Genomic DNA, 56,200 nt, shown 5'->3' on the forward strand with positions numbered 1-56,200 from the left:
GTCGCCGGGGGCGAACACCGTCGGCCCGCCGGCCAACTGGCCGCCGTGGCTGGGCGCGGTCACGGGTACGGCCGCCGCGGTCGGCGCGACGACGGCGAGCGCCGCGGCCGCACCGAGCAGCGCCCGGACGGTCGCCCGTCGGGCGGCCGACGGACCGCTGTGCCGCACCCCTGTCACATCCCCAGCCATTCATCCCGACGGAACCATGACGATCGGAGATTACCGGTTTCCCCACCCGTCACGGGAAGAACCGGCGAGTCGGGTCATTGTGGCGGCAGTTGTGCGAGCTGAACGAGGCGTACGCCCTCCCGCCGGGTGACCAACCGACCACGCCCCGGCGGCAGCGGCCCCGGCCGCACCGGTCCGACGAGCGCACCCTCCTCCGGGCTGCCCGCCATCACCAGGCCGGCGGTGGACAGCTCCCGCAGCCGTTGCACGATCGGCTCGTACTGGGCCCGGCCCGCGCCACCGGACCGGCGGGCCAGCACCAGGTGCAGCCCGACGTCACGGGCGTGCGGCAGGTGCTCCTCCAGCGCCCGCAGCGGGTTGGCCGGCCCGGCCGCCACCAGGTCGTAGTCGTCGACGAGCACGAACAGCTCCGGCCCGGACCACCAGGATCGATCCCGCAGTTGTGGCGGGGTGACCTCCGGCCCGGGGGCACGCCGCTCCAGGTAACCGGCGGCCGACTCGACAAGCTCGGCGGTGTGCGCCGCGGCGGTGCCGTACCCGATCAGGTGCGGCGTCTCGATGGCGCCGAGCAGACTGCGCCGGTAGTCGACCAGGATCACCCGGGCCTGCTCGGGGGTGAACCGGGTGGTGATCGACGAGGCCAACGCGCGCAGGAACGACGACTTGCCGCACTCCGAGTCCCCGAAGACCACGAAGTGAGGCTCGGTGGCGAAGTCGAGCCACACCGGCCGCAGGTCCGCCTCCGCGATCCCGATCGGCAACCGCAGCCCGGTCGTCGCGGTCAGGTCCATTTCGGCGTACGGCAGCACCGGCGGGAGCAGCCGCACCCGGGGCGCCGACGGGCCACCCCAACTGCCGGCGACCCGTTTGACCAGATCGGCGGTCTCTCCGTGATCGGCGAGCTGGGGCAGCGCGGTGAGGAAGTGCAGGCCCTCCGCGGTCACCCCCCGACCGGAGCGCTCCGGCACGTTGGCGGCGGCACGCCGGGCCACCAGCGAGTCGGACGGATCACCAAGGCGCAGTTCCAGCCGGGAGCCGAACAGGTCCCGGATCGCCGGCCGGAAGTCCAGCCAGCGCAGCGCCGTGGCGACCACGTGCAGCCCGTACGACAGTCCCCGGGTGGCCAGGTCGGTGATCAGCGGTTCCAGATCGTCGTACTCGCCCCGGACCGTGCTCCAACCGTCGATCACCAGGAACACGTCGCCGAACGGATCGGCCCCGAGCTGGCTTGTCGTTGGAGCGGCGGCCCGCCGCTGCCGGTACGCGGCCATCGACTCCACGCCCAACTCCGCGAAGCGGCGTTCCCGATCGGCCAGCACGGTGCTCATCTCGCCGACGGTGCGCCGGACGGCGGTCGGGTCGGCCCGACCGGTCACCCCACCCACGTGCGGAAGGTCGCGCAACGCGGCCAGCCCGCCGCCACCGAAGTCCAGGCAGTAGACCTGCACCTCGACCGGGGTGTGGGTGAGCGCCAACGCGCAGATCAGCGTACGCAGCGCGGTGGACTTGCCGCTCTGTGGCGCACCGACCACCGCGACGTGCCCGGCGGCCCCGTCCAGCGTCAGCCAGAGCAGGTCCCGGCGCTGCTCCAACGGCTTGTCCACGACGGCCAGTGGCACTCCCAGCGAGCCGTGCAGCTCCGGGTTGCCCACGCTGAGCCCGCGCTCCGGGTCCACCTCGACCGGGCCGAGCAGCTCGTCCAGGGCCGGTGGCGGACCGAGCGGCGGGAGCCAGACCTGGTGCGCTGGTGGCCCCTGCCCGACGAGCCGGTCCACCAGCAGGTCGAGCAGTGTCTCCCGGTCCTCCTCCTCCGGGGCGGCGGGCACGACCGGGGTCGCCGGCTCGGGCACCGGCACCACGTGGGTGGTGAAGGTGAGTAGCCGGGCACCCCCCTCGGCCGCGACGCCGGCCGGCGCGGTCCGCCGGCGGACGGCACCGGAGACGTACGCGGCCTTGAACCGGGCCAGCGGGTCGGTGCCGGCGCGCAGGTAGCCGTGCCCCGGCGAGCGGGGCAGCTCGTGCGCGTCCGGCACCCCGAGCACCGTGCGCGACTCCAACGCGGAGAAGGTTCGCAACCCGATCCGGTACGACAGGTGGGTGTCCAGCCCACGGAGCCGCCCCTCCTCCAGCCGCTGGCTGGCGAGCAGCAGGTGCACGCCGAGCGACCGGCCCAGCCGGCCGATCTGCACGAACAGGTCGATGAAGTCGGGCTTGGCGGAGAGCAGTTCGGAGAACTCGTCGCAGATCAGCAGCAGCGACGGCAGCGGGGCCAGTGGGCTGCCGGCCGCCCGGGACCGCTCGTAGTCGCGCACGCTGGCGAAGTTGCCGGCGCGGCGCAGCAGCTCCTGCCGGCGGACCAACTCCCCGTTGATCGCGTCGACCATCCGGTCGACCAGCGGCAACGCGTCGGCCAGGTTCGTGATCACCGCCGCGGTGTGCGGCAACCTGTCGAACGAGGCGAAGGTGGCGCCACCCTTGAAGTCGACGAGCACGAAGTTGAGCTGCTCGGAGCTGTGCGTGGCGGCGAGCCCCAACACCAGCGTGCGGAGCAGCTCGGACTTACCGGAGCCGGTCGCCCCGATGAGCAGGCCGTGCGGTCCCATCCCGTCCTGGGCGGACTCCTTGAGGTCAAGCTCGATCGCGCCGCCATCCGCGCCCACCCCGATCGGCACCCGCAGCCGGTCCCGTGCCGAGCGCGGCAGCCAGCCCTGCTCAGCGGTGAAGCTTTCCGGGTCACCGAGCCCGAGTAGTTCGGGAAGGCCCAGGTCCGCCTGGAGCGGGGCGTCCGGTCCGCGGGCCGCGCCGGCGAGCCGCAGCGGCGCCAACCGTCGGGCGACCGCCTCGGCGTCGGCGAGGTCCAACTGATCGGCGGTGCCCACCTCGGCGTGCCCGTCGGACGACCACGAGTGCAGCCGTCGGTCGTGCAACTCCAGCAGCAGCGCGTACCTGTCGAGCAGCCGGGGCGGCGGGGTGTCCAGGTCCAGCACGGTGAGCGCATCGATGCCGCCGTCACCGGTCAGGTCACTGGCGCCGGTCAGGTCGCCGCCGTCGAGCACCACCACCACGTGCGGGCCGTCGGTGGCGGGTCCGGCCGGGCTGAACCGCGACCGGCTGGCCAGCACGTCGGCGAGCAGCCGTTCCAACTCGGCGGCGGAGCTGGTGACCAGCCGTACCGGGCCGAGCGCGTCGGTGCGGCTCGGATGGTGGGCGTGCGGGAGCCATTTCACCCACTCCCAGCAGGCGCGGCGTTCCGGTCCCGCGCAGACGGCGACGAGCAGCTCGTCGGGGGCGTGGAAGACCGCGAGCTGGGTCAGCACCGCCCGGACCAGTGCCTGCGCCGCCGGGTCGCCGGTGGGTGGCCCACCGGTGGCCGGGGCGCCGCCCCCGCTCCGGCCGGCGGGACGCACGTGCACCCGGGCGAAGCTGCGCAACGACAGGGCCACCGGCAGGTCCGGCACCACGGAGTACGCGTCCAGAAAGCGGCGCAACGCCCCGGCGGTCATCGGCTCCAGCTCCTCCAGCGGCCGGGTGACGGGTGGGACGAGCGGGGTGGCCAGGGTCTGCGGCCCGACGGCGACCCGGACCACCGCGAAGTCCGGGTCGGCGGGACGTCGTTCCCAGACCCGGTGACTGTCCACCGTCGACCAGAGCACGCCCGGGTCCGGGTGCCGGTAGTAGAGCCCGGCCCGCTGCTGTCCCGCGGTGCGTCGCACCCGCCGCCGCAGCGTGGCCAGGTGGCGCAGGTACTCCCGGCGGGCGGCCATCATCTCGGACTTCTTCGGCGTGCCGGAGGCGCTGCCCCAGGAGGTCACCAGCATCGCCAGCGAGGAGAGCCCGAACATCCCACCGACCACGTACGAGTAGGCGCCGCCGCCCCGGCCGAACATCATCGCCATCGCGACCGTACCCCCGAGCATGGGCAGCAGCATGAGCATCTGCTGCCACCGTCCACCGGTCACCACGGGGATCTCCGGCGGTGCCTCGACCGGCAGTTCGCCGGCGGGGATCTCCGGCGCCGGTCGACGTGGTGGGCGCTTGATGACGACTGTCGACACTCGGCCTCCTGACTGCGCTGGGTAACCCGAGCCGGACTCATGGTAGGTAAAGTCCTGTCGTCCGCACAGCCTCCGATCCCTCCCGAGATGGAGACCAGTCGATGACTACCGGTCTGGCCCGCGTCACCATCAGCGCGCCGCAACGACGGGTGGACGTCGCCCTGCCGGAGCAGGTGCCTCTCGCCGAGCTGCTGCCCGACGTGCTCCGGCACGCCGGCGTCGGGCTGGCCGACGACGGCGAACAGCACGGCGGCTGGGTTCTGCGCCGCACCGACGGCGCGCTGCTGACGACCGCACAGGCACTGCTGCCCCAGGGGGTCCGCGACGGTGAGGTGCTGCACCTCGTGCCGGCCCGCGCGCACTGGCCCGAGCTGGAGTACGACGACGTGGTCGAGGCGATCGCCGACGGTGCCCGCCGCCGTGGCGGCGCCTGGTCGCCCACCGCCACCCGGGCCGCCGGTCTCGCCGGTGCGGCCGTCCCGCTCACCGTCGGGCTGCTCGCCCTGCTCGTCGGCGGCCCGACGTACCGGGCCGGCTGGCTGGCCGCCGCCGTGGTGGCGCTGCTGCTCACCGTGGCCGGTGCGGTCGCCTCCCGCGCCAACGGCGACGGCACCGCCGGGGCGACACTCGGCGGCTACGCGCTGCCGTACGCGTTCACGGCCGGCGCCCTCGCGGTCGGCTCCGGCGACCCGGTCGGGCCGGTCGGGCCGGTCCGCTGGGTGGGCGCGCCCGAGCTGCTGGCCGGCTCGGTGGCGCTGTCGCTGGTGGCGCTGATCGGCCTGCTCGGAGTGGCCAGCCGGCTACGGGTCTTCGTGGCCGGTGTGACGGTCGGCCTGATCGGTGCCGGGTCGGCGCTCGGTGGGCTGCTGCTCAGCCCGGCCGGCGCGGCGGCGGTGCTGCTCAGCGCCCTGGTCTTCGCCGTCGGCGTCATTCCGCTGCTGGCCATCCGGCTGGGCAAGCTCCCCCTGCCGCCGATCACCCTGCCGACCTCGACCCCCACCGAAGGGCCGGAGCGATCCCGGGATCTGCCGGACCGGAGCCGGGTGAACGCGGCGGTGACCCGCACCGAGGAGGTGCTCACCGGGATGTTGATCGGGCACGCCCTGCTGGCGGTGGCCGCCGCGGTCGTACTCGGGGTTGCCGGCACGACGGCCGGCTGGGTGCTGCTGGCGGTCACCTCGGCCGTGCTGCTGCTGCGGTCGCGGCTGTTCGTGGCGTTGCGGCACCGGGTCCCCACGGTGCTGGCCGGGCTGGCCGGCTACACCGTGCTGGGCGTGGTGCTCGTTGGCCGGGCCGACGACGTCGGGCGGTTGGCGCTGGTCCTGGGCGGTGCGGCGTTGGCCCTGGTGGCCGCCGCCAGCGGCACCGGATACGCCCGCCGGCCGGTCTCGCCGTACCTCGGAAGGATCGCGGACCTCACCGACACGGCCCTGGCGGTCGCCGTGGTGCCGATCGCCTGCGCGGTGCTCGACCTGTACGACCGGGCCCGGGGGCTGCTCGGTTGAGCGGCCCCCGGGCCCGGTGCGTCGGTGGTACGTCAGTGCATGGATTCGCCGCGCGCCTCGGCGTCCCTGGCCCGCTGGTACGAGGCGTGGATCTCGGCCTCGGCCTCGGTGCGGCCGACCCAGGTCGCGCCCTCCACCGACTTGCCGGGCTCCAGGTCCTTGTACACCTCGAAGAAGTGCTGGATCTCCAGCCGGTCGAACTCGCCGAGGTGGTGGATGTCGCGCAGGTGCTCCTGGCGAGGATCCTCGTAGGGCACGCAGAGGACCTTGTCGTCCCCGCCCTTCTCGTCGGTCATCCGGAACATGCCGATGGTGCGGCAGCGGATCAGGCAACCCGGGAAGGTCGGCTCGGGGACCAGCACCAGCGCGTCCAGCGGGTCGCCGTCCTCGCCCAGAGTGCCCTCGATGAACCCGTAGTCGGCCGGGTACTGGGTGGAGGTGAAGAGAGTGCGGTCCAACCGGATCCGGCCGGTCTTGTGGTCCACCTCGTACTTGTTCCGGTGACCTTTGGGGATCTCAACCGTCACGTCGAAATCCATCTGCACGCTCCCTCGTCTGCCCACGCTGGCTAACGGAACCACTGGCGGCCCCTCCGGACAGGTGAATGCCCACCCGCCGACTCCGGCCGCCGCATAGTCTTCGGACCGAAGTAGTGTCACCCAAGCCGATTTTCGCTGGGGGAGGAGGGGGTCGTGGGGAGGGAAGATTCACACTACCGCCCGGACGGGGGCTCCGCGCACGGTACCGGACGATCCGGCTCCGGCGGCGCCACGGGCCGGGTCCCGGTGCCGGAGGCCCACCTGCCCCGGGCTTCCGAGCCAGGGACGCCGGCAACCGGGACGCCCCCACCAATGCCCTGGCGCCCCCCCGGCTCGACCCCGCCCATCCCGAACAACGGCCGCTTTCCGGTAGCCGGCGGTGACCGGCCGACGAGTGGCCCGCCGCGCGGGAGCGCGTCCGTCCCGGTCAGTTCGGCCCCGCCCGGCCCGACCTCGGGTGGCCCGCCGCGCGGCAGCGCGTCCGTCCCGGTCAGTCCGGCTCCGCCGGGCCCGACCTCGGGTGGTCCGTCGCGCGGGAGCGCGTCCGTCCCGGTCAGTCCGGCTCCGCCCGGTGCGTGGCCCGGTCCGACCGCCACCCCCGGTGGCGCCCCACCGCTGGGTCCGCCGATCTCCGCGTTGCCGTCGCCCGCCGGCGCCGCGCCGGCCCCCGCACCGGTCGCCCCCGCTCGTCGGCGGCGGCTGCCGGTGGTGCTGGCCGTCGTGCTGCTGCTGGTGCTCGCCGGTGTCGGCGTCGTCGTCGTCCGACCCGGCCCGGTCGCTGGATGGCTGGGCGACGACGCCGGGTCCGCGCCGAACGCCGTGGGCGCGACCCCGGAGCCGGACCCGGCGGACGTGTTGTCCGGCCCGGACCCGAACGCTCCGGTACCCACCGCGGACGGGGTTCGTGCCGCGCTCGACCCACTTGTCGGGGTCGCCGCCCTAGGCGATCGGGTGAACGTCTCGGTGGCCGATGTCATCTCCGGCCAGACGCTGTTCGACAAGGGGGCGGACGACGGCACCGTGCCCGCCTCGGTGACCAAACTGGCGACCGCGGTCACGGCACTGGCAGCCCGGGGACCCGGCTACCGGATCCCCACTCGCGCCGTGGCCGGCACGAAGGCCGGCGAGGTGGTGATCATCGGTGGTGGCGATCCCACCCTCGCGATCGACAAGAAGGGCTACTACCCGGGCGCGGCGCGGCTCGACGAGTTGGCCGCCCAGGTGCGTACGGCGCTCGGCGGCACCACCCCGACCAGTGTCACCGTCGACGGTTCGGTCTACTCCGGCCCGGTCTACGGCCCAGGCTGGGACGACGACATCCCCACCGGTGGGTCCGGTGGCGCGGTGACGGCGTTGATGACCGACGGCGCACGCCGGGATCCGAGCGTCCCGCACGGGGCCGCGGCGCGGTTCGCCGAGCCGGACCTGGCCGCCGGAAAGGCGTTCGCCCGCCTGCTCGGTGTGCCGGGCGACGCCGTGAAGCGGGGCACGGCACCGGCGCCCGCCGCGGCCGGTGGCACCCCGGCGCCGGGCAGCGAGCTGGGTGTGGTGCAGTCTCCGCCGATGATCCGGCTGGTCGACATCATGATCAGCGAGAGTGACAACCTGGTGGCCGAGGCGTTGGCCCGTCAGGTCGCGATGGCCCGCAACCAGCCGGCCTCGTTCGACGGTGGCGCCGCCGCGATGGACGCGGAGGTGGCCGAGTTGGGCCTGCCCGCCGACGAGATCACCCTGTCCGACGGCAGCGGACTGTCCCGCAACAACCGGATCAGCCCGTCGTTGCTGACCGACCTGATCCGACTGGCCGCCAGCCCGGATCATCCGGAGTTGGCGGGCGTCTTCGGCGGTCTGCCGGTGGGCGGCTGGTCGGGGACCCTGGACGAGCGCTACCGCACCGCCGCCGGCACCGCCGCCGGGGCGGGCAGCGTCCGGGCGAAGACCGGCACACTGACCGCCGTGCACTCCATTGCGGGTCTGGTCACCACCGCCGATGGTCGGCTACTCACCTTCGCGGTGCTCACGGATCGGGTGCCGGGCGGAAAGGAAACCGCCCAACCGGCGCTGGATCGGATCACCGCAGCGCTGGCCGGCTGCGGCTGTCGCTGACCGTCACTCCGACCCCTACCGGGGACGCCATCGCCGTCGATCGGGATCGCGAGCGCGGGCCGGGGTGTCGCGGCGCGGGTACGGTGGGTCCATGGCGCAGTTCGTGGACTGGGATCTGGCCGCCGCCACCGCGGGGGCGTTGAGCAAGTCGGGCCCCCGGGTGTCGTACTCCGAGGCCACCGACGTGGTCGGCGACCTGCGCCGGCTGACCGATGAGGCGGCCGGACACGTGGCCGACTACACGGGGCTGCGGGCGCAGGTGGCGCATCCGCCGGTTCGGGTGGTCGACCGGCGCGACTGGGCGGCGACGAACATTGCCGGCCTTCGCGAGGTGATCACTCCGCTGGTGAGCCGGCTGTCCGGCGACAAGCAGCCGGGTGCGTTGACCGAGGCGGTCGGCTCTCGGCTGACCGGGGTGCAGGCCGGCACCGTGCTGGCGTACCTCTCCGGTCGGGTGCTCGGGCAGTACGAGGTCTTCTCGGCCGACCCGGGCCAACTGCTGCTTGTCGCACCGAACATCGTCGAGGTGGAGCGCAAGCTCGGTGCGGACCCGCGGGACTTCCGGCTCTGGGTGTGCCTGCACGAGGTCACCCACCGGACCCAGTTCACCGCCGTTCCGTGGATGCGGGCCTATTTCCTCGGCGAGGTGCAGGCGTTCGTCGACGCCTCGTCCAGCGGCAGTGAGCATGTCGTCGAGCGCCTGCGGCGCGGGGTGGCCACGCTTTCCGAGGCGGTCCGTGACCCGGAGAGCCGCACCAGCGTGCTGGACATCGTGCAGACCCCGGCGCAGCGGGCGGTGCTGGACCGGCTCACCGCCTTGATGACCCTGCTGGAGGGGCACGCCGAGTTCGTGATGGACGGCGTTGGTCCGCAGGTGATCCCGAGCGTGGAGCGGATCCGGGCGTCGTTCAACCGACGCAGGGAGGCGGGCAACCCGCTGGAGAAGGCCATCCGCCGGCTGCTCGGGGTGGACGTCAAGATGCGCCAGTACGCCGAGGGGCGCAAGTTCGTGCACGGCGTGGTGGAACGGGTCGGCATGGACGGCTTCAACTCGATCTTCAACTCGCCGCTCACGCTGCCCCGGCTGTCCGAGTTGGGTGACCCGGATGCCTGGGTGGCCCGGGTGCACGGCCCGGCCGGCACCATTCGGGCAGCTGGCTGACCACCCAGCGGTGGCCGCGCTCGCCCCGCCGGTGGCCGCGATCCGGGTGGCGGTCCGGCGCGCCCTGACCGGTCTGCCGTCCGGTGGGCCGGTGCTTGTCGCCTGCTCCGGCGGAGCCGACTCGCTCGCCCTCGCGGCGGCCACCGCGTTCGTGGCGCCTCGACTGGGTCGCGCCGCCGTGCTGGTCTCGGTCGACCACGGATTGCAGGACGGCTCCGCGGAGCGTGCCGAGGCGGTGGTCGCCTGGGCCGGTGGGTTCGGGTACGCGTCGGCGACCGCCGTGCGGGTGGAGGTGGCGGGGCGTCCAGGCGGGCCGGAGGCGGCCGCCCGGGAGGCTCGTTACCAGGCGCTGACCGAGGTGGCCCGGCAGCAGAACGCGGTCGCGGTGCTCACCGGGCACACCCGCGACGACCAGGCGGAGACGGTGCTGCTGGCGCTCGCCCGGGGCGCCGGTCCCCGGGGGTTGGCCGGAATGCCCGCCCGGCGAGACCTGAACGGGGTGCCGCTGCTGCGTCCGCTGCTGGAGATCGGTCGGGCGCAGACCCGCGCCGCCTGTGCCGTGCTCGGGCTGAGCCCGTGGCAGGACCCGCACAACACCGACCCGTCGTACGCCCGCTCCCGGGTGCGGGCCGACCTGCTGCCGGCGCTGGTGCGGGCGCTCGGACCCGGCGTGGTGGACAACCTCGCGCGTACCGCCGGTCTGGTGGCGGCTGACAACGCCGCGCTCGACGAGGTGGCGGCGACGGCGCTGGCCGGGGCACGGCACCCCGAGGGAGGCCTCTCCGTGCCCGCGCTGGCCGGTCTGGCCCCCGCGGTGCGTGGCCGGGTGCTGCACTCCTGGGCGCGTGAGGTGGGCGCCCTGCCGGGAGCGCTGTCGCACCGGCACGTCAACGCCCTGGACGCGCTGGTCACCGCTTGGCATGGTCAGGGTCCCACCGATCTGCCCGGGGGTGTCCGGGTGCTCCGCCGCGCCGATCGGCTGGCGCCGGTCACCCCCAGCTGACGCCGACGTCCATCTCGCCGCGCCGTCGATCGACGCCGGTCAGCGTTGTAGGCGTTGCGTTGCCGAACGGGTGCGCCTTTGCTGGGTGGCGATGTCAGCCGCTGTGTGCCCGGTCCCGGAAGGTGGTCCGGTAGCTGTGTGGGGTGGCGCCGACCCGGCGGGTGAAGTGGTGGCGCAGCGCTGCGGCGTCGCCGAAGCCGGACTGGTCGGCGACGGCCTCCACGCTCAACGGGGTCTCTTCGAGCAGCCGCCGGGCGAGCAGCACCCGTTGGTTGGTGAGCCAGTCGTGCGGGGTGGTGCCGGTCTCGGCGCGGAACCGGCGGGCGAACGTGCGTGGTGCCATCCCGGCGCGGGCGGCCAACTCCTCGACAGTGGTCGTCCGGTCCAGGTGACCCATCAGCCACTCCAGCACCGGTTCCAGGGTGGGTGCCTCGGGTGCCTTCGGGATGGGCGCCTCGACGTACTGGGACTGGCCGCCGTCGCGGTGCGGCGGGACCACCATCCGTCGCGCCAGTCGGGTCGCGGTGGCCGAGCCGTGCTCCTGGCGGATCAGGTGCAGGCAGGCGTCGATGCCGGCCGCCGTGCCGGCGCTGGTGAGCAGCCGGCCGTCCTGGACGTAGAGCGAGTTGCAGCGCACCCGGGCGCGTGGGTGCCGGCGTTGCAGCTCGTCCACGTACCGCCAGTGGGTCGTGCATTCCCGGTCGTCGAGCAGGCCGGCCTCGCCGAGCAGGAAGGCGCCCGAGCAGACGCTGAACAGGTACGCGCCGCGGGCGTCGGCCCGTCGTAGCGCGTCGAGCACCGAGCCGGGAACGGTGGTGCCCTGGCTGTGCGCGGGAACGGCCACCAGGTCGGCCTCCTCGACCGGGCCGAGGTCGGCGTGCGGGGTGAGGTGGAAGCCGGACGACGTACGCACCGGAGCGCCGTCGGGGCTGCACACCTGGAATCGGTAGCCGGGAAAACCGTCGGCGGTGCGGTCGGTGCCGAACACCTCGGCGAGCACGCCGAGCTCGAAGGGGGCGACCTGGTCGAGGGCGAGCACGGCGATGGACCGGAGCATGTGACGAGGGTAACCCGAGAGGTGGCAGTAAATCGATGACCAATGGCATTCCTGCCACTGTCCGGTCGGCGCGACAGGTCGCAGACTGGTCTCAGTCCGGTGCGCACCGGCGGCGAAACCGACAGCAATCATGCGAAAGCGAGCGCCGCCATGGAGTTCCTGCTCTTCCTTCTTTTCCTCGTCCTGCTCGTCGCCGCCTCGGCGGCCGGCCTGACCGTCGACAGCCACGATTCGGCGGACTGGAAGCCCAGCGACGACGGCCGCCGCTGGCGGTCACGTACCAACTGATGCCTTTAGCATCTTTTGCCCAGAAAATCCCGGGCGGGACCGCGCCAAAAGGTGCGGCCCCGCCGACGGAGGCCATCCGACGTACGGCAGGCTAGGAGTCATGGCTGACGGCTCCTGGTACGACGCCGACATCGACCACGTGATCATCTCCGAGGCGCAGATTCGCGAGAAGACGGCGGAGCTGGCCAAGCAGGTCTCCGCCGACTACTCCCACGTGAACGACGGGCTGCTGCTCGTGTGCGTGCTCAAGGGTGCGGTGATGTTCATGGCGGACTTCGCGCGGGCACTCGGCCGCAACGGCCCCCCGGCCGAACTCGACTTCATGGCCATCTCCTCCTACGGCCAGGGCACCACCTCGTCCGGGGTGGTCCGCATCCTCAAGGACCTGGACCGGGACATCGCCGGTCGGCACGTGGTGGTCGTCGAGGACATCGTCGACTCCGGGCTCACCCTCTCCTGGCTGCTGCGCTACCTGGAGTCCCGTTCGGCGGCCAGCGTGGAGGTCGTCGCGCTGTTCCGTAAGCCGGACGCGGTCAAGGTGCCGGTCCCGGTCAAGTACGTCGGCTTCGACATCCCCACCGAGTTCGTGGTCGGCTACGGCCTGGACTTCGGTGAGCGCTACCGGGAGCTGCCGTACGTCGGGGTGCTCAAGCCCGAGGTCTACGCCCGCTCCTGACGCCGGCCGCGAGCCCGCCGGGGTGACCCGGAGTGGCGTGAGGTCGACTCGTATCGGCATTCATCGAGCCGACGTTCAGCGCGCTCTCAGCTCTTGCGGCTACCGTGGACCCGGTGGCCCGGAGGTTTCTCCGCGCCCGACCCCCTCGGCCGCGTGATCGGGCCGTCGGGTGGCCGGGCCGGACTCCCCGCCACGCCGGTTTCCACCCGGACCCGCCGTACGCGGGTCGCAGGGCTGGTGGGCCTGCCCACGGCGCGTGCCATCGATATCAAAGGTGCGCCCAGTGCGGGGCTCGCGAGCTCGCTCCTCGCGTACACGGTGTACCGTCGAATGACCGCGGCGCGGCAGTTTTCGCGCCTCGGGGTCGAGGCCGCCCCGCATGGCAGCTCCGACCGCCGCTTAACCGCGGCGACACCAATCAGATGGTCAGGACGTCGATCAGGAGGATGCGGGCGCTCCGGCGCTCGACAACAGTATGGAACGTACGCGTTTCTTCCGCCGACCGGTGGTCTGGATCATCCTGGTCATCCTCGGCGCAGTTGTGCTCAGTCAACTGTTCACCGCTGGTCCCAGCTACCACCGCGTGGACACTTCCGTTGCGCTCGACCAGCTCCACACCGCCAAGATCAACAAGGTGATCTTCCAGGACAAGGAGCAGACGCTCCAACTGGACCTGGCCCAGAAGACCAAGTTCGGCAAGACCGAGACCAACAAGATCGAGGCTCAGTTCCCGTACCAGGTCGGTGACGAGGTCTGGAACGAGGTGCTGGACGCCAAGGCGGCCAACCGGGTCACCGGCCCGGCCGACGCCAAGGTCTCCTCGGACAGCATCTGGGTGAGCCTGCTGGTCAACCTCCTGCCGATCGCGTTGCTCGTCCTGCTGCTGCTGTTCTTCATGTCGCAGATGCAGGGTGGCGGCTCCCGGGTGCTCAACTTCGGCAAGTCCAAGGCGAAGATGATCACCAAGGACACCCCGAAGACGACCTTCGCGGACGTCGCGGGTGCCGACGAGGCCGTCGAGGAGCTGCACGAGATCAAGGACTTTCTCCAGAACCCGGCGAAGTACCAGGCCCTGGGTGCCAAGATCCCCAAGGGTGTGCTGCTCTTCGGCCCGCCCGGAACGGGCAAGACGCTGCTGGCCCGCGCCGTCGCCGGCGAGGCTGGGGTGCCGTTCTACTCCATCTCCGGCTCCGACTTCGTGGAGATGTTCGTCGGTGTCGGCGCCAGCCGGGTCCGCGACCTCTTCGAGCAGGCCAAGACCAACGCCCCGGCGATCGTCTTCGTCGACGAGATCGACGCCGTCGGCCGCCACCGCGGCGCCGGCATGGGCGGTGGTCACGACGAGCGTGAGCAGACGCTCAACCAGCTGCTCGTCGAGATGGACGGCTTCGACACCAAGGGCGGGGTCATCCTGATCGCCGCCACCAACCGGCCGGACATCCTCGACCCGGCGCTGCTGCGCCCGGGCCGGTTCGACCGGCAGATCCCGGTGGACGCCCCCGACATGGAGGGCCGCAAGGCCGTCCTGCGGGTGCACGCCAAGGGCAAGCCGTTCACGCCCGACGTCGACCTCGACGCGGTGGCACGGCGCACCCCGGGCTTCAGCGGCGCCGACCTGGCCAACGTGATCAACGAGTCCGCGTTGCTCACCGCCCGCAAGGACCAGAGGGCGATCAGCAACGACTCGCTCGAAGAGTCGATCGACCGGGTGGTCGCGGGTCCGCAGCGTCGGACCCGGGTGATGAGCGACCAGGAAAAGAAGATCACCGCGTACCACGAGGGTGGGCACGCGCTTGTCGCCTGGGCGCTGCCGCACGCCGCGCCGGTGCACAAGGTGACGATCCTGTCGCGTGGCCGCTCGCTGGGCCACACCCTGGTACTCCCCACCGAGGACAAGTACACCCAGACCCGCGCCGAAATGATCGACACCCTGGCGTACGCGCTGGGCGGCCGGGCCGCCGAGGAGCTGGTCTTCCACGAGCCCACCACCGGCGCCGGCAACGACATCGAGAAGGCCACCCAACTGGCCCGCGCGATGATCACCCAGTACGGCATGAGCTCGAAGCTCGGTGCGATCAAGTACGGCACCAGCGGAGACGAGCCGTTCCTCGGCCGCAACATGGGCCACGAGCGGGACTACTCCGACTCGGTCGCCGCCGAGATCGACGGCGAGATGCGGGCACTTGTCGAGCTGGCGCACGACGAGGCCTGGGAGATCCTGGTGGAATACCGGGACGTCCTGGACAACATCGTGCTCGAGCTGATGGAGAAGGAGACCCTCTCCACGGCCGACATGGCGCGGATCTGCTCCCGGGTGGTCAAGCGCCCGCCGCTGGCGCCGTACAACGGCTTCGGCAAGCGCCAGCCGTCCACCGAGCCGCCCGTGCTCACCCCGACGGAGAAGGACAAGCTCAAGGCGCAGGCCGAGGCTGACGGCGCGCAGGCGTCCGTCGGTGGCGGTGCGCCGTCCAACAACTCGGACGGCACGCACTGAGTAACGACCCGACGGCCAGCTCCCCGCACCGGGAGCTGGCCGTCTCCGCGACCGAACCCGACGGCGACGACGACCTCGACTACGTCGCCGCGCGGCTGATCAGCGGCAGGCTGACCGGTCGCCCGGTCGAGGACGCCGTCGACCTGGGCCGGATCGAGAAGGCCGTCCGCGAGATCCTGATCGCCGTCGGGGAGGACCCCGACCGCGACGGGCTCCAACAGACCCCGGCCCGGGTCGCCCGCGCGTACGCCGAACTCTTCGCCGGCCTGCGGGTCGACCCGGCCCAGGTGCTCAGCACCACCTTCGAGGCCAACCACGAAGAGCTGGTGATCGTCCGGGACATCGACGTGATGAGCCTGTGCGAACATCACCTGCTGCCGTTCCGCGGCAGCGCGCACATCGGCTACATCCCCGGGCCGGACGGGCGGATCACCGGCCTGTCCAAGCTGGCCCGACTTGTCGAGGTCTTCGCCCGCCGGCCCCAGGTGCAGGAGCGGCTCACCTCGCAGGTCGCCGACCTCTTGATGAGCAAACTCGCCCCCCGCGGCGTCGTCGTCGTGCTGGAGTGCGAGCACATGTGCATGGCGATGCGCGGCATCCAGAAATCCGGTGCCAAGACCATCACGTCGGCGGTGCGCGGCGTCCTGCAGTCGGACTCCAAGTCGCGAGCCGAGGCAATGTCGCTGATCATCCCCCGCTGACGGTCCGACGCAGCCCGGCCGGCCGACCCCTGCGGGGGACGGCCGGCCGTCGCCGTCCCGTCCGTCCGCTCTCCTGCCCGGCGCCGACCAGCCGGGCAGGTCAGCCGGCGAGCAGGACCAGCAGCAGACCGGCCGTCACCAGCACCGCCGGCACCAGACACACCAGCGCGCCGAGACGCACCGTCCGGTCCAGTCGCTCGGCGGGGCTCACCCGGAACAACCGCCCAATGCCCACCCAGCCGGCGACGAACGCGACCGCCGGCATCGGCAGCCCACAGATCAGCGCGGCCACACTGGCCGGTCCCACCCCCGTCGCCGCGTACACCGCGACCTGGATCAGCGGCACCACCAGCGCCAGCGGCCCGTACACCAGAAGGTTGCGCACCCGCGCCGGCCAGGACCCCGGCCGGAACCGGGGCCGCGCCGCCAGGACGGCGTCCGCCGCCTCGGCCCGGCCCCGCGCGGCCCGCAGCGCGGCCAGTACGGCCGCCGGACCGCCCGCCATCGACCGGGACGCCTCGCTCACCTCCGGCGGTGACGGCACCAGGGAAATCGCTGGTACGCCCAACTCGCGCAGCCGTTCCTGCTGACTCGCCAGGCCGGTACGGACCACCGTCAGCTCCTCCCGGGCGGTCTCCGCCGACCGAGCCTGCTCACCGGCGGCGGCAGCCGCGCTGCGGCGTACCCCGTCCAGCTGGCGGGCCGCGGCCAGGTATTCCGCCCACGCCGTGCTGGGCTCGACCGCCGCCGGGACGGAGTCCCCGGTCGACGCCACGACCCGCTGGCGCCCCGGCCCGGTCGCCGTGGCCTTCGGACTCATCTCGACATCCCCTGCCCGCGCCACTGGATCACCCGGCCTCGTCGGCGAACGGCACCAGGACCGTGCCCCGCTCGTCCGGACCGTCCCAGAGCACCGCCCGGTCCGGGCGGGCCTGCCACTCCACCGCGTGACCAAAGACCGCGGTGAGCTGCGCGACCGGCACGTCCAGCACGGCCACGGCGGCCAACTTGTCGACCTCGCCCGCCGGCTCGAACAGCGCGGCGAACGGGGGCACCGCGCGCCACCAACCCAACAGGTGTCTCCCCGTCGGCGGTCCGTTGCGTAACAACGCACGCAACCGCTCCACCGGCAGCTCCCGGGGGCCCGGCCGGTCCAGCCCGAAGGCCACCAGATACGTCGGCACGTCGTCGGCCGGGGCCGCGAGCAGCGTCGGCAGATCCACCAGCTCGGCCGGATGCCGGGTGGCCAACTCCGCGGTCAACGCCTCCGCCAGCGCCCGAGCTCCCGGATCCGGCACCGCCACCAGGAAACGGGCGGTGCCCGGCGCGTGATGATCCGCGGTGCTCCGGGCCGCCGTCGCCAGCAACCCGCCCGCCGCGGCACCCGACCCGAGCACCGCGAGGTTGCGACCCGCCGCCGGCCCCAACGGTACGGCGACCGTCGAACGGGCCACGTCCACCGCACGGCCCAGCAGGGCGGCCGGCCCGTGCGACTGCCCCGCCAACGCCGCCCGGTACCGCGGATCGTTGCCGAGCAGCGGGCGCGCGTACCCGGCGAAGACGACAGGCGGCACCGACCCGGCCGGTCGGGCCTCCCACAACTCGTGCCGAAGCCCCTCCACCACCGCCGGGTGGTCCTGCGGATCGGGGTGCCGGATCAGCCGTTCATGACCCCGGATCGCGCCCCGGGGGCCGCCGAGCCCGCCTGCGGTGTTCACCACCGCGCTGCCCACCGGCAGCCCGGCTGCCGAGTCGTTCGTCGGCTCCAACACCGGACTGCCACCCGGCAGCGCCACCCGCACCGGAAACTGCCCGAGCACCGAATCCCGGTGACCCGCATCGGCGCGGGCACTCAACCCCAACTCGCCCGCACCGGCCAACACCAGGTGCACGCCGTACGCCCGACCGGCCCGAGCCAACCCGTCCAGCTGGGTGGCCACCTCAGCGGCCAACCGGTCCCGCTCGACGAAGAGCAACGGCACGTTGTCCAACACGCAGACGATCCGGGGCAGCGGCTGGTGCTGACGCAACTCCGCGAAACGTTGACCGCCGGCCCGCGCCCCAGCCTCCGCCCTGCGCTGCACCTCGGCCGTCAACTCGTCGAGCAGGTCCCGGACGTACTCCCGATCGGCGGCCATCGCGGCAGCGCGCACCTGCGGAATCCACGACCGGTCCCGCTCGGTCTGCAGAAACTCCACGAACGACTCACCATCGGCGAGATCCACCAGGTAGAGCACCAACTCGTCCGGACCGTACCGGGCGGCCAATCCCAGCAACGCGGTGGTCAGGAACGCCGCGCGACCCGCTGCGGACCGTCCACTGACCAGCCAGTGCGGGGTCAGCTCGGTGAAACCCAGCGGCACCGACCGGCCCCCGGCATCACCGACCGTCGTGGTCAGCCCGTCCGCGGAATCCGCCTCCCAGAGACGCTCACCCGTCGGCGGCAGCAGAGCCGCCAACCCCAACCGTGAACCGGCCTCCACCTGCTCCGCAAGCCGTCGACACACCCCGTCGACCAGCTCGACCGGTGGGTCCACCTCGACGAAGACCGGCGAGTTCAGTCCACCCGGCGGATCCGTTCCCGGACTCGCGAAGGACGCCCCCGGCGGATCACCGAGCAACGCGTACGAGTTGCGCAGCGCCAGTGCGGTGCTGTGCGGCAGCGCGGTGCTGTGCGGCAGCGCGGTGCTGTGCTGCGGCGCGGCCCGCGTCGCATACGGGCCGGCCGGAGGCCAACCCGCCACCACCAGATGCAGGCCGGCGGCAGGCCCCTGCTCGGCGAGCGCCTCGATCCGCGCCAGATCCGTCGGACCCGTCGACTCCGGCAGAGCGGCGAACACGAGCAGCAGCGTGCGATCGTGCCGACGTCGCCCACTCGCCCCCGGAGTGACCCACTGCTCCGCCTCCGTCAGCACCGCGCGCAACCCGGCCAGATCCACCGCCGGCGGGGGCAGCAGGCCAGCATCAGCGAGCGCCCCGAACGGGGTCAACGCCGAACCCGTGGCATCCACCGCGCGAATCAACAGCGCACCCGCCGGTGTCGCCGCCAACAACCGCAGGAGTACGGCCCGGAGCAGCCCCGCCACCCGTGGCTCCCGAGCGTCGGCGTCCACGCTCAGATGACCGGTGCCAACCAGCGGCACCAACGCGGGAAAACGCGCATCGTCCAACGGCGCCGCCGTGCCGACCCGGACGAACGGCGGCGGGCCGTCACCCGCCGGGAAGTCCACGGTGAGCGAGTCCAATGCAGCGCCCGCCCAACCAGGGGCCAACCGCGCGGCGGCCACCCGGAGTCGATCGGCCAGCTCGTACTGGCGGCGCTGGTCGGCAGGAGCTGGTCGCGTCTCATCCAAGATTCCGGCGGCAGCGGTGGCGACTGCCGCTGCCCGACGATGCAGGGCAGCGGCGCGGTTCGTGCGTGCCTTTGGACCGGCCACCGCGTCCACCCCCTCTGCCCGAGGTTGGCAACCCCTCCCGAGCAGAGACGGTATCCCAGCCGAGGCTGCTCCTCCGGGAGGTGCCACGGTGCTGCGCCGGTGATGTCGTGGATCTCACCGATGGGTAGGGGTCCGTCACGATCCGCTGGATCTGGGGCATTGGCTCAGGGGCCTCCAGCCGATAACGTCAGGAGGTGGAATCAGTGCAGCCCCCCGCCGGTTCCCAGGTCTCCCACGTACCGGCCCAACGGGCATCATCGGAGCAGCTACCACCTGCCCCGGTGCCGCCACAGACGCAGCCGCCGCCCCGCCGAATGCGGACGATGCTCACGGTCGTTGCCGGGGTGCTCACGTTGCTCTGCCTCGGCGGGCTCGCTACCGGCCTTGTGCTGTACCACCGCGCGTCCGCCCCAGACCGCAGCGCTCCCGACGTGGTGGTCGACAACTATCTGCGCGCGTTTCTCGTCGATCGTAATGACGCGAGAGCAGACCTCTTCACCTGTGAGGGCGGATCACAGATGGAGGCGATCAGGTCCTTGCGGACCGATCTACTCGCACGTGAGAAGCGTTTCGGCGTCACAATAGCCGTCAGCTGGGGAAGCCTCAGCGTCCAGAAGCGGGACGATGCCGCAGCCGTCGAAGTCACGCTGATCATTTCTGCTCGAGTGGACGGCATGAATCAGAGCGATCGTCAGCCCTGGCGGTTTGACACTCAGCGCGACGATGGCTGGCGAGTATGCGGCGGTGCGCAGGCAAGCTGACGTCATTCGATCCAAAGCAGATGAACCGGAACCTCCAAGGTGGTGGGCGACTGGCCACGCCAGGCCCAGCGGTACCACTCCACTTCCGGAGCGATCCGGACGCAGATGTCTCCCTCGGCACCCGAGTAGGTCTCGGTGACCGCGCGCAGATCACGGCGCTCCAAGCCGCCCTCGACGTGCACCACCCGGCGGCCGGTGACGGCGTCGGCTTCGAAGACTGGCGTGGGAGCCCGGTGTGCCGGGCCGTCCAACGAGACCAACCGAATGCCAGTTTCGCGGGGACTCTCCGACTCAGGCCGGCTGCCAACGGTCTCCACCCAGACCCGTTCCACCGGCACCAGCGGTGCGAACACCTCGACCTGGTCGGCCTCGGCTCGGTACCACTCGTGCTCGGGAATCACCGGCACATAGGTTCGGGCGCTCTGCACCACCCGGTCGTCCGCGCGCAGATCTCCTCGCCAACCCAACCCGGGTAGACCGACGAGCACCCGCCGCCCGCGTAGCTCCACCCGATCAGTGGCGGGAACCATGGCCAGCGGGCGGGGTGGCCGGGGCGCCCAGTCGGGCTGGTCGGCGAAGGGGTCCGGCATAGGTCCGGTCATGCCCGCGGTGGCCTCACTCGGCAGCGCGCAGCGGGGCACCCCGCTCGCGCATGAACGGGATCGGATCGATCGCACCGCGGCTGGACCGGTCACCGCGCAGGTGCACCTCGAAATGCAGGTGTGGCCCCGACGAGTTTCCACTGCTGCCGACCTGCCCGATGACCTCGCCGGCTGGCACGATTTGGTCCGGTGTGACCAGGGGGCGGACCACCATGTGGCAGTACCGGGTGATGTTGCCGCCAGCGTGCAGCAGGTCGACGAACCACCCGCAGCCACCCTTGCCGGGGTACCCGTCCACGTCGCAGCTACGTCGTCCCTGGTTGTCCGGGTCGCAACGGGCCACCAGAACCCGCCCGGCGGCCGCGGCTCGGATCTCGGTGCCCTTGGCCGCCCCAATGTCGACCCCGTTGTGGCTGGGGCGGTCGGCGGTCCGAAATCCGGAACCGACATCGCCGGGGATCGGGGCGGTCCAGCCGGAAGCGGCAATCTCGCCATGCTCGGCGGCGTTGCACACGGCCTTGCCGTTGATCTGGACGGTGCGGGCCGCCCCGCCGGCAAGGGCATCAACGAGTTTGCTGGCCAACTCCTCGTGCTTGGCGTACGCGTCCGGATAGGCGCTGATCTGCACCTGCTGCGCCACCACGGTCAGTGGCCGGCGTTGCCAACTCCGTACCTTGACGAGCTTCTCGTAGAACTTCCGAGCGGTGTACGCGGGTGTCATCCGCTCGGCGACCGACCCCCAGCCAGGCCGTTGTTGAAAAAGGCCAAGCGAGTCGTGGTCGGCCCCGACTCCCTCGTGTGGCAGCGCCAGAGACTCGGGGACGCCGCTGTTCGCCAGGTTACGCAGGGCGGACTCCTGCATCGCGGTGGCCAGGGCGATCACCCAGCCTCGCGAGGGCACGCCCAGATCCTGGCCGACCTTGATGATGATCGCAGCGTTGCGCACCTGTGCGTCGCCGTACTCGGTGAACCTCGGCAAGTCACCGGTGATGTTCACCGGACGGATCGGGCCGCAGCCCCAACCGGCCAAAGTGTCCCCGTTCTCCGCGTCGCCACCGAGCCCGCTGAGGAAGAACGCGGCCGTGCCGCCGGTGCAACAGAGCAGGAGCAGCATTCCGGTGACGACCGTGGTGATCACCCCGATCCGCAGGCGCCGGCGCAGCGGAGGCGTGTCACCGCTGGCGGTCATTGCCGTTCCCAATCCAGCACGTCGACCAGCCAGCCGTCGTCGGCGACGACCAACTCCAGTCGAAGCCGACCAGTGTCCAGGGGTAGCAGCACCTCGACGAAGGTCTGGGTGCGTGCGCGCACCTCCGGTGGCCCGGTGACCTCCTCGGCCGGAACCCCGCCGGGGTCGGCGCCGGACAGCTTCTCGGTCAACGCCGCCGTCGACAACGGACGCAGGCCGGCCTGCCACTGATCGGCGGCAATCCCGGGCTGGCCAATCCAAGCCTTGGCGAACCGGTCGGCGGTCTGCTCCGGTGTGCGGGCACCTGCGGGAGTGACCGGTGACGGCGGAGCCTCGGTGGACATCACGCCATCGTCACCGGCCGTCGGGTCCACGGTGGTGATCGGGCGGTCTGGCCGGTTGCTCAGTCCGTCCGCCGGACCGGGCGGGCCGGAGACCAGGCGGGCGGCCCCGATCACGCCGAGGATGAGCACCGCGATCACCAGCGCCACCCCCAGTCGGGACCGTAGCGCCCGGGTGAAGAGGAACTCCAGTGCCCGTCGCATCGCCGTCACCGGGCCTCGGAGCGCACCCGAGGTCCGGTACGGTCCGGCGCGCGCTCAGAGGAGCCCGGTCGGTAGACCACGAACGACGGGTTCTCGGCTGGCACGTCGGGTTCGGTCCAGGTCGCCGGCTGCCGCCGACGAGGCTGGGGCGGGACCTTACGGCCCTGGCCACCGGTCTCCTCCCTCGTGGCCTCATCGGCGCGTTCCTGACCGTCCGGTCTCGTGACGCCGGTGCGTTCGGGCCCGGCCGGAGCGGTCGGCGTCGGTACCGGGTCCTCCCTGCGCGCCTCCGGGCGCAACCGGGTCTGCTCAGCGACCGGTGACCGGCGACGTCCACCCACCGGCTCCGCCGTGCCGCCGGGCTCCACCACATCGAGCCGGGCAGCGACCCGCATGTCCCGGAAGAACCGACGGTGCCAGGAGCCGGCCGAGCTGACCGCCTCGCTGCTGTCCTTGCCGCCGAGCTGAGTGATCCGCCGGTACGGGCGCAGCAACAGCCAGCCGACCACCCCGCAGAGCCAGACCAGCACCACCTGAAGCCAACCGGGCAGGGTGGGCGTGCTCATGATCAGATCGACAGCAAACAGGTAGACCGCAGCTCCGGTGCCGAAGATCGCGATGTTGAAGACCGCGGCGACAACAGCGTTCGCCAAGCGTCGCAGCCCGGCACTGGCCGGCCGCAGCAGGCCGACCGTGCCCAGGATCGGTGCCGCGATCACCGCCCACCGGAAGATCAGGAAGCCCAGCAGAACCAACAGCGATGCAGTCAAGTCGAACATGGCGAAGAGCACCGAGGCCAGCACGGCAATGAATCCGGCACCGACCCGGTCCATGTCCCGCACTCCCTGGAGGTATTCATAGGCCTCCGGGTCCTCGGTCTGGATCTGCTGAGCCACCCGCGCCCACTGCTGCTGCTTCGCCGTGATCGTCGCCTCCCGAGTAGCTGGGTTGGCGCGTAGTTTCTCGGCTTCGTCCCAGGACAGCGCCTTGGCGTCGTAGAGCGCGGGGCCGTACTTACGGGCGGTTTCGCTGTCGGCTGAGCCGAGGACTCCCCGCAACCAGTTCCGGTAAAGCATCGCCTCGGTGGCCGTGTCACTGGCTCGTACGGCGGGGGGCCGTTTGTCGACACAAGCATCCGGATTGGGGACAGCACAACGATCAGGTGGGGTGTCCCGGGCTGCGGGACCCACGGCATCGTGCACCACGCCCAGGCTGGTGACCAGGGTGCCGTCCGCGATATTTGCTGACTTTACTGGCCAGGCGGCCAGCGCCGTGACCGCGACCATCACCAGCAGTGCCCAGCCTGCGGTGGTCATCGCGTTACTCATGTCTGACTGGCGGGACCGCCAGAGGAGGTACAGCCCTACAACGCACAGGGTGACGATGCCGAAGACGCTGAACACCTTCTGGTACACGGCCTTGGTCGCCTGTTCCACCAGCGGGTCGGCCCAACCCCACATCGATCGCGGATCCCAGGCCCGCTCACGTAGCGCATTGGAGGCCCCCACGATCGCGGTGGCCATCATGAACTCCCCGTTCGCCACGGTCGTGGTGAACTTGTAGTCCGGGTGCAGGACAGACGACGCGCAGCCGCCCGGGATGTCATACGTCGGATAGCTGTAGCCGGCGTAGCCGTAGTCGCTGTAGAGCCCTTTCGGCCCAAGCTCCTTAGCGGATTCTGGGCGGCCGGCGAACCAGCCGGCAAGCCCGGAATCCGGCGTGCCCGGGGTCGGCGCGTTACGGCACTTGACCTCGTCCTCGCTGACCGCCTGCAACTTCCCCACGCAGGCGCGGAAGTCGGCCTGCCACTCCTTGGTCGTGCAGAGGTCGGCGCGGGCCTGAGCGGCGGGTGGTGCGGCCGCGGCCTCCGCGCCGATCAGCGGCCAGGTGACGGTGGCCCCGGCCAGTACGCCGAGGGCGAGCAGGAACGACGCGATCCTTGCCCAGGCCCTCGCCATGTCACGCCTCCAGATCCGGCAGGGAGATGCTCGGTAGCACGCCGGCCGCCGCGGCGATCGCGGCGGGCGTCGTGTCGAGGTGGTCCAGCAGCCCTTCGACGTAGGAGACGTCGACGCGGACCTTCTGCACGCGGCCGTCGACGTCGCGCATCACGAACTCGCGGAAGCCGAGCCGGGTGGACGAGCTGGTGTCGGCGGCGGAGAGCGAGGCGAGGGTGGCTTCGTACCCGTCGTTGACCGGCACCCGTAGTAGGCGCAGCGCTTCGGAGGCGATCTCGGCGTCTTCGGCGATCCGGCCGACGAAGACGGTGGAGACCAGGTTCTGCACGTCGAGGCCGAGGATGTCGCGCGGGTTCTGCGAGGCGACCAGGGCTGCGAGGTTCCACTTGCGGGAGTCCCGGGCGAGCCGGACCAGGAACGAACGCCCGGACCGCCAACCCTCCATGAAGTGCGCCTCGTCGAGGCCGACGAGCTTGCGGGACGACATCGATCCGCCGTAGCAGCGGCGGACGGCGAGCCGGTGGGCGGTGTGCAGCATCGGCAGGGCCAGCGCCTCCTCGGCGGACCAGTACTCCCGTTCGATCTTGAGGTCGGGCAACCGCAGCCCGGCCATGGTGATCACGGTGAGTGCGGCGTCGGCACCGAGCAGCCCTTCCGGTGGCCGGCCGAAGAAGAGCATCGCCAGCGGCATCTCGGCGGTGTCCAGCAGGAGGTTGGCCAGCTCCTTGCCGGCGTCGTCGTCCAGACGGCCGAGGCAGCTCACCACGTCGTCCAGGGTGGACGTCTCCTCGGCGGGGACCTGCCGGACCGCGTGCCGGAACAGGGTGGCGGTCGACGCCTCCCGGGCCACCTGCGGCGGAACGAGCATCATGCAGATGTCCTGGACGAGCATCCGTCGCTCGGCGCGGGCGTTGGAGACCGCGATCTCGAACTCCCGGTCGCCAGCCGCGCCGGCAGCGAACTCGCTGCGCAGTGGGGTGGGAATGAGTGAGTAGGGCGCCAGGGTGCCGTGCTCCGAGCCGGTCAGGTTCAACACCCGGGAGTACGGGCGCAGCTCGGGCATCGCGCAGAGGCGGGCCAGCGGCCCGGACGGGTCGAGCAGGGTCACCTGGACACCTCGGCGCGCGGCCAGGTAGCCCAGCGCGCCGAGCAGTGTCGACTTGCCACCGCCCGGTTCGGCGACGAAGACCGCCAGCCCGGAGCGTTCCCGGACCTCCATGGGGAAGTGCAGGTCGAGGAAGACCGGCCGGCGGCAGGTGCCGGCGGTCCGCCCGATCAGGTCGCCCCGCCGGTCGCCCACGTTCGAGGCGGCCTGGGGGAGCGCGGCGGCGAGCAGCGGCACCGGCATGCGGCGGACGTAGCCGGTGTTGGCGATCGGCTCGCCGGGGATGAACTCGCGGGCCAGCCAGTCCTGGTTCTTCGGGTGTTGCAGGGAGATGCGCAGCTCGCGGGAGTAGAGCTGGATGAGCCGGCGGGCGCGTTCCAGGCATTCCTCCCTGGTCCGGCCGCCGACGGCGATCCGGTGCCAGCCGTGCGCGCGGGCCGAGTCGACCGGCAGGCCGGTGGTCATCTCGTCGCCGATCACCAGCGCGCGCTTGGCCAGTCGCTCCAGCTCCGGGGGTGCGTCGATGCCGTGCTCGGCGTAGTCGAGCTGCTGCGAGCGGATCATCCGCAGCCGGTGTTCGAGATTGCGGAAGGAGTCACCGGAGCCGAGGATGTCGACGCGGGTGGAGATCTCCATCGGCCACGGCAGCCGCTCGTGGAAGTGCAGCCAGGGCTCGTGCCGCTCGGGGATCTCCAGTGGCTCCATCCGGCCGACGGCGAGTACGGCGACGTGTCGTTCCTCGCCGGTCATCCGGTTGACGAGTTTCACCGTCGAGCCGTACGGGGTGCGGTAGCGCTCCACCTGTTCGGTGAGGGCGAGCAGGTCTCCGCGTTCCCAGCGCCCGTCGGTGACCGGGGAGAGGGTGCCGGGCGGGGACATGCACAGCGCCACCGAGCGGTAGAGCAGCCACTCCAACTCCTGGGCGGTGACCCGCCGGCCGCGCATGCCGAACGCGCCGAGCACCTCGTCGAACTGCTCCACGGTGCGGCCCAGCTTGCGGCGTTCGCCCTCCGCGGTGCCCCGGCCGAAGGTGCGCAGCACCCGCTCGGTGAGCGAGTCGCCGAGGGAGCGGCGGGCGAAGGTGACGCCCAGATAGGTCTGCCCCTCGGCGTGGTTGACGGCCATCAGGTGCCGCTGGGCGGCGACCAGGTGATCGGCCCAACCGGTGGTGCCGGCCACGTCGGCGAGCGGCGCGGGGGTGTGTGCGTCGATGGTGCGCGCCCACTCGTCGGCGGGGAACGGCCGGGTGGTGCGGCGCAGGTGCAGCCGGAAGCCCGCCAGGCCGGCGTACTGCTCGGAGATGGCTGACAACAGCGCTTCGCGTTCGGCGTCCGGCCGGAATGCCCAGCGGACCTCGGGCAGCCAGTACCAGGCGGTCACGGTGTTGGGGGTGAAGGTCAGGTGACCGGCGATCTCGGTGATGGCCAGCTCGACCGACGGGTCCCGATCGCCGAATTTGATCTTCGGGGCGCGGACCCGGGTCGGTTTGGTCGGTCGGTCCGGTCGGCTCGCGGCACGCTGTCGGGACGGGGCGATCTCCCGGCCGGTCGGCTCGGTGCCCGTGTCCTCGGGCCGATGATCAGGGTCGGCGGCGCGATGCGGCGCGCGCTCCAGCGCCGGCCGTTCCGTGGGGCCGCTGTTGGCCGGCTGTTCGACCGGGGCCGTCGGAGCTGCCGGTCGGCCTGCCGGCGTCGCTGGGCGACGCTGCGGGGTGGCCGTCGGACGGCGTCCCGGCGTGGTGCCTGTGGGTCCGCTGACGGGACCGGTGCCTGCCGGTGGTGTGGTGGGAGTCCGGTTGGGCTCACCCGATGGGCGGAGCATCGGCAGCCGATCGCCGGCCTGGTGCGGCACCCGGGACTCGCTGGCCGGGTGGCCACCGCCGTGGCGTGGCTCGATGGGCCGGGGGCCGCCGTGGGCCTGGTCGTCGGGCGTCCATGGTGGTTCCAGCTCGGGAATCGGACGGGCCGGCGCCGCGCCGACCTGCGGCGGCGCCTTCGGTGGGATCGCCTGCTGCTCCTGGGTGCTCGGACCGGCCGAAACGGCTCGCGCGGCACCGGGCCGTGCCCCACCGAAGAGGTCCAGGAAGGGGGAGTCGATGTCGGCGTTCTCGCCCGCCGACACCGCGCTCGGCTCGGCGGGTGGCGTCCGGCGGGGGATCGGCCGGGGCGCCTGGAACACGCCCACCGCACCGTGACCGGGCGACGTCACCAGCGCAGGATCGAGCGCTACCTCGTCCTCGTCTTCGGCGTAGTCGAATGATTGCGCACGGTGACCGGCCGGCACGGCCGGGTGGCCGGCCGGAGAGCCCGGCGTGGACGAGCGACTCATGCGACCGCCTTCGGGAAGGGCAGCAGGCTCCCACCCGCGTCGTGGAACGAACCGATCGACGTACGCCCGGTCATGCCAGCTCCTCCCGGATCCTGATCCGGCTGCCGACCAGGCGCGGGTCGCGCTGCTCGATCGCCGGCTCCCGGGTGCGTCGCCAGTCGGTCAGCGCGGTGCGGATGACCACCCGCGCCGGCCGATCGGGGTCGACGTGCCGGAAGATGAACGACGTGGTCACGATGGCGAGCGCGATCTCCCAGGCCGGAAAGAGCTCGACCGTGAACGTGAACAGCCAGTGGATGAACATGTAGAGGGGGACCAGCAGCATGAAGAGCCCGTACTGGGCGTAGGGCAGGTGGACCGGAAGGGTGTAACCGGGCGGCCCGAGGTAGACCAGGCGGGCCCGGTAGATGTCGTCGTCGGTGCGCAGCCGCATCTGGTAACGCGCCTATTCGAAGATCAGGTCGATCAGGTAATCGCCGACGAAGAAGAGTGTTGCCGCGCCCGCGATGAAGGCGAGCCCGACGATTGCGATCGCGGAGCTGGTCAGCACCTTGGAGATCTCGCCTCGGCTGGCTCGGCCGATGAAGATGACGCCCAGGACGGCGAGCAGGATCGGCGCGATCTTGCTGGCGAAGAAGGTGACCACACTGTTCGTGTCGATCCCCTTCGGTGCCGGCTCCGCGAGCGGAGTCGACGCCAGGGTGGAGAGCGCGTGGGCGACGCCGGACGACGCCGTCTCCATGAGCTCGAAGGCGATCACTGGAACCTCCCCATAGCGCGGCCGGCGGTGCCGCGGCGGTGCGATAGGCAAGCCGGACGGGAAATCTGCCTCGCAGGGCATGGCGTTCTTGACCCTGCGTTCGTTACTCACCACGGAGGGTGGCGAGGTTTGGGCGGATTTTCCCCGCTTCGGCCCTCCCTCCAAGCTTCGCCATCTCGATGCTGGCCAATTCCAAAGCGTACGGCCCGCCCCGGATTGCGACAAGCCGCGAAGGGACGGCCTGATACTGCCCGGATGACCGATCGTACACCTGTTCTAACGAGCACGTCAGGGGTGGTCGGTTGAGCTGACCCGGGTCGGTTGGCGCCGCTACCGCGCCCGGTACCGTCTAGTCGTGACCGATCTGGTGCGGGCCTCGGGCCCCGTGGTGATGGGCGTCCTCAACGTCACGCCGGACTCCTTCTCCGACGGCGGACGGTACGCCGACCTCGACTCGGCCGTCGGACACGGCGTCCGTCTGCGCGACGCCGGTGCGGACCTGATCGACATCGGCGGCGAGTCGACCCGGCCGGGCGCTGAACGGATCGATGCCGCCACCGAGGCCGCCCGGGTGTTGCCGGTCATCCGCGAACTGACGGCCGCGGGCGTGGCCGTCAGCATCGACACCAGTCGCGCCCGGGTGGCGGAGGCCGCCCTGTCGGCCGGGGCGGCGGTGGTCAACGACGTCTCCGGCGGGCTGGCCGACCCGGACATGGCCCGCGTGGTTCGCGACGCGCGCTGCCCCTGGGTGTTGATGCACTGGCGTGGCCACTCCCGCGCGATGCGCAAACTGGCCAGCTACGGCGACGTCGTGGCCGACGTCCGGGCCGAGCTGGCCCAACGGATCGACGCGGCGCTGGCCGCCGGGGTGGCCGCCGACCGCCTCATCGTCGATCCCGGGCTCGGCTTCGCCAAGACGGCCGCGCACAACTGGGAACTCAGCGCCCGTCTGCCGGAGCTGCTGGATCTCGGCTGTCCGCTGCTCTTCGGTGCCAGCCGCAAGTCGTACCTCGGCAGGTTGCTCGCCGCCTCGGACGGCACCCCACGACCGACCGCCGAGCGGGAGGCGGCCACGGTGGCGACCAGCCTGCTGGCGGTCGCCGCGGGCGCCTGGGGCGTTCGCGTGCACGACGTGCGGGCCACGGTCGACGCCCTGGCCGTCTGGGTCGCGACCGGCAGACCGCGCCTGGCCGGCGCGCACCACGACAACAGGCAGGAGGTACGGCGATGACGACGGACCGGATCCACCTGACCGGCCTGCGGGCACACGGCCGGCACGGGGTGTACGACTTCGAACGTGAACAGGGGCAGGACTTCGTTGTCGACGCCGTCCTGGAGCTGGACCTCGGCCCCGCCGCCGCCAGCGACGACGTCACCGACACCGTCCACTACGGCGAGTTGGCCGAACGCCTGGTCGCGGTGGTGACCGGCGAGCCCGTGAACCTGATCGAGACCCTCGCCGATCGACTCCTCACGGTCTGCCTGATCGACGAGCGGGTGCGCACCGCCACCATCACCGTTCACAAACCGGAGGCTCCGGTGCCGCACACCTTCACCGACGTGGCCGTCACCATGACCCGGACGCGGGACCGATGACCAGGGCCGTACTGTCGCTCGGCAGCAACCTGGGCGACCGCCTGGAGCACCTGCGCACCGCCGTCGCCACGTTCGGCGACGCCGTCCTCGTGCTCTCCGGGGTGTACGAGACTCCACCGTGGGGCGACACCGACCAGCCCGCGTACCTCAATGCGGTGTTGCTCGCCCAGGACGCGAGCGCGACCCCCCGCGACTGGCTGGAGCGGGCTCACGACGCGGAGCGGGCGGCCGGCCGGGTCCGTGACCCGCGGCGGCGGTTCGGGCCGCGCACCCTCGACGTGGACGTGATCGCGGTCTGGGGCGACGACGACGAGCCGGTGTTCAGCGACGAGGAGGAGCTGACCCTGCCGCACCCCCGGGCGCACCTGCGGGCCTTCGTGTTGCGGCCGTGGATCGACATCCAGCCGTACGGTCGGCTGCCCGGCCACGGCTGGTTGACCGACCTGCTCACCACCGGGCCCGCGGCGGACGACGCGCTGGAACTGCGTCCCCGGCCGGAGTTGGCGTTAGAGTCGACGGCATGACCGAGCGGAGCCGGCCGGCATGACCCAGGCGAAGTCCCCACCACCGGGCGGGTCCGACCCGGACCGCTCCCGAATGGGTCCCACCCGGATTTCGACACTGGTCGTGGCCGCGCTGGCCGCGGCGGCGGTGGCCTGGCTGCTGATCAGCAGCCTCTACTACAGCGGCGTTCCCCGGTTGCCCTGGCTGCCGGTGGTGACGCTGGCCGGGCTCGCCGTGCTCGAGGGGTACGCCGCGATCAACACCCGGGGCCGGATCGAACGCAAGCCCGGCCGGGACGCGGTCGATCCACTGCTGGTCGCCCGCCTCGTCGTGCTGGCCAAGGCGTCGGCGTTGGCCGGGGCCATCTTCGCCGGCTTCTACGCGGGGCTCACCGGTTGGCTGTTCCTGGAGACCACCCGCGCGGCCCTGGACGACCGACCGGCCGCGGGCGGGGGTCTGCTCGCCTCGCTGGCTCTGGTCGGCGCCGCGCTGTGGCTCGAGCGCTCCTGCCGGGTGCCGGAACGCCCGGACGACGAACACGAGCAGGACCCACGGGAGAGTCGCCCCGGCCAGCGCTGAGCAGGGGGTTACGCCCGGCTCCGAGCGCGGGTACGGTGCCTGCGATCGGAGAGCAAGGGCCGCCCAGGGTCCCGTCCGCGCGCCGGACCGGGGACGGCCGGCCACTGGGAGGCGGCGTGATGGGTTACGAAGAAGCGGGCCGGGACCGCTCGGCCGAGCCCTCGTCCGGGGTGCCGGCCGCCGTTCTGGAGAACGTCTTCGACGACCCCACCCACGGTGAGCCCGGCCGGGATCGGATCGGCGTTCAGGTGGGCTGGGAGCTTGTGCTGCTGGCCGCGGTGGCGGCGGTGGGCTGGCTGCTCTGGCAGGAGGACCAGACCGCCCTGCGCGCCGACAACCTGCGCACGCTGCTCGTCGATGCCGTCGGGTTGGGGCTGCTCGTCCTGGCCGCCGGGCTGAGCCTGCGGACGGCGGCACCGAACCTGGCCATCGGGCCGGTCGCGGTCGCCACCGCCCTGCACTACGCCGAGCAGGGTGATCGGGGCCTGCCCGCGTCGGTCGGCCCGGCCGTGGCGGTCGCCGCGCTGGGCGGGCTCGCGCTGGCGCTGGCCGTGGTGGTGCTGCACGTGCCGGGCTGGGCTGCCAGCCTGGCCGGCGCCGCCGGGGTGGTGGTGTTCATCGAACGCCGTTCCGCGCCCGTGCTGGTGCAGGGCGACTACGACCCGGGGCGCAGCGCCGGATACCTGTTCGCCGGCTTCGCGGCGGTGGCCGCCCTCGGCGGGTTGTTCGGCGCGATCCGGGCGATCCGCCGGCTGGTCGGCAGGTACCGGCCGATCGCCGACCCGGCTCGACGGCGGGGCGCGGTGGCTGCCGTGGTCACCGCGGTCGCGCTGGTCTGCTCCACCGTGCTGGCCGCCCTCGCCGGTGTCCTGGTCGCCGCCAACCATTCCGGGCCGGTCGCGGAGCCCAGGTCGGTCGCACCCACCTCGGGGCTGGACTGGACGGTCCTGGCGATCGGGGTGGCCCTGCTCGCCGGCACCAGCGCGTACGGGCGGCGCGGCGGTGTGTTCGGCACCGTGCTGGCGGTCAGCCTGGTCACCGTCTTCCAGGCGTACGCGCCGGAGCGTGGTTGGACGCTGAGCACCTGGGCGGTGGGTGGCGCCGCTCTCGGCGTCGGGTTGCTGGTCACCCGGCTGGTCGAGACGTTCGGTCGGCCCCGACCGGGCAACACCGAACCACCCGAACCGGCCACCGACGGCACGATCAGCACCGGTTGGACCATGCCGCAGTCACAGTCGGTGGACAACTGGCCGCCGACGCTGCCGACGCCGGCCGCGCCGCAACCGGTCGACCCGTGGCGGGATCCGCGCTGGGAGGACAGCCCGCCTCGGTGGGACGCCGACGAGCGGTGATCACTGTGGCGTCCGCCGAGCCGGAGCTGATCTCGACCGTTAGGCTCGGCGACATGACCGACACACCTGCCGCCACCCCCGGCGGAACCTCGTTCGCCGAGCTTGACGCGCTGTCCACCGAGGAGTTGCGGGAGCGGGCGTTCGCCCTGGCCCGGGAGCGTCGCGACGTCAAGTTCTACTGGTCGGTGCTGCGGCGCCTGCCGAACGCGGACGAGGCCACGGTGCTGGACGGTGCACCGAACTCGATCGGCCCGACCATCGACGAGGCCAACGCGCTGTGGCGGGAGCTGACCGGTCACGGTTACGAGGAGTCCGCGCCGCTGCTGCGGGCCGCGTTCATCGACTACCTGATGAAGCACTGAACCGCTCGGGGCAGCCCAGGTCCGCTCGAACGACCGGTTCGGGACCTGGGCGGATGGCGTCGATCTTCCACCGCTCCGGTCCGGTCAGCCGCTACGGCACGGCCGCCGGCACCGGCGCGCTTGCCGTGTTGTTGCTGGTCGGGATCTGTGGCAGTCCGGCGTACACCCGTTGGGCCGCAACCCAGACCGACCCGGAGTCGGCCGGCGCCTTCTATCTGCGCCTGCTCGCGTGGCCGGCCTGGCGGCTCGACGCGGACGGTCAGGCCGGGGGCCTGTTCGCCGCCGACCTGCGGGCCGTGCTGCTGGTGGTCCTCGCGGTCGCCCTGCTCTACCTGTTGCCCGCCGCTCAGGTGGCCCGGGTGCCCGGCTCGGTCAGCCAGTTCCTGTCCGGCTGGGCCGCCTACGTGCTCGCCGGTGGGCTCGCCGCCGTGCTGGCGGCCCTGCTCAGCCCGGATCCGTCGCTGCTGGGTGCCCTACAGGACGCCAGCACCGGCGCCGGCTACGGCTTCCTCACCGGATGGATCATCGGCACCGCCAGCCTCGGCGGTCGCGCCTGACCTGGCCCCGCGGTCGCGCCTGACCTGGCCCCGCGGTCGCGCCTGACCTGGCCCGACGCGGTCGTTTGGGGCGGCCGGGACCGGGCCGCCGACGGCGGCAGCCCGGTCGCCGTCCGGTCACTTCGCCGGTCGGCCCAGGTCGAGCAGGCGGTGTCGGCTGAGCGCACCCACCGGGCGGCCGGCGTCGGTCACCACGAGCTGGTCCCGTCCCGAGGTGAGCAGCACCGCCAGCGCGTCGTAGGCGGTGCCGTCCAGTGCCACCGTGGGCAGGTCCGCGGCGGCGTCACCGGGTACGGGCTCCAGCGACTCCCGGTCGAGCGGGGTCACCGCCAGCCGGCGGATGCCCCGGTCGGCTCCGACGAACTCGCGGACGAACGGCGTGGCGGGTGCGCCGAGCAGGGCGGCCGGTGTGTCGTACTGCTCCAGGTGCCCGCCCTCGGAGAGCACCGCGATCCGGTCGCCGAGCCGGACCGCCTCGTCGAGGTCGTGGGTGACGAGGACCGTCGTCTTGCGGACCTCGGCCTGAAGGCGCAGGAACTCCTCCTGCAGGCGGGTACGGACGATCGGGTCGACGGCCGAGAACGGTTCGTCCATCAGCAGCACCACCGGGTCGGCGGCGAGCGCGCGGGCCACCCCGACCCGTTGCCGCTGGCCACCGGAGAGCTCGTGCGGGTAGCGGCCACCGAACTGGGCCGGGTCCAGGCCGACCAGGTCGAGCAACTCGTCGACCCGGTCCCGGGTCTGGCGCTTGGGCCACCGGAGCAGGCCCGGCACGGTGGCCACGTTGGCGCGGACCGTCTGGTGTGGAAAGAGGCCGACGTTCTGGATCACGTAACCGATGCGGCGGCGCAGCCGGACCGGGTCGACGTCGGTGACGTCCTCGTCGCCGAGCGTGATCCGGCCGGCGGTCGGCTCGATCAGGCGGTTGATCATGCGCAGTACCGTCGACTTGCCGCAGCCGGACGGGCCGATCAGCACCACCAGCTCGCCGGCCCGGACGTCCAGGCTGAGCTCCCGGACGGCCTCGGTGCCGTTCGGGTAGCGCTTCTGGATGCCCTGTAGGGAGATCGACGCCGCGCGAGGGGATCGGGCCGCGTCGGCAGCCTTCGGGGTAACGTCCACGTATGTCCTTCCGCCTGAGCTACCGGGCCGACCCGGGTAACCCCTGGTTCTCCTGGCAGTACGTGCGGGACAACTCTGACACGATCCTCGCCGCCGTGCGCGAACACGCCTCCCTCACCGGGCGGGCGGTGCTGCTCGCGGTGTTGATCGCGCTGCCGTTGTCCGTGTTGGCGTACTGGTTCCGGCCGCTCGCCGGTCCGATCCTGGCCGTCAGTGGGATCGTCTACACCATCCCGTCATTGGCGCTCTTCGCGTTCGTCGCGCCCTACCTGGGCACCGGGACCACCACCGTACTGGTCGGGCTGGTGCTCTACGCGCTGCTGCTGATCGTGCGCAACGTGGTGGCCGGCCTCAACCAGGTGCCCCCGGAGGTCGGTGAGGCCGCCGAGGGGATGGGGTACGGCCGCTGGGGCCGACTGTTCCGGATCGACCTGCCGCTGGCGCTCCCGGGCATCGTGACCGGGGTAAGGCTGGCTACCGTCTCGACGGTGGCGTTGGTCACAGTCGGCGTACTCGTCGGGCATGGCGGCCTCGGTCAGTTGATCTTCGCGGGCTTCCAGAACAACCTCTACAAGGCCGAGATCATGACCGCCGCGCTGCTCTGCGTGGCCCTCGCGCTCGTGCTCGACCTCCTGCTCGTCCTGGTCGCCCGGCTGGTGACCCCCTGGTCCGCCCGGAGGGCACGGTGACCGTCGCGGCAAACCCGATCGGCCAGGCGATCACCTGGATCAACGACCCACTCAACTGGACCAACCCCGGCGGGATGCTGGACCGGCTCGGTGAGCACCTGACGATCTCGGCCCTGGCGGTGGCCCTCGGCTGCCTGGTGGCCTGGCCGCTGGGGCTCTGGCTGGGGCACCTCGGCCGGGGCGGTGGCCTGGTGGTGCTGGTGTCCAACGCCACCCTGGCCATCCCCACCCTGGCGCTGCTCACCATCCTGCCGGTGGCCTTCGCCAGCGGCTTCGGGCGGACGCCGGTCGTGGTGGCGCTCGCCGTCTTCGCCGTGCCGCCGCTGCTGGCCAACGCGTACACCGGGGTCCGGCAGGTGGATGCGGAGGCCCGCGACGCGGCCCGGGGGATGGGCCTGTCCGGCGGGCAGTTGCTGCGCCGCGTCGAGTTGCCGCTCGCGGTGCCCTACCTGGCCGCCGGCTTCCGGACCGCCGCGGTCCAGGTGATCGCGACCGCCGCGCTTGCGTCATTCGTCAACGGCGGCGGCCTGGGCCAGATCATCCGGACCGGCTTCGGCATCGGTATCGCCGCCGGCGGCGGCCAGATCGTCGCCGGTGGTGTGCTGGTGGCCGGGCTCGCGCTGCTGGCCGAGGTGGTCCTCGGCGGTGTCGAACGCCTGGTAACCCCCCGTCCGCTGCGCCGCGGACGACAGCGACTGGGTCGGCCCCGAGCCGCGGACGCCACCGGGCGCGCCTGACCCGTCCGGGTGAGCCCCGCGTCAGGTCGGCCACCGAAGCTGGTCGGATCGGTGACGATGAGGTGACGAAGTCCATCCCAGGTTGTCGGTCGGTTGCGGAGCATGTTGGGTGGACATTCGCGGGCGACCGACAGTCAGGATCGCCCGTCGGACACGCGGCCGGCCCGGGACGGGCCGCGCCGGGACACGGAAGGCGGGCACATGCGCGCACGTACACGTCTGGCGATCGGCGCGATCGGCGCCGTCGCCGGGGCAGCTCTTCTCACCGGCTGCGGTGACGCCGGCTCGTCCGGCACGGACGCACCCCAGTCGAGCGCCTCCGGCGCCGGATGCGCTCCGGTCGCCGGCAAGCAGCTCATCGCTCTGCAGGATGACAAGAAGCTCCAGAACTCCGACAACGTCATCCCGGCGGTCAACAGCAAGGCGGCCAACCCGCAGCTGATCGCCGCACTGGACAAGGTCTCCGCCGTACTCGACACCCCGAAGCTGGTCCAGCTCAACAAGGCGGTCAACGAGGACCGCAAGACCGCCAAGGTGGCGGCCGAGGAGTTCGCCAGCGCCAACAACGTCACCGCAGGCATCGCCAAGGGGCCGGGCGGCGACATCGTGGTGGGGGCCGCCAACTTCGCCGAGAGTCAGATCCTGGGTGAGCTGTACCGGATCGCGCTCACGGCCGCCGGCTACCAGGTCAAGGTGCAGCAGATCGGCAACCGCGAGCTGTACGAGCCGGCACTGGAAAAGGGTGAGATCCAGGTCGTCCCGGAGTACGCGGCGACCATGGCCGAGTTCCTCAACACCAAGGCCAAGGGCGGCACTCCGCCGCCGATCTCCTCGCCCGACATCAACACCACGGTGACCGCGCTCAAGGCCGAGGGCGACAAGGTGGGCATCACCTTCGGCACCCCGGCCGCCGCCCAGGACCAGAACGCCTTCGCCGTCACCCAGGAGTTCGCCGACAAGTACGGCGTGCGGACCCTGTCCGAGTTCGCCGCCAAGTGCTCCGGCAGTGCGACCGTGCTGGGTGGCCCGCCGGAGTGCGAACAGCGGGCCTTCTGCAAGCCGGGTCTGGAGAAGACGTACGGGCTGAAGGTCGGCTCGTTCTCCTCGCTGGACCAGGGTGGACCGCTCACCAAGAGCGGTCTGCGGGACGGCACGATCAGCGTGGGCCTGATCTTCTCCTCGGACGGCGCGTTCGCCACCAGCTGAGCCCTCGCCGGGCGTGCTGAGGACGCCCCCGCCTTGACCGGGCGGGGGCGTCCGCGCGTACCGGGACCCCGTTCCCTCCGATGAGGCTCGTCGGTAGGCTGCACATCCATGCCAGCCCCGGCCACCTCCGACGCCCGGCGTCGACCATCGCTGCTGACCGTGCTCTTCTGGGCGGGCGTCGCTCTCGCGCCGGTGGCGGCGCTGATCCTGCTGGTCGCCGACGGTAACGGCCCGCTGCGCTTCGCCGCCGTGCTCGCCATCGTCGCGGTGGTGCTGATCGGCCTCTCCATCGCGCTGCGACCCGACGGTGAGGGCGCGCGAGCCGACGAACTGCTGGATGAGATCGAGGAGCTTCGCCGGGAGCTGCGGACCGAGATCGCCGCCGCCACGCAGCGCGGTAGCCAGGCGCTCGACCAGGCGCACCGGGCGCAGGAGGGGATCGCCACGATCCGTCGCCGGCTGGACGCCAGCGGTGCCGCTCTCGCCGGCGCCGCCCCCGTCGGTGCCGCTGCCCCCGTCGGTGCTGCCGCCGCCCCCGTCGCGGAGCCGCCAGGCCCCGGCCGGGCGCGGGTGCCGAGTGTCGAGCCGCCGGTGGACAACGCGGCGGTGGCCCGTAGCCGCGTCCAGGCACCGGGTGACGCACCGCCGGGCCGGGCCCGGGTGTCCGGAGCGGACGACGCGTCCCGGTGGAGCCGTCCCGGGCGCCCGGACGACGACGAGCCCGCCTACCCACGGGAGGCCGCGGAGCCGCGGGCAGCCGCGAGGACGTACGGCGCAGCGCGCCCAGCCGACCCCGGGCACGGGTCGGCCCGTCCCCGGGAGCACGACCGCCCCGAGCCGGCGCACCGGCCGGTCGGCGTGGTCCGGCACACCGAAACCGTGCACGTCACCACAAGGCACACGGTGGTGGACGGCGGGCCGGCCGAGCCGGCCGGGCGCTACGACGGCGAGTACCCGGGCCGGTGGACCCCACCGGCGCAGGCGTGGACCCGGGGCGGTGGAGCGGACGAGCAGGCCCGCGCGGGCGGCCGACCGAGGGGCGAGGCGGCGGAGCGCCCCCGAGGCCGGTACGACGACGACCGACGCCCCGACGACGACCGACGCCCCGACGACGACCGTGCCCGCCCCGGCGACGACCGCGCGTGGGGGCCGCAGCGCCCGACCGGTGGGGAGCCCGAGTGGAGTGGCGCGCGGGAGGCGTCGGGTCGACGCGCCGACCGACACGGTCCCGACGGCAACGAGCCGGGCTGGGCGGGTCACCGCGACGAGCCGGAGTGGACCGATCCGCGCGACAGGTACGCCCAGCCCGACGAGCCCGGCCCGGCCGCCAGGGCGCACCACGCGCCGGAGGGGCCGACCTCGGACTCCTGGGACAACCCGGACGATCGCGGCTGGTCGGACCAGCGTGATCGGGCGGCTGCGGCCGCACCTGAGCCCGGGCCGCCGCTGCGGGCCGACGACACGGGCGAGTACTGGTCACAGCTGCGGGCCGGTGACCGGTGGGCCGCCGTCCGCGACGACGAGAACGGCCGCGAGCTTCGGGTCGGTGAACGCCGGGCCGAGGTGCGCGCCGACGCCACCGGCACCGAGTACCGGGTGGCCGACCGCTGGGCCGAGGTCCGCCACGAGGAACCCCGCCAGCACGAGCAGCCGCGCCGCCCCGAGCAGCCGCGCCACCCGGAGGAGTCGCGCCACCCGGAGCAGCCGCGTCGCTACGACGAGCCGCGCCGCCCGGAGCAGCCGCGTCAGCAGGACGAGCCGCGCCGCTACGGGGCGCCGCGTCGGAGCGAGGAGCGCGAGTCGTACCACCGGGCCGAGCCGGCGGACCGGCCGGCGCTGCCGGTGGGCGGCGTTCCCGTGCCGGACGAGTGGCGCCCGCCGCGCCAGCGCGGTCACCAGGCCGAACCCGCGCCGGAACGGACCGGCCGGCGGCGAGTCGACGAGCGCTACGGCTACCCGCCACAGGACGACGCGCCGCGTGCCGGTGGCGCGCCACCCGGCGACCGCTGGCGCTGAACGCTCAGGCGACCCGGCTCACTTGTCGATGTCGCCGACCACGAAGAACATCGAGCCGAGGATCGCGATCAGGTCCGGTACCAGGCAGCCGGGCAGCAGGGTGGCCAGCGCCTGCACGTTCGCGTACGAGGCGGTGCGCAACTTCAACCGCCACGGCGTCTTCTCACCCCGCGACACCAGGTAGTAGCCGTTGATGCCGAGCGGGTTCTCCGTCCAGGCGTACGTGTGCCCCTCCGGTGCCTTGAGCACCTTCGGCAGGCGGGTGTTGATCGGCCCGGTCAACTGGTCCACCCGGTCCAGGCACTGCTCGGCGAGGTCCAGCGACGCGTACACCTGGTCCAGCAGCACCTCGAAGCGGGCGTGGCAGTCCCCGGCGGTCTTGGTGACCACCGGCACGTCCAGCTCGTCGTAGGCAAGGTACGGGTCGTCGCGGCGCAGGTCCAGGTCGAGCCCGGAGGCTCGGGCCACCGGCCCGGACGCCCCGAACGCGGCGGCGTCGGCGGCAGAGAGCACGCCCACGCCCACGGTGCGGGCCAGGAAGATCTCGTTGCGCCGGATCAGGTGGTCCAGGTCGGGCAGCCGCCGACGTACCTCGCCGATCGCCGCGCGGGCCCGCCCGGTCCACCCGTACGGCACCTCCTCCTTGAGGCCGCCCACCCGGTTGAACATGTAGTGGATCCGGCCGCCGGAGACCTCCTCCATCACCGCCTGGATGGTCTCCCGTTCCCGGAAGGCGTAGAAGATCGGCGTGATCGCCCCGATCTCCAACGGGTACGAACCGAGGAACATCAGGTGGTTGAGCACCCGGTTCAACTCCGCGAGGGCCATCCGCAGCCAGGTGGCCCGCTCCGGCACCTCCATGCCCATCAGGCGTTCCACCGCGAGCACCACACCCAGCTCGTTGGAGAACGCCGAGAGCCAGTCGTGCCTGTTCGCCAGCACGATGATCTGCCGGTAGTCGCGTACCTCGAAGAGCTTCTCCGCGCCCCGGTGCATGTAGCCGATGATCGGTTCGCAGGAGACCACCCGCTCACCGTCGAGCACCAGCTTGAGTCGCAGCACGCCGTGTGTGCTGGGGTGCTGCGGGCCGATGTTCAGCACCATGTCGGTGCCGAGCTGCTGATCACCGGTGCCGGCGATCAGGCCGGCCCCGGTGCCGACGGTCAGTTCACGGAGGTCCCCGGCGTCGGTGGTCATGCCCGTCATCGTGCCACGGCCGGGCCGAGCGGGATGCCGACCGGTTGGCGCAGCCACAGGTGCCCGCCGAGCCCGGCCGGGTCGGTCAGCTCGGCCACCGCCGACGCGGCGGCCAACGCCCGCACGTACCCCGCCGGGTCGGTGCCGGCCAGGCCGATCGGCGGTCGGCCGCCGTCCGCCCCGAGCGCCCGCAGCGCCTCCCGCTGCGAGACCAGGGAGTACGCACACCGGGCGACCGCCGCGCCGGCGGAGGCGACCGAGTCCATGGCGACGTGGGCGGTGACGTCACTCGCCCCGTCCGGCACCGGAGGCACCTGCCGTCCAGCCCGGTAACCCGTCAGGGTCCCGTTCGCCGGCCTGCTGTCCCGCAGGTGTCCGTAGTCGACGGCGACCGCTATTCCCCGCTCGATCTTCTGCACCGCGTTGGCCCACGCCTCATCTCTGCTTCGGCCGATTTCGGCTCGTGGGTGGTTGCTGTGGGGGGTTTCGGGGCAGCCCGGCCGGCTCCGGGCGGTCAGGCTTGATCCCTGCGCCGGCCGGGCTGCCCCGAAACCCGACTCGCTCTCGCTTGTCGCGCCCGTTGAGGTCACCCCCCGATCCGGTTCGCTGTCCGTGCTGGGCGGGCTCGTGGGGCTGGGCCACCACCTCGTCAACCAGTCAAGATCAGCGGGGCTGAGTGGGTCACCAACCGTTTCGGTGCCGTTCTCGGGGTCGACCAGCACGTACCGCCAGCCGTCTTCGGTGTTCACTGCCACGTCCAGGGGGACGTTGTCCAGCCACTCGGTGGCCAGTAGCACTCCGGTGATCTTGGTCGGGATCTCGGCTGTCCAGTTGATCTCTTCGGGCAGGTTCTTCGGGCGGTCGGCGTACTCGACTGCTCTGAAGCGCACCCGCTCCGCGAGCGACGGACGGACCGTGCCGGACGACGGCTCCTCTCCCAGCGGACGGGCGGAAACCCCCACCGCAACCCCGACGGCCGGTTCCGCTGCGACGAGCCTGAGCAGGCTGTGCAGAAGCTCCCCACGCCCAGCCCCGACATCGACCACGTCGAGCCGTGGCGGATGGTCGAGTGCGGTGTCCACCTCCGAGATCAGGCGCAGCACGGCGGTGGCGAAGGCTGGGGAGGCGTGCACGCTGGTACGGAAGTGGTCGGCCGGCCCGGTGCCGGTGACGAAGAAGCCGCCCGGCCCGTAGAGGGCCCGGCTCATGGCGTCCCGCCAGAGGGTCGACATCAGTTCACTCCGAGTTGAGCGTGGGTCACCGTGCCGACCCTACGGTCCGGGCCGCCGTCCGTGGTTCAGGCCTGGAAGTAGTGCCCCTCGTCTAGGTCGGCGATCAGGCCGGGGTGGGTGGGGACCCAGCCCAGTAGCTCGCGGGTGATCGCGGATGACGTCGGGTTGTCCATCTGCGCGAACGACCCGAGGAAGCCGAAGTAGTCGTTCGCCTCGTCGGCGCTGATGCTCCGGACCGGGATGTCGAGGTTTCGGCCGATGGCAGCGGCGATCTGCTGGAAGGGAACACCTTCGTCGGCTGCTGCGTGCAGGCGCGTACCGGCCGGGGCCTTGACGAGGGCGAGCCGGTAGAGCTCGGCCGCGTCGAGCGTGTGCACGGCCGGCCACCGGTTGGCGCCGTCGCCGACGTGTGCGGCGTACCCGTTCCGGCGTGCGGCAGCGATGAGAACGGTGATGAAGCCGTACTGGTCGAGCGGGCTGTGCACGGTGGGCGCGAGCCGGACGACGGCACCGCGCACACCGCGGGAGGCGAGGCCGGCGACGAAGTTCTCCGCGTCGATCCGGTAGCCGCCGCTCGGGAAGGCGTCGCGTTCGGTGCCGGGGCGGCCGACGACGCCGCCCAGCGCGAGCATGGCCGTCCCGCTGGTGCCGATCAGCGGTTTGCCGGAGCCGTCCAAACCGTCGGCGAGCGCCCTGAGCGCGTCCAGGTCGACCTCGGCCGCGCCGGCCATGTCGCCGGTCAGCATCAGGTCGTGGCGGAACGCCAGGTGGATCACCCCGTCGGAGGCGGCCGCTTCCGCACGGAGCAGGTCGAGGTCGGAGAGGTCGCCGCGGCGCGCCTCGGCGCCGAGCTTCTCGATCGCGGCGGCGGACGTGTCGGAGCGGGCCAGGCCGACAACGTCGTGTCGGGCGGAGAGCAGTGCCGGTACGACCGCGGAGCCGAGATGGCCGGAGGCACCTGTGACGAATACGCGCATGGCAGTTCCTTCGTGGGAGGGTGATGTCACCTTGCGACATGACCGTATCTCGTGATGTCGCAAGATGACATGGCTCAGACGAAAGAATGTCGCAGTGTGACATCAGATACCATGGCCGGATGGCCCGCTGGCAACCGGACGCGCGCGGCCGCCTGGAGGCGGCCGCCTTCGAGCTGTTCCGTGAGCGCGGCTTCGAGGAGGCCACCGTCGCCGACATCGCCACCCGAGCCGGCGTCGACAAGCGGACCTTCTACCGGCTCTTCGGCGACAAGCGCGAGGCGCTCTTCAGCGGCAGCGGGCAGCTGGAGGAGATCCTGGTCAAAGCGGTGGTCGAGACGGACGCTGCCCCCTTCGAGGCGGTCGTCGCCGCCTTCCGCCGGGCAGCGGAAGAAATCTTCGCCGACCGCCTTGAACGGGTCCGGATGCGTCAATCCATCATTCAGAGCAGCCCCGAGCTGCAGGAGCGCGAGCTGCGCAAGACAGGCGCACTGGTGGCCGCGGTCACCGTCGCCCTGCGCGCCAAGGGCCTCGACGAGAGCACGGCCACCCTGGCCACCGAGTCCGGTGTCACGGTCTTCCGCGTCGCGTACGCGCGCTGGGTCGCGCCCGACAGCGACGCCTCGCTCGCCGACCTGATCACCGAGGTGGCCACCGAACTGCGTGCCGTCACGTCCGCCCCAGGGCGGCGTTGACGGAGGCCTTCCGTCAGTGGTGAACGTTTTCACACATGCTTGTCCTGGTTCGGCAGGCCGGGCGCATACTTGCGATCGACCGGTACCCCTCCTCGTGGACTGGATCGTCGTCATGAGCGCACCGTTGCGCCCGCGTCCGGCAGCCCCGCACGGGTCCGCCGCATCGCGGGATCGCGCCGTCATCGGCGCCCCCTCCTCCCGCCTGCTCACCGTCGGCGTCGTTGGCGCCGGTCGGGTCGGAGCCGTCCTGGGCGCCGCACTCGTCGCCGCCGGGCACCGCGTGGTCGCCGTCACCGGCGACTCCGGGGCCAGCCAGGCCCGCCTCGCCCTGCTGCTGCCCGAGGTGCCCCGCCGCCCGGCCGCCGCCGTCGCCCACGCCGCCGCCGACCTGCTGCTGATCGCGGTGCCGGACGACGCGTTGGCCGGTGTGGTGGCCGACCTCGCCGAACGGGGCGCGCTGCGTCCGGGTCAGATCGTGGCGCACACCTCCGGCGCGCACGGCCTGACCGTGCTGTCGCCGGCCGCCGCGGTCGGCGCCCGGCCACTCGCTCTGCACCCCGCGATGACCTTCACCGGCACGCCGGACGACCTGGCCCGGCTGGAGGGCATCTCGTACGGGGTGACCGCCCCGGCGGAGCTGCGCCCCCTCGCCGCCCGGCTGGTCGCCGACCTGGGTGGCGTGCCCGAGTGGGTGGCCGAGTCGGGCCGCCCGCTGTACCACGCCGCGCTGGCTCACGGCGCGAACCACCTGGTGACCCTGGTGAACGAGGCAACCGACCGGCTGCGCGACGCCGGGGTGGCCCGACCGGAGAAGGTGCTGGCCCCGCTGCTGCGAGCCGCCCTGGAAAATGCGCTGCGCCTCGGTGACGACGCGTTGACCGGCCCGGTCTCCCGGGGCGACGCGGGCACCGTCCAGCGGCACCTGGCCCGGTTGGCCGCCACCGCACCGGAGTCCGTCCCCGCCTATCTCGCGTTGGCCCGCCGTACCGCCGACCGGGCGATCGCCGCCGGCCGACTGCGGCCGGTGGACGCGCAGTCGCTGCTCGGCGTGCTCGCCGACACCGCCCGGGAGGTGGCCGCGTGAGCGCGAGGAGTGAGCCGATCTTGCGAGCCCCGCAGTCGCGAACCGAGGGGGCACTATGACACAGCTCGTGCATTCGCGCGCGGAGCTGGCCGAGGCTCGGGCCGCTCTGAAGGGCACGGTCGGGGTCGTGATGACGATGGGCGCCCTGCACTCGGGGCACGAGACGTTGCTGCGCGCGGCCCGGGAGCAGGCCGACCACGTGCTGGTGACGATCTTCGTGAACCCGTTGCAGTTCGGGCCGAACGAGGACTTCGACCGCTACCCACGGACCCTGGACGCCGATCTGGAGGTGTGCCGGCGGGCGGGCGCTGACCTCGTCTTCGCCCCGTCGGTGGCGGACATGTACCCGGACGGCCAGCCCCAAGTCCGCCTCGACCCGGGTCCGCTCGGCGCGGAGTTGGAGGGCGCGAGCCGCCCCGGGTTCTTCCACGGGGTGCTCACTGTGGTGCTGAAGCTGCTCCAGCTCACCCGACCCGACCTGACGTTCTTCGGCGAGAAGGACTACCAGCAGCTCACCCTGGTCCGGCGGATGACCCGGGACCTGGACGTGCCGGTCGAGGTGGTCGGCGTGCCGACCGTCCGGGAGCCGGACGGGTTGGCGCTGTCCAGCCGCAACCGCTACCTGAGCGAGTCGGAGCGGGCCGCGGCGCTGAGCCTGTCCGCCGGGTTGCGGGCCGGTGCGCGGGCCGCCGAGGACGGCCTGGACGCGGGTGCGGTGCTGACCGCCGCGCACGCCGCGTTCGGTGCCGGTACGCCGGGTGCCCGCCTCGACTACCTGGTGCTCACCGACCCCGAGTTGGAGCCGGGGCCGGTCACCGGGCCGGCGCGGCTGGTGATCGCCGCCTGGGTGGGCGCGACCCGCTTGATCGACAACGCGGCGATCCACCTCGCCCCCCGCCCCTGACCGGGCCGCACCACCCTCCACCACTTCGTGAAAGGCCACCCCGATGCTGCGGACCATGCTCAAGTCGAAGATCCACCGGGCCACGGTGACCCAGGCCGACCTGCACTACGTCGGTTCGGTGACGGTGGACGAGGACCTGCTCGACGCCGCCGACCTGCTCCCCGGAGAGCAGGTGGCGATCGTGGACATCACCAACGGCGCACGGCTGGAGACGTACGTGATTCCCGGCGTGCGGGGCAGCGGCGTGATCGGCATCAACGGTGCCGCCGCGCACCTGGTGCACCCCGGTGACCTGGTCATCCTGATCTCGTACGCCCAGATGGACAACGCCGAGGCCCGCTCGTACCGCCCACGGGTGGTGCACGTGGACGCCGACAACCGGGTTCTCGAGTTGGGTGCCGACCCGGCCGCGGCGGCGCCCGGCACGGCTGGCCACCCGGTGCCCAGCCCGTTGGCCGTGTCCGGAGTCTGATCCCGCGCGAGGGGATTCCGGTCTGTTACCGGAAGGTCATTTCCGGTTACCCTTGGCGCGCTGGCGGAAGCCGGTCGGTGGCTGGGGGAGGCCGCTATGCGCAGTGCCAGGACGACCGTGTTCGCCGCTGCCGTGACGGCGGTGCTGCTCGCTGGGTGTGCCGGGTCGGGTGATCTGGACGGTGACCTGACCGACGACTGGGCGGCGCTGCCGCCGGCGACGGCGTTCACCCCGGCCGCCGGTGTCTGTCAGGCCGCCGACTTCACCGATGTGGTCACCCTGGCCGCCTACGAGCCGGTGGACTGCGCCGGCCCGCACCGGCTGGAAACGGTGCATGTGGGGGCGTTTCCGGTCGAGCGGGCGAGTGCGCCGGCGGGTGGTTCGGCGGAGTTGCGGGGCGCCTTCACCGAGTGCGACACCCGGGCGACCGGGTACGTGGGCGACGACTGGCGGGCCGGCCGGCTGCGGTTGTCGGTGGCGTTGCCCTCGGGGCCGGGCTGGGCGGCCGGTTCCCGGTGGTTCCGGTGTGACCTGACCGAGCTGACCACGGTCGAGGCCGCGGCCACCGTTGTGGTCCGGTCGGGCAGCCTGCGGGACGCGTTGAAGGGGCCTGCCGGGCTGCGCCTCGGTTGCCAGCAGACCCGCACCGCGGCCGGTGCGGGGGTGCGCACGCTGATTCCGGTGGAGTGCGCGCAACGGCACGACGCCGAGTTCGTCGGGGTGTGGCGCGCGCCGGAGATGGCGTACCCGACCCGGGACGCCGACTGGGAGCCGCTGTACACCGGCTGCCGCAGCGTCCTCGGCCGGTACGTGGGTGTGCCGGACGACGTCGACCTGCGCTTTCGCAGCGGGTTGGTGGTCCGTCCGCCGGGTGCGGGGCGCTGGCGGGTCGGTGACCGAGGCGTCCGCTGCTACCTGTGGCTCAGCGACCGTACGGTGACCGCCTCGCTGAAGGGCACCGGCCCGGCCGGCCTTCCGGTCCGGACGAAGTGACCACCGGCTGACGGCCGGCGCGGCGCCGGACGGGGTAGCCCAAAACACTCGTCCCGCCCCCGCCGCCCCGAGCGAGGATGGTTCGGGTTGACTGGGGGGATGGACCTTCCGACCGTCGAACTGCCGGCCCTGCCCGCGTTGCTGGCCGCGCCCGCGCCCGGCTGGGTGGAGACCACCGACGTGATCGTGGTGGGTTCCGGGGTGGCCGGGTTGACCGCGGCGCTGCACCTGCGGGAGGCGGGCCTGCACGTCACGGTGGTCACCAAGGTCAACATCGACGACGGCTCGACGCGGTGGGCACAGGGCGGCATCGCCGCCGTGCTCGACCCGACGGACACCCCCGCGGCGCACGCCCGTGACACCCAGATCGCCGGGGTCGGGCTCTGCGACCCGGCGGCGGTACGGGTGCTGGTCGAGGAGGGTCCGGCCCGGCTGCGGGAGCTGATGCGCATCGGCGCCGAGTTCGATCGCCATCCGGACGGATCGTTGATGTTGACCCGCGAGGGCGGCCACCGGGCGGACCGGATCGTGCACGCCGGCGGTGACGCCACCGGCGCGGAGGTGCAGCGGGCGCTGCACGCGGCGGTGCAGCGCGACCCGTGGATCCGACTTGTCGAACACGCCCTGGTCCTGGATCTGCTGCGAGCGCCGGGCGACGGCCCGGACGGGCTCGGCCCGGCCTGCGGGATCACCCTGCACGTGCTCGGTGAGGGCAGCGAGGACGGCGTCGGCGCGCTGCTGGCCCGCGCGGTGGTGCTCGCCACCGGCGGGATGGGGCAGATCTTCGCGGCCACCACCAACCCGGCGGTCTCCACCGGCGACGGGGTCGCGCTCGCGATGCGGGCCGGCGCGGCGGTGACCGACGTGGAGTTCGTCCAGTTCCACCCGACCGCCCTGATCACCCCGCCCGGCGCGGGAGTGCCCGGTGCCGGGCACGCGCAGCAGCCGCTGGTCTCCGAGGCGCTGCGCGGTGAGGGCGCGTACCTGGTGGACGCCGACGGCAAGCGGTTCATGGTGGGTCAGCACGAGTTGGCCGAGCTGGCACCCCGGGACGTGGTGGCCAAGGGCATCCACCGGGTGTTGCTGGCCACCGGCGATGACCACGTCTTCCTCGACGCACGGCACCTGGGCGGCGACTTCCTGGCCGGTAGGTTCCCCACCATCGTGGCGTCCTGCCTGGCGATCGGGGTGGACCCGGCGACCGACCTGATCCCGGTGGCGCCGGCCGCCCACTACGCCTCCGGCGGTGTCCGCACCGACCTGCGCGGCCGCACCTCCATCCCGGGCCTGTACGCCTGCGGCGAGGTGGCCTGCACGGGTGTGCACGGCGCGAACCGGCTGGCCAGCAATTCGCTGCTGGAGGGTCTGGTCTTCTCCCGACGGATCGCCGAGGACATCGCGGCGGGCCTGCCCGAGCAGGTTCAGCCGGCCGACACCGGCGCCTGGCGCGGAGGCGACGGCTGGGTGCTGCCCGCGGCGGCGACGCCGACCCTGCAACGGGCGATGACCCGGGGCGCCGGGGTGCTCCGATCCGCGGCGACGCTGGCGGGGACCGCCGGAACGCTGCGGGAGTTGGGCGTTGCCCGGGGCCGGCCGCGGACCGCCGACTGGGAGGCGACCAACCTGCTCACGGTGGCGTCGACGCTGGTGGCCGCCGCGTACGCGCGTGGCGAGACCCGGGGCTGCCACTGGCGGGAGGACTTCCCGACGGCCGACGAACGGTGGCTGGGTCACCTGGTCGGGTCGGTCGGGGCGGAGGGCCGGGTGGGCCAACAGTGGGAGGGGACATCGTCATGACGGGGTCGACAGAGGCGGCGTTGCGGGCGGGCGGGCTGGATCCGGCGCAGGTGCGGCAGGTGATCGAGACCGCGCTGGTCGAGGATCTGGGTCCCGATTTCCTGGACGTCACGAGCGTGGCCACAATTCCGGCGGAACAGACCGACACCGCCGACCTGGTGGCTCGCGCGGATGGTGTGCTGGCCGGGATGGCGGTGGCCGCCGCCGTGTTCGAGCTGGTGGGCGAGGTGACCGGCTTCGGTCGTACCGTCGAGGTGTCGGTGTTGGCCCACGACGGTGAGCGGGTGGCCCGCGGCGCGGTGCTGGCGACGGTGACCGGCCCGACCCGGCTGCTGCTGACGGCCGAGCGGACGGCGCTGAACCTGCTCTGCCGGATGTCCGGGGTGGCCACCCACACCCGTGCCTGGGCGGACGCGTTGGCCGGTACGAAGGCGATGGTGCTGGACACCCGCAAGACGACGCCGGGCCTGCGGGCGCTGGAAAAGTACGCGGTGCGGGCCGGTGGGGGCACCAACAAGCGGATGGGCCTCTACGACGTTGCCATGATCAAGGACAACCACAAGGTGGCGGCCGGAAGTATCACGGCGGCCTATCGGCGGGTCCGGGAGGCGTTCCCGGAGGTGCCGGTGCAGGTCGAGGTAACCACCGTCGACGAGGCGGTCGAGGCGGTGGAGGCCGGGGCGGATTTCCTGCTCTGCGACAACATGACGCCCGAGGTGCTGGCCGAGGCGGTGGCCGCGGTGGGCGACCGGGCGGAGTTGGAGGCGACCGGCGGGTTGACCCTGGAGGTGGCGGGCCGGTACGCGGCGACCGGCGTCGACTTCCTCTCGGTGGGCGCGTTGACCCACTCGTCGCCGATCCTGGACATCGCGCTGGACCTGCGCACCGACTAGTTGTCTAGGCTGCGTGCGTGCTGCTCTGCATCGACATCGGAAACACCAACACCGTGCTGGCGACCTTCGACGGCGACAAGCTGGTGCACTCCTGGCGGATCAAGACCGATGCCCGCTCGACGGCGGACGAGTTGGGCCTCATGTTCCGCGGGCTGCTCGCCGGGGACAACGTCGAGATCACCGGCGTGGCCGCCTGCTCGACCGTGCCGGCCGCGCTGCGCTCGCTGCGCACCATGCTCGGCCGCTACTACGCCGACCTGCCGAGCGTGATCGTCGAGCCGGGCGTGCGGACCGGGGTGCAGTTGGCGATCGACAATCCGAAGGAGGTGGGCGCCGACCGGGTGGTGAACACGCTGGCCGCGTACTCCCTCTACGGCGGGCCGTCGATCGTGGTGGACTTCGGTACCACCACCAACTTCGATGTGATCAGCGGTCGGGGCGAGTTCCTCGGCGGGGCGTTCGCCCCGGGCATCGAGATCTCCTTCGACGCGCTGGCCGCCCGGGCGGCCCAGCTGCGCAAGGTCGAGGCCACCAAGCCCCGCTCGGTGATCGGCAAGAACACCGTGGAGTGCCTCCAGGCCGGCCTGTACTTCGGCTTCGCCGGGCAGGTGGACCGCATCGTGGAGCGGATGACCGAGGAGCTGGGCGAGGTGAAGGCCGTGATCGCCACCGGCGGGCTGGCCTCCCTGGTGATCAACGAGTGTCGCACCATCACCCACCACGAGCCGATGATCACGCTGATCGGCCTCCGGATGGTCTACGAGCGCAACCTCTGACGCCGCAGTGGACCGTCAGCGCCGGCGGGCTCGGAAGACAAGCGTCCGGTACGGCAGCTCCACGCGGTCCCGTCCGGCCAGGTCCGGATGGGTGGCGAGGAGGTCGCGCAACTCCCGCTCGACGGCCTCCTGGCTCGACCGGTCGGCGGTGAGGTAGTACGAGCGGGTGCGCATCATGCCGAGGACCTCGTCCACGGTGAGGGCGGTGCGCTGGCTGAACTCACCGAGCTCCACGTCGCCGAACGCCGGGCCGAACGTGGTCACCGACTCGATGAGGTTGTCGGCGTTGCTGCCCATGTGGGCGATTCGACCCAGCTCGGCCACCCACTCGACCCGATCGTCCCGGATGTTCCAGATCGGGGCGAACGTGCCGTCGGTCCGGAGCACGCGGGCGATCTCCGCATGTGCCCGCTCCCGGTCGAACCAGTGGTAGGCCTGTCCGACCAACACCGCGTCCGCCGCCCCGTCCGGCAGGGGAACGGACTCCGCTCCACCAGCCAGGGAGTCGACGCCCGGGGTGGCCACCGCCAGTTGGGCGCGCATGCCCGGATCGGGTTCCACCGGCGTCACCTCGTGCCCGAGCGCGAGCACCTCGCGGGTGAGGATGCCGGTGCCCGCGCCCAGGTCGACGACCCGGGCGGCGTCGCCCAGTCCCTCCAGCGCCCAGCGGACCGCGGCCTGCGGGTAACGGGGTCGAAGCCGGTCGTACTCCGCTGCCGCCGCACCGAACGACAGGGCCTGAGTGTGATTCGCCATGACGGGCAGGTTATCCGGTAACGACCCCCTGGCGGCATGAGTACGCTCAGGGGCTGACCCCGCCGAAAACTCCCTGAGGAAGCGTGCCGTGAGCGAGCAGAACGCCGTGCCAGTGGACCCCGCCGACGACCTTCCCGAGCAGATGAAGGTCCGCCGGGAGAAGCGGGACCGGATGCTCGCCGAGGGCATCGAGCCCTACCCGGTCGGCTTTGCCCGGACGGCCACCCTGGCGCAGATCCGGAGCCGCTACGCCGACCTGCCGACCGACACCGCGACCGGCGACCAGGTCGCGGTCACCGGCCGGGTGATCTTCGTACGCAACACCGGGAAGCTGTGCTTCGCGACCCTGCGCGACGGCGACGGCACCGAGTTGCAGGCGATGCTCTCACTGGACCGGGTCGGCCCGGAGCGGTTGGAGGCGTGGAAGCGCCTGGTCGACCTCGGCGACCAGGTCGGCGTCACCGGTGAGGTGATCACCAGTCGTCGGGGTGAGTTGTCGGTGCTGGCGCAGCAGTGGGACATGACCGCCAAGGCGCTGCGACCGTTGCCGGTGGCGCACAAGCCGCTCTCCGAGGAAGCCCGCGTCCGGCAGCGTTACGTCGACCTGATCGTCCGGCCGCAGGCACGGGACATGGTCCGTACCCGAGCCGCCGCCGTGCGCAGTCTGCGCGATTCACTGCACGGGCAGGGCTTCATCGAGGTGGAAACGCCGATGCTGCAACTGCTGCATGGTGGTGCGACGGCCCGACCGTTCGTGACCCACAGCAATGCGTTGAGCACCGATCTGTATCTGCGAATCGCTCCGGAACTGTTTCTCAAGCGCGCTGTGGTTGGCGGCGTCGACCGCGTCTTCGAGATCAACCGCAACTTCCGTAATGAGGGTGTCGACTCTTCGCACTCGCCGGAGTTCGCGATGCTGGAGACGTACCAGGCGTACGGCGACTACGACACGATCGGCGAGCTGACCCGTAATCTTGTGCAACAGGCGGCGATCGCGGTCAGCGGTTCGATGGTGGTGACCCACGCCGACGGACGCGAGTTCGACCTGGGCGGCGAGTGGCGGTCGGTGACACTCTTCGGCGTGCTTTCCGAAGCGCTCGGCGAGGAGGTCACGGTCCGCACCGACCGATCCCGCCTGGTGGAGTACGCGGACAAGGTGGGATTGGCGGTCGACCCGAAGTGGGGGCCGGGCAAGCTGGCCGAGGAACTGTTCGAGGAGTTGGTCGTCCCCAGCCTGGTGGCTCCCACCTTCGTGCGGGACTACCCGGAGGAGACCAGCCCGCTCACCCGGGGCCACCGCAGTGAGCCGGGGCTGGCCGAGAAGTGGGACCTCTACGTGCTCGGATTCGAGCTGGGCACCGGATACTCCGAGCTGGTCGACCCGGTCGTCCAGCGGGAGCGGCTGGTGGCCCAGGCGCAGCTCGCGGCCCGTGGCGACGACGAGGCGATGCGCCTCGACGAGGACTTTCTGCGGGCGATGGAGTACGGAATGCCACCGTCCGGCGGTATGGGAATGGGAATCGACCGGATGTTGATGGCCCTGACCGGCCTCGGAATTCGGGAAACGATCCTCTTCCCGTTGGTCCGCCCCGAGTAGGGCGCGCCCGGCTCACCCCACGCCGTAACGGCATCCTATTGACGTGGCAAGTACTGCGGGGGTTATTGTGCTCTCGTTAGCAGGAGTGCCCTGCTCGAAAGGAATGTGGGACGTGGCCAAGCAGATCATTCACAAGCTGGTCGATGACCTGGACGGCGGGGACGCGGACGAGACCGTCAAGTTCGCCCTCGACGGCGTTCAGTACGAGATCGACCTGTCGAGTGCCAACGCTGCTAAATTGCGCGACGCTTTTGCCTCGTACGTGGGCGCCGGCACCAAGGTCGGCCGGGGCGGCGTGGTGATCGGTGGGCGTGCTGCTCGCGGTCGGGGCGGCGCGACCGCCGATCGGGAACAGAACAAGGCGATCCGGGAGTGGGCCAAGAAGGCCGGCAAGGACATCTCGGACCGGGGTCGTATCCCGCAGGAGATCGTTGACGAGTACCACGCGAAGCGCTGATCCACCAGCGGTGGGTGCCAGTCGCCCCCGCAGGCGACACCGACGCCGGGCCGGAGTGGTTCTCCGGGCCGGCGTCGCCGTCTCCGGGTCCGCGGTAAGGGGGTCCGCGGTGCGGGGGTCCGCGGTGCGGGAAGCATTCCGCCTCCACCGACGTTGTCCACAACCAGTGGAGCAACTATCCACAGCCTGTGGACAACCCTCCCCAGGGTTGGGTGCAGCGGTCGTCGCAAGCCCGGTTTACCCCCTCCGGGGGCTTCCGGAGCGCTTCCGAGGCCCGGATCGGGCTCCGGTCGTGCCAGTCGGATTTCGCTCTGCGCGTAGCGACAGGACTACCGGAACACCTCCTGAGCGCGGACGGTTGTCCAAAACGACGTGCAACCGACCCAGACCGGAGACACACGACCTCAGCTGAGTCGGTCAGCGACGATAGAGTAAGGAGGCACGGACGCCCGTCCCGGACGTTCGTGCACCGGCCCCGCCAAGATCTTGACCATCAAGGCGCACGGCACGTGAGGAGCACGAGGGCATGTTCGAGCGGTTCACCGACCGAGCGCGACGGGTTGTCGTCCTGGCCCAAGAAGAGGCCCGGATGCTCAACCACAACTACATCGGTACGGAACACATCCTGCTGGGCCTGATCCACGAAGGTGAAGGCGTCGCGGCAAAGGCCCTGGAGAGCCTCGGCATCTCCCTGGAGGGCGTCCGCCAGCAGGTCGAGGAGATCATCGGCCAGGGCCAGCAGGCGCCGAGCGGGCACATCCCGTTCACGCCGCGGGCCAAGAAGGTGCTGGAGCTGTCGCTGCGCGAGGCGCTGCAGCTCGGCCACAACTACATCGGCACCGAGCACATCCTGCTCGGGCTGATCCGCGAGGGCGAGGGCGTCGCCGCCCAGGTGCTGGTCAAGCTCGGCGCCGACCTCAACCGGGTCCGCCAGCAGGTGATCCAGCTGCTCTCCGGCTACCAGGGCAAGGAGCCTGCCGCGGCGGGCGCCGCGCCGGGTGAGGCCGCGCCGTCGACCAGCCTGGTGCTGGACCAGTTCGGCCGCAACCTGACCCAGGCCGCCCGCGAGGGCAAGCTCGACCCGGTCATCGGGCGCGAGAAGGAAATCGAGCGGGTCATGCAGGTGCTCTCCCGCCGTACCAAGAACAACCCGGTCCTGATCGGTGAGCCCGGCGTCGGTAAGACCGCCGTGGTGGAGGGGCTTTCCCAGAAGATCATCAAGGGCGAGGTGCCCGAGACTCTCAAGGACAAGCAGCTCTACACGCTCGACCTGGGTGCGCTCGTCGCCGGTTCCCGTTACCGCGGTGACTTCGAGGAGCGCCTCAAGAAGGTGCTCAAGGAGATCCGCACCCGCGGCGACATCATCCTGTTCATCGACGAGATCCACACCCTGGTGGGTGCGGGTGCCGCCGAGGGCGCGATCGACGCCGCGAGCATCCTCAAGCCGATGCTGGCCCGTGGTGAGCTGCAGACCATCGGCGCCACCACGCTCGACGAATACCGCAAGCACCTGGAGAAGGACGCCGCTCTCGAGCGCCGGTTCCAGCCGATCCAGGTGGGTGAGCCGTCGCTGGCGCACACCATCGAGATCCTCAAGGGCCTGCGCGACCGGTACGAGGCGCACCACCGGGTCTCGATCACCGATGCCGCCCTGGTGGCCGCCGCGACGCTGGCCGACCGGTACATCTCCGACCGCTTCCTGCCGGACAAGGCGATCGACCTGATCGACGAGGCCGGCGCCCGGATGCGGATCCGTCGGATGACCGCGCCGCCAGACCTGCGTGACTTCGACGAGCGCATCGCCCAGGTGCGTCGCGACAAGGAGTCCGCGATCGACGCGCAGGACTTCGAGCGTGCCGCCCAGCTGCGCGACAAGGAGAAGCAGCTGCTCGGCCAGAAGGCCCAGCGGGAGAAGGAGTGGAAGGCCGGTGACCTGGACGTCGTCAGCGAGGTTGACGACGAGCAGATCGCCGAGGTGCTCGGCAACTGGACCGGCATCCCGGTCTACAAGCTGACCGAGGAGGAGACCTCTCGCCTGCTGCGCATGGAGGACGAGCTGCACAAGCGCGTCATCGGCCAGGAGGATGCGGTCAAGGCGGTCTCGAAGGCGATCCGGCGTACCCGGGCCGGCCTGAAGGACCCGAAGCGCCCGTCGGGCTCGTTCATCTTCGCCGGCCCGTCCGGTGTCGGTAAGACCGAGCTGTCCAAGGCGCTCGCCGAGTTCCTCTTCGGCAGCGAGGATGCCCTCATCCAGCTGGACATGTCCGAGTTCCACGACCGTTACACGGTCTCCCGGCTCGTGGGTGCCCCTCCCGGCTACGTCGGTTACGACGAGGGCGGGCAGCTGACCGAGAAGGTGCGGCGTCGGCCGTTCTCGGTGGTCCTCTTCGACGAGATCGAGAAGGCCCACCCGGACGTGTTCAACACGCTTCTCCAGATCCTCGAGGACGGTCGGCTCACCGACGGTCAGGGTCGGATCGTGGACTTCAAGAACACGGTCATCATCCTGACCACCAACCTGGGCACCCGTGACGTCGCCAAGGCGGTGTCGCTGGGCTTCCAGGCGTCGGAGGACTCCGAGTCCAACTACGACCGGATGAAGCAGAAGGTCAACGACGAGCTCAAGCAGCACTTCCGGCCTGAGTTCCTCAACCGGATCGACGACACCATCGTCTTCCACCAGCTGCGTCAGACCGAGATCCTCTCGATCGTGGACATCATGATCCAGCGGATCGAGGGCCAGCTGCGCAACAAGGACATGGGTCTGGAGCTGACCGACAACGCCAAGAAGTACCTGGCGGCGAAGGGCTTCGACCCGGTGCTCGGTGCCCGTCCGCTTCGTCGCACGATCCAGCGCGACATCGAGGACAACCTCTCCGAGCGGATCCTGTTCAACGAGCTGACCCCGGGTCAGATCGTCGTGGTGGACTGCGAGGGCGACCCGAACGACATCGACAAGTCCAAGCTCGTCTTCCGGGGCGCGGACAAGCCGGTCGAAGTTCCGGACGCCGTGCCGGCCGACCTCGGTGGCACTGCCGCTGGCACCGCCGCAGCGGCCACGGACGAGTAGCACAACCAGCAGTACGGGGCGGGGTCTCGGTGGCGTGAGCCATCGGGGCCCCGCCCCTCGTTGCGCTACCCCGAAGGTCACCCACACCGCACCGCCGGTGCCGCGCCAGCGCCCGCGCCTGTG

General features: G+C 71.9%; 49 protein-coding genes (1 of these 49 cut by a window edge). 31 read left to right on the plus strand and 18 right to left on the minus strand.

Features of this window, described 5'->3' with window-relative positions; translation table 11 throughout:
• Both mycP and eccCa read right to left on the minus strand, forming a co-directional pair.
• On the minus strand, window positions 1–177 hold the beginning of the coding sequence (gene mycP / locus AB0C01_RS08700; protein ID WP_357253061.1) for a type VII secretion-associated serine protease mycosin. 1,146 nt of this gene lie to the left of the window's left edge; 177 of the gene's 1,323 nt are visible here — the first part of the coding sequence; it begins with the start codon at window positions 175–177; its stop codon lies beyond the left edge, outside the window.
• An 86-nt stretch (window positions 178–263) separates the two neighbouring features.
• A complete protein-coding gene (eccCa, locus tag AB0C01_RS08705; RefSeq protein ID WP_357570771.1) occupies window positions 264–4,244 on the minus strand; it encodes a type VII secretion protein EccCa in 3,981 nt (1,326 codons plus the stop codon).
• Between the two features lie 101 nt (window positions 4,245–4,345).
• Here eccCa and eccD point away from each other — a divergent pair, with 101 nt between their 5' ends.
• The gene (gene eccD, locus AB0C01_RS08710) at window positions 4,346–5,749 is read left to right on the plus strand and encodes a type VII secretion integral membrane protein EccD (RefSeq protein ID WP_357252910.1); all 1,404 of its coding nucleotides are present in this window, start codon (window positions 4,346–4,348) and stop codon (window positions 5,747–5,749) included.
• Between the two features lie 32 nt (window positions 5,750–5,781).
• On the opposite strand, the gene AB0C01_RS08715 is transcribed toward eccD, so the two are convergent.
• Entirely contained in the window at window positions 5,782–6,288 is a 507-nt protein-coding gene (locus AB0C01_RS08715; protein ID WP_091403280.1) for an inorganic diphosphatase, read from the minus strand.
• 627 nt (window positions 6,289–6,915) lie between these two features.
• Between AB0C01_RS08715 and dacB the strand changes: the two genes are divergently transcribed.
• The 3 genes from dacB (at window position 6,916) to tilS (ending at window position 10,559) form a co-directional block, all read left to right on the plus strand.
• The gene (gene dacB / locus AB0C01_RS08720) at window positions 6,916–8,394 is read left to right on the plus strand and encodes a D-alanyl-D-alanine carboxypeptidase/D-alanyl-D-alanine-endopeptidase (protein ID WP_357253059.1); all 1,479 of its coding nucleotides are present in this window, start codon (window positions 6,916–6,918) and stop codon (window positions 8,392–8,394) included.
• A gap of 91 nt (window positions 8,395–8,485) precedes the next feature.
• On the plus strand, window positions 8,486–9,556 hold the full coding sequence (locus AB0C01_RS08725) for a zinc-dependent metalloprotease (RefSeq protein ID WP_357252906.1): 1,071 nt from the start codon (window positions 8,486–8,488) through the stop codon (window positions 9,554–9,556).
• A 10-nt stretch (window positions 9,557–9,566) separates the two neighbouring features.
• Window positions 9,567–10,559: a tRNA lysidine(34) synthetase TilS gene (gene tilS, locus AB0C01_RS08730; protein ID WP_357570772.1), complete on the plus strand. Its 993-nt coding sequence runs from the start codon at window positions 9,567–9,569 to the stop codon at window positions 10,557–10,559.
• Window positions 10,560–10,653: 94 nt separating this feature from the next.
• On the opposite strand, the gene AB0C01_RS08735 is transcribed toward tilS, so the two are convergent.
• Window positions 10,654–11,616 carry a helix-turn-helix domain-containing protein gene (locus tag AB0C01_RS08735; protein ID WP_357252900.1) on the minus strand — a complete coding sequence of 321 codons (963 nt, stop codon included), beginning with the start codon at window positions 11,614–11,616 and terminating at the stop codon, window positions 10,654–10,656.
• Between the two features lie 99 nt (window positions 11,617–11,715).
• On the opposite strand from AB0C01_RS08735, the gene AB0C01_RS08740 reads away from it, so the two are divergent.
• The 4 genes from AB0C01_RS08740 to folE all read left to right on the plus strand — a co-directional run bounded on the left by AB0C01_RS08740 (window position 11,716) and on the right by folE (window position 15,775).
• Window positions 11,716–11,904 (plus strand): hypothetical protein, encoded by a 189-nt coding sequence (locus AB0C01_RS08740; protein ID WP_357253067.1) that lies wholly within the window; start codon window positions 11,716–11,718, stop codon window positions 11,902–11,904.
• 100 nt (window positions 11,905–12,004) lie between these two features.
• Window positions 12,005–12,580, plus strand: coding sequence for a hypoxanthine phosphoribosyltransferase (hpt, locus tag AB0C01_RS08745; RefSeq protein ID WP_357252898.1), 576 nt, complete (start codon window positions 12,005–12,007; stop codon window positions 12,578–12,580).
• Between the two features lie 475 nt (window positions 12,581–13,055).
• On the plus strand, window positions 13,056–15,074 hold the full coding sequence (gene ftsH / locus AB0C01_RS08750; protein ID WP_357252895.1) for an ATP-dependent zinc metalloprotease FtsH: 2,019 nt from the start codon (window positions 13,056–13,058) through the stop codon (window positions 15,072–15,074).
• Between the two features lie 35 nt (window positions 15,075–15,109).
• Complete coding sequence (gene folE, locus AB0C01_RS08755; protein ID WP_357253056.1) at window positions 15,110–15,775, plus strand: GTP cyclohydrolase I FolE; 666 nt, start codon at window positions 15,110–15,112, stop codon at window positions 15,773–15,775.
• A 100-nt stretch (window positions 15,776–15,875) separates the two neighbouring features.
• Here the strand turns inward: folE and AB0C01_RS08760 are convergent, their stop codons facing one another.
• Together AB0C01_RS08760 and AB0C01_RS08765 are read right to left on the minus strand one after the other, a co-directional pair.
• Window positions 15,876–16,595 carry a hypothetical protein gene (locus AB0C01_RS08760; RefSeq protein ID WP_357570773.1) on the minus strand — a complete coding sequence of 240 codons (720 nt, stop codon included), beginning with the start codon at window positions 16,593–16,595 and terminating at the stop codon, window positions 15,876–15,878.
• A gap of 28 nt (window positions 16,596–16,623) precedes the next feature.
• Window positions 16,624–19,221 carry an FtsK/SpoIIIE domain-containing protein gene (locus AB0C01_RS08765; protein WP_357570774.1) on the minus strand — a complete coding sequence of 866 codons (2,598 nt, stop codon included), beginning with the start codon at window positions 19,219–19,221 and terminating at the stop codon, window positions 16,624–16,626.
• Between the two features lie 194 nt (window positions 19,222–19,415).
• Between AB0C01_RS08765 and AB0C01_RS08770 the strand changes: the two genes are divergently transcribed.
• Entirely contained in the window at window positions 19,416–19,973 is a 558-nt protein-coding gene (locus AB0C01_RS08770; protein WP_357570953.1) for a hypothetical protein, read from the plus strand.
• Window positions 19,974–19,975: 2 nt separating this feature from the next.
• Here the strand turns inward: AB0C01_RS08770 and AB0C01_RS08775 are convergent, their stop codons facing one another.
• The 7 genes from AB0C01_RS08775 to AB0C01_RS08805 form a co-directional block, all read right to left on the minus strand.
• A complete protein-coding gene (locus AB0C01_RS08775; protein WP_357252886.1) occupies window positions 19,976–20,575 on the minus strand; it encodes a hypothetical protein in 600 nt (199 codons plus the stop codon).
• 13 nt (window positions 20,576–20,588) lie between these two features.
• Entirely contained in the window at window positions 20,589–21,764 is a 1,176-nt protein-coding gene (locus AB0C01_RS08780) for a M23 family metallopeptidase (RefSeq protein WP_357570775.1), read from the minus strand.
• A complete protein-coding gene (locus AB0C01_RS08785) occupies window positions 21,761–22,318 on the minus strand; it encodes a hypothetical protein (protein ID WP_357570776.1) in 558 nt (185 codons plus the stop codon). Before AB0C01_RS08785 ends, AB0C01_RS08780 begins: the two co-directional genes overlap by 4 nt.
• Entirely contained in the window at window positions 22,315–24,267 is a 1,953-nt protein-coding gene (locus AB0C01_RS08790; RefSeq protein WP_357570777.1) for an MFS transporter, read from the minus strand. The genes AB0C01_RS08785 and AB0C01_RS08790 overlap by 4 nt, the downstream gene beginning before the upstream one ends.
• Window position 24,268: 1 nt before the next feature.
• Window positions 24,269–27,700: an ATP-binding protein gene (locus AB0C01_RS08795; RefSeq protein WP_357570778.1), complete on the minus strand. Its 3,432-nt coding sequence runs from the start codon at window positions 27,698–27,700 to the stop codon at window positions 24,269–24,271.
• A gap of 70 nt (window positions 27,701–27,770) precedes the next feature.
• The gene (locus AB0C01_RS08800; RefSeq protein WP_357252872.1) at window positions 27,771–28,133 is read right to left on the minus strand and encodes a hypothetical protein; all 363 of its coding nucleotides are present in this window, start codon (window positions 28,131–28,133) and stop codon (window positions 27,771–27,773) included.
• Between the two features lie 12 nt (window positions 28,134–28,145).
• Window positions 28,146–28,460 (minus strand): hypothetical protein, encoded by a 315-nt coding sequence (locus tag AB0C01_RS08805; protein WP_074315118.1) that lies wholly within the window; start codon window positions 28,458–28,460, stop codon window positions 28,146–28,148.
• Between the two features lie 355 nt (window positions 28,461–28,815).
• Between AB0C01_RS08805 and folP the strand changes: the two genes are divergently transcribed.
• The 7 genes from folP (at window position 28,816) to AB0C01_RS08840 (ending at window position 33,410) form a co-directional block, all read left to right on the plus strand.
• Window positions 28,816–29,691, plus strand: coding sequence for a dihydropteroate synthase (gene folP, locus AB0C01_RS08810; protein WP_357570779.1), 876 nt, complete (start codon window positions 28,816–28,818; stop codon window positions 29,689–29,691).
• Window positions 29,688–30,056, plus strand: coding sequence for a dihydroneopterin aldolase (folB, locus tag AB0C01_RS08815; protein WP_357570780.1), 369 nt, complete (start codon window positions 29,688–29,690; stop codon window positions 30,054–30,056). The genes folP and folB overlap by 4 nt, the downstream gene beginning before the upstream one ends.
• Window positions 30,053–30,580 carry a 2-amino-4-hydroxy-6-hydroxymethyldihydropteridine diphosphokinase gene (gene folK / locus AB0C01_RS08820; RefSeq protein ID WP_357252863.1) on the plus strand — a complete coding sequence of 176 codons (528 nt, stop codon included), beginning with the start codon at window positions 30,053–30,055 and terminating at the stop codon, window positions 30,578–30,580. Before folB ends, folK begins: the two co-directional genes overlap by 4 nt.
• Window positions 30,581–30,599: 19 nt before the next feature.
• Complete coding sequence (locus AB0C01_RS08825; RefSeq protein WP_357252861.1) at window positions 30,600–31,139, plus strand: DUF3180 domain-containing protein; 540 nt, start codon at window positions 30,600–30,602, stop codon at window positions 31,137–31,139.
• 119 nt (window positions 31,140–31,258) lie between these two features.
• On the plus strand, window positions 31,259–32,491 hold the full coding sequence (locus AB0C01_RS08830) for an ABC transporter permease (RefSeq protein ID WP_357570781.1): 1,233 nt from the start codon (window positions 31,259–31,261) through the stop codon (window positions 32,489–32,491).
• Between the two features lie 53 nt (window positions 32,492–32,544).
• Complete coding sequence (locus AB0C01_RS08835) at window positions 32,545–32,853, plus strand: hypothetical protein (RefSeq protein WP_357252855.1); 309 nt, start codon at window positions 32,545–32,547, stop codon at window positions 32,851–32,853.
• A gap of 53 nt (window positions 32,854–32,906) precedes the next feature.
• Complete coding sequence (locus AB0C01_RS08840) at window positions 32,907–33,410, plus strand: hypothetical protein (RefSeq protein WP_357252851.1); 504 nt, start codon at window positions 32,907–32,909, stop codon at window positions 33,408–33,410.
• 117 nt (window positions 33,411–33,527) lie between these two features.
• On the opposite strand, the gene AB0C01_RS08845 is transcribed toward AB0C01_RS08840, so the two are convergent.
• Complete coding sequence (locus tag AB0C01_RS08845) at window positions 33,528–34,532, minus strand: ATP-binding cassette domain-containing protein (protein ID WP_357252848.1); 1,005 nt, start codon at window positions 34,530–34,532, stop codon at window positions 33,528–33,530.
• A 2-nt stretch (window positions 34,533–34,534) separates the two neighbouring features.
• On the opposite strand from AB0C01_RS08845, the gene AB0C01_RS08850 reads away from it, so the two are divergent.
• The 4 genes from AB0C01_RS08850 (at window position 34,535) to AB0C01_RS08865 (ending at window position 39,180) form a co-directional block, all read left to right on the plus strand.
• The gene (locus tag AB0C01_RS08850; RefSeq protein ID WP_357252846.1) at window positions 34,535–35,221 is read left to right on the plus strand and encodes an ABC transporter permease; all 687 of its coding nucleotides are present in this window, start codon (window positions 34,535–34,537) and stop codon (window positions 35,219–35,221) included.
• Complete coding sequence (locus AB0C01_RS08855; protein ID WP_357252843.1) at window positions 35,218–35,958, plus strand: ABC transporter permease; 741 nt, start codon at window positions 35,218–35,220, stop codon at window positions 35,956–35,958. Before AB0C01_RS08850 ends, AB0C01_RS08855 begins: the two co-directional genes overlap by 4 nt.
• Window positions 35,959–36,159: 201 nt before the next feature.
• Complete coding sequence (locus tag AB0C01_RS08860; protein WP_357252840.1) at window positions 36,160–37,164, plus strand: glycine betaine ABC transporter substrate-binding protein; 1,005 nt, start codon at window positions 36,160–36,162, stop codon at window positions 37,162–37,164.
• A gap of 108 nt (window positions 37,165–37,272) precedes the next feature.
• Entirely contained in the window at window positions 37,273–39,180 is a 1,908-nt protein-coding gene (locus tag AB0C01_RS08865; protein WP_357570782.1) for a hypothetical protein, read from the plus strand.
• An 18-nt stretch (window positions 39,181–39,198) separates the two neighbouring features.
• On the opposite strand, the gene AB0C01_RS08870 is transcribed toward AB0C01_RS08865, so the two are convergent.
• From AB0C01_RS08870 to AB0C01_RS08880, 3 genes are all read right to left on the minus strand, one after another.
• Window positions 39,199–40,386: an NADH-quinone oxidoreductase subunit D gene (locus AB0C01_RS08870; protein ID WP_357252834.1), complete on the minus strand. Its 1,188-nt coding sequence runs from the start codon at window positions 40,384–40,386 to the stop codon at window positions 39,199–39,201.
• A complete protein-coding gene (locus tag AB0C01_RS08875) occupies window positions 40,383–41,609 on the minus strand; it encodes an SAM-dependent methyltransferase (protein ID WP_357570783.1) in 1,227 nt (408 codons plus the stop codon). The genes AB0C01_RS08870 and AB0C01_RS08875 overlap by 4 nt, the downstream gene beginning before the upstream one ends.
• Before the next feature lie 65 nt (window positions 41,610–41,674).
• Complete coding sequence (locus AB0C01_RS08880; protein ID WP_357570784.1) at window positions 41,675–42,586, minus strand: SDR family oxidoreductase; 912 nt, start codon at window positions 42,584–42,586, stop codon at window positions 41,675–41,677.
• A gap of 119 nt (window positions 42,587–42,705) precedes the next feature.
• On the opposite strand from AB0C01_RS08880, the gene AB0C01_RS08885 reads away from it, so the two are divergent.
• The 8 genes from AB0C01_RS08885 to AB0C01_RS08920 all read left to right on the plus strand — a co-directional run bounded on the left by AB0C01_RS08885 (window position 42,706) and on the right by AB0C01_RS08920 (window position 50,197).
• Window positions 42,706–43,278: a TetR family transcriptional regulator gene (locus AB0C01_RS08885; RefSeq protein WP_357570785.1), complete on the plus strand. Its 573-nt coding sequence runs from the start codon at window positions 42,706–42,708 to the stop codon at window positions 43,276–43,278.
• Window positions 43,279–43,390: 112 nt separating this feature from the next.
• A complete protein-coding gene (locus AB0C01_RS08890) occupies window positions 43,391–44,362 on the plus strand; it encodes a Rossmann-like and DUF2520 domain-containing protein (RefSeq protein WP_357570786.1) in 972 nt (323 codons plus the stop codon).
• A gap of 55 nt (window positions 44,363–44,417) precedes the next feature.
• Entirely contained in the window at window positions 44,418–45,266 is an 849-nt protein-coding gene (panC, locus tag AB0C01_RS08895; protein ID WP_357252818.1) for a pantoate--beta-alanine ligase, read from the plus strand.
• A gap of 43 nt (window positions 45,267–45,309) precedes the next feature.
• On the plus strand, window positions 45,310–45,738 hold the full coding sequence (gene panD, locus AB0C01_RS08900) for an aspartate 1-decarboxylase (protein WP_357570787.1): 429 nt from the start codon (window positions 45,310–45,312) through the stop codon (window positions 45,736–45,738).
• Window positions 45,739–45,834: 96 nt separating this feature from the next.
• Window positions 45,835–46,731: a septum formation family protein gene (locus AB0C01_RS08905; protein WP_357570788.1), complete on the plus strand. Its 897-nt coding sequence runs from the start codon at window positions 45,835–45,837 to the stop codon at window positions 46,729–46,731.
• A 99-nt stretch (window positions 46,732–46,830) separates the two neighbouring features.
• Entirely contained in the window at window positions 46,831–48,528 is a 1,698-nt protein-coding gene (locus AB0C01_RS08910) for an L-aspartate oxidase (RefSeq protein WP_357570789.1), read from the plus strand.
• Complete coding sequence (nadC, locus tag AB0C01_RS08915; RefSeq protein WP_357570790.1) at window positions 48,525–49,421, plus strand: carboxylating nicotinate-nucleotide diphosphorylase; 897 nt, start codon at window positions 48,525–48,527, stop codon at window positions 49,419–49,421. Before AB0C01_RS08910 ends, nadC begins: the two co-directional genes overlap by 4 nt.
• 17 nt (window positions 49,422–49,438) lie before the next feature.
• Complete coding sequence (locus AB0C01_RS08920) at window positions 49,439–50,197, plus strand: type III pantothenate kinase (protein ID WP_357067967.1); 759 nt, start codon at window positions 49,439–49,441, stop codon at window positions 50,195–50,197.
• Window positions 50,198–50,212: 15 nt separating this feature from the next.
• Here the strand turns inward: AB0C01_RS08920 and AB0C01_RS08925 are convergent, their stop codons facing one another.
• On the minus strand, window positions 50,213–50,953 hold the full coding sequence (locus AB0C01_RS08925) for a class I SAM-dependent methyltransferase (protein ID WP_357570791.1): 741 nt from the start codon (window positions 50,951–50,953) through the stop codon (window positions 50,213–50,215).
• An 88-nt stretch (window positions 50,954–51,041) separates the two neighbouring features.
• On the opposite strand from AB0C01_RS08925, the gene lysS reads away from it, so the two are divergent.
• From lysS to AB0C01_RS08940, 3 genes are all read left to right on the plus strand, one after another.
• On the plus strand, window positions 51,042–52,550 hold the full coding sequence (gene lysS / locus AB0C01_RS08930) for a lysine--tRNA ligase (protein WP_357570792.1): 1,509 nt from the start codon (window positions 51,042–51,044) through the stop codon (window positions 52,548–52,550).
• Window positions 52,551–52,662: 112 nt separating this feature from the next.
• Window positions 52,663–53,007, plus strand: a complete 345-nt coding sequence (locus AB0C01_RS08935) for an Lsr2 family protein (protein ID WP_110563841.1) — start codon at window positions 52,663–52,665, stop codon at window positions 53,005–53,007.
• A gap of 526 nt (window positions 53,008–53,533) precedes the next feature.
• On the plus strand, window positions 53,534–56,077 hold the full coding sequence (locus AB0C01_RS08940) for an ATP-dependent Clp protease ATP-binding subunit (RefSeq protein WP_357252797.1): 2,544 nt from the start codon (window positions 53,534–53,536) through the stop codon (window positions 56,075–56,077).
• Window positions 56,078–56,200: the final 123 nt, after the last annotated feature.

The organism is Micromonospora sp. NPDC048905 (genome assembly GCF_040649655.1).
GTDB lineage: Bacteria > Actinomycetota > Actinomycetes > Mycobacteriales > Micromonosporaceae > Micromonospora.

Coding starts and splice junctions, on each gene's coding strand:
- eccD (WP_357252910.1), top strand. CDS start 4,346: ATGACTACCGGTCTGGCCCGCGTCACCATCAGCGCGCCGCAACGACGG.
- AB0C01_RS08715 (WP_091403280.1), bottom strand. CDS start 6,288: ATGGATTTCGACGTGACGGTTGAGATCCCCAAAGGTCACCGGAACAAG.
- AB0C01_RS08725 (WP_357252906.1), top strand. CDS start 8,486: ATGGCGCAGTTCGTGGACTGGGATCTGGCCGCCGCCACCGCGGGGGCG.
- AB0C01_RS08735 (WP_357252900.1), bottom strand. CDS start 11,616: ATGCTCCGGTCCATCGCCGTGCTCGCCCTCGACCAGGTCGCCCCCTTC.
- hpt (WP_357252898.1), top strand. CDS start 12,005: ATGGCTGACGGCTCCTGGTACGACGCCGACATCGACCACGTGATCATC.
- ftsH (WP_357252895.1), top strand. CDS start 13,056: ATGGAACGTACGCGTTTCTTCCGCCGACCGGTGGTCTGGATCATCCTG.
- AB0C01_RS08760 (WP_357570773.1), bottom strand. CDS start 16,595: ATGAGTCCGAAGGCCACGGCGACCGGGCCGGGGCGCCAGCGGGTCGTG.
- AB0C01_RS08775 (WP_357252886.1), bottom strand. CDS start 20,575: ATGACCGGACCTATGCCGGACCCCTTCGCCGACCAGCCCGACTGGGCG.
- AB0C01_RS08780 (WP_357570775.1), bottom strand. CDS start 21,764: ATGACCGCCAGCGGTGACACGCCTCCGCTGCGCCGGCGCCTGCGGATC.
- AB0C01_RS08790 (WP_357570777.1), bottom strand. CDS start 24,267: ATGGCGAGGGCCTGGGCAAGGATCGCGTCGTTCCTGCTCGCCCTCGGC.
- AB0C01_RS08795 (WP_357570778.1), bottom strand. CDS start 27,700: ATGAGTCGCTCGTCCACGCCGGGCTCTCCGGCCGGCCACCCGGCCGTG.
- AB0C01_RS08800 (WP_357252872.1), bottom strand. CDS start 28,133: ATGCGGCTGCGCACCGACGACGACATCTACCGGGCCCGCCTGGTCTAC.
- folB (WP_357570780.1), top strand. CDS start 29,688: ATGACGACGGACCGGATCCACCTGACCGGCCTGCGGGCACACGGCCGG.
- folK (WP_357252863.1), top strand. CDS start 30,053: ATGACCAGGGCCGTACTGTCGCTCGGCAGCAACCTGGGCGACCGCCTG.
- AB0C01_RS08825 (WP_357252861.1), top strand. CDS start 30,600: ATGACCCAGGCGAAGTCCCCACCACCGGGCGGGTCCGACCCGGACCGC.
- AB0C01_RS08830 (WP_357570781.1), top strand. CDS start 31,259: ATGGGTTACGAAGAAGCGGGCCGGGACCGCTCGGCCGAGCCCTCGTCC.
- AB0C01_RS08835 (WP_357252855.1), top strand. CDS start 32,545: ATGACCGACACACCTGCCGCCACCCCCGGCGGAACCTCGTTCGCCGAG.
- AB0C01_RS08840 (WP_357252851.1), top strand. CDS start 32,907: ATGGCGTCGATCTTCCACCGCTCCGGTCCGGTCAGCCGCTACGGCACG.
- AB0C01_RS08850 (WP_357252846.1), top strand. CDS start 34,535: ATGTCCTTCCGCCTGAGCTACCGGGCCGACCCGGGTAACCCCTGGTTC.
- AB0C01_RS08860 (WP_357252840.1), top strand. CDS start 36,160: ATGCGCGCACGTACACGTCTGGCGATCGGCGCGATCGGCGCCGTCGCC.
- AB0C01_RS08865 (WP_357570782.1), top strand. CDS start 37,273: ATGCCAGCCCCGGCCACCTCCGACGCCCGGCGTCGACCATCGCTGCTG.
- AB0C01_RS08870 (WP_357252834.1), bottom strand. CDS start 40,386: ATGACGGGCATGACCACCGACGCCGGGGACCTCCGTGAACTGACCGTC.
- AB0C01_RS08875 (WP_357570783.1), bottom strand. CDS start 41,609: ATGTCGACCCTCTGGCGGGACGCCATGAGCCGGGCCCTCTACGGGCCG.
- AB0C01_RS08880 (WP_357570784.1), bottom strand. CDS start 42,586: ATGCGCGTATTCGTCACAGGTGCCTCCGGCCATCTCGGCTCCGCGGTC.
- AB0C01_RS08885 (WP_357570785.1), top strand. CDS start 42,706: ATGGCCCGCTGGCAACCGGACGCGCGCGGCCGCCTGGAGGCGGCCGCC.
- AB0C01_RS08890 (WP_357570786.1), top strand. CDS start 43,391: ATGAGCGCACCGTTGCGCCCGCGTCCGGCAGCCCCGCACGGGTCCGCC.
- panC (WP_357252818.1), top strand. CDS start 44,418: ATGACACAGCTCGTGCATTCGCGCGCGGAGCTGGCCGAGGCTCGGGCC.
- panD (WP_357570787.1), top strand. CDS start 45,310: ATGCTGCGGACCATGCTCAAGTCGAAGATCCACCGGGCCACGGTGACC.
- AB0C01_RS08905 (WP_357570788.1), top strand. CDS start 45,835: ATGCGCAGTGCCAGGACGACCGTGTTCGCCGCTGCCGTGACGGCGGTG.
- AB0C01_RS08910 (WP_357570789.1), top strand. CDS start 46,831: ATGGACCTTCCGACCGTCGAACTGCCGGCCCTGCCCGCGTTGCTGGCC.
- nadC (WP_357570790.1), top strand. CDS start 48,525: ATGACGGGGTCGACAGAGGCGGCGTTGCGGGCGGGCGGGCTGGATCCG.
- AB0C01_RS08925 (WP_357570791.1), bottom strand. CDS start 50,953: ATGGCGAATCACACTCAGGCCCTGTCGTTCGGTGCGGCGGCAGCGGAG.
- AB0C01_RS08940 (WP_357252797.1), top strand. CDS start 53,534: ATGTTCGAGCGGTTCACCGACCGAGCGCGACGGGTTGTCGTCCTGGCC.